The sequence below is a fragment of the Inquilinus sp. CA228 genome, assembly GCF_052078665.1.
GTDB lineage: Bacteria > Pseudomonadota > Alphaproteobacteria > DSM-16000 > Inquilinaceae > Inquilinus.
In genome coordinates this window covers 1-41,864 of the sequence record NZ_JBQJIK010000075.1, presented here as the reverse complement: position 1 = coordinate 41,864, position 41,864 = coordinate 1, and the positions used below count along the sequence as shown (strand labels likewise).

The following is a 41,864-nucleotide window of genomic DNA, read 5'->3' as shown; positions in this document are numbered from 1 at the left end:
ATGGCCGATGATATCGGCGACGCGGCCGAATCGCTCGGCATCAGCGCCGAAGGGCTGCAGGAGATCCGCTTCGCCTTCAGCGGCGCCGCCGATGCCGAGCAGGTGGACGGCGCAATCGCCCGGCTGGGCAAGACCATCGGCGAGGCCAGCCTGGGCAGCAAGGAGGCGATCAAGACCTTCGACGACCTCGGCGTCAGCTTCCGCGACGGTGTCACCAAGCAGATCCTGCCGACCGACCAGGTGCTTCGCGCCGTGGCCGACCGGATCGCCGCCATCGGTTCGCCGGCGCAGCAGGCGGCGCTGGCCGTCAAGCTGTTCGGCCGCGAGGCCGGCACCAAGCTGCTGCCGGTGCTGCGCCAGGGTGCCAAAGGCTTCGACGATGCCGCGGCCCGGGCCCGGGCGATGGGCGCGATCATCGGCAACCAGACCGTGGCCGACGCCGGCGCGCTGCAGCAGCAGCTGGACGAGCTGGCCGTGGTGGTGCGGGCCCAACTGACCGCTGGCTTCGTCGAGGCCGGGCCGCAGATCCTGGCCTTCACCAGGCTGCTGGCCGACAACCTGCCGATGGCGGTACAGAGCGCGGCCGGCCTACTGAAGTTCCTGGCCGAAAACCTAAAAACCCTTGCCACGGTCGCGGCCGGGCTGACCGGTGCGCGGCTGGGTGCCTTCATCGGATCGCTGGCCGGCAGCTTCCTGGGGCCGCTGGGCGCCGTCGCCGGCGCCTCGATCGGCGCGGCGGCCGGCGCCGGCGCGGCCTATCTGGCCATGGGTGACGATGCCGAGAGCGCGGCCGCCACCACGGCCCAGGCGCTTGGCACGCTTGGCACGGCCGAGCAGCAACACCTGACGGCTTTGGAGAAGGTCCGCAACGTCTATGCGGAGCTGAAGACGGCGAGCGGCGAGCGGGCCGACGCGCTGAAGGCCGAGGCCGACGCCATCATCGACAAGGCGACGCAGGAGGATCTGGCTGCGGCGCAGGCTGAGTTGGCCCGGCGCCAAGCCGCGACGGCTGCCGCCAGGACCGACCAGCAGCCTGTCTTCGACGTGATGGGCAACGCGACCGGGTTCACCGAAGGCCCTGGCCAGAGGGAGGCCGAGCAGGCCGAAGCTGAGCAGCGGGCCATTGTCGATGCGAAGATAGCCGATATCGAGAAGCTTAAAGCCGTCGCCGCCGGCACCGAGGCAATCTTCGACCCGGCGACGGCCGGCGTCGACGAACTGGTCGATCATCTCGGGCAGATCAACGGCGACCAGATCACACAGACCCAGGCCGACATGGTCTCGGCCAATCAGGCGATCCGGGATCTTGTGGCTACGGTGCAGGGCACACCGGCCGAGATCCAGGCGCTGAGCGAGCAGTACGGCGTGTTGCTCGCGGACCTTGCCAGCGTGACCGGCTGGGATATTGCCGGCCAGTCGATGGCGAACTTCATCCAGGGCGCCCAGGACATCGCCACGCAGTTGCGCGAAGGCCAGATCACGACCGACCAGGCGGCCGAGCGGTATCAGCATCTGCTCGACCTGTTCGGCGTCAACGTCAGCGCGTCGCAGATCGTCGGCGAGATTGGTCGGATCAAGGACGCCATGGACCAGATGGCGGTCAGGGCGGCTTCCGCGTGGTCGACTCTGACCTCAAAGCTTGGCGGCGTGGTGGCGCGCTTCGTCACCGGCGGCGGCGGGCAGGTCGTGCCGGACAATGCCGGCGTCCCGCGGCCGCGCGGCACTCCGCCGGCGCCGCTGGTCTCGGCCGGCGGCGGCGGCGTCACGCTGCCGGCCAGCGGCGGGGGCGGCGGCAGCAAGGCGAAGGAGCCGAAGGACCCGAAGCTGCCGGAATTCCTGAAGGATCTGGAGCGCGAGACCGCGGCGCTGAAGCTGAACAGCGCGGCGCAGAAGGAGAACGAGCTTCTCATCAGGGCCACGGCTATCGCCAAGGAAGACCACATGAACAAGCTGCGCGAGAGCGCGGCGCTGACCGATGCCGAGACCGCGGCGATCAAGCGCAATGCTGCGGCACAGGCGGCGGTGCCGGACATCGTGTCGATGGCCGGCGAGAACCTGCCGCAGTTCGGACTGGACGCCAGGTTGAAGGAGCTGGAGGTGCTGAAGGCGGCGCTGACCGACCCGGCCATCGTCGAGGCGCTGGCGGCGCAGGGTCTGACCGCGGCGGATGCGACCAAGGCGATCGACCTGGAGATGCAAAAGGCGACTGACAGCGCCTGGGGCACGGCCGGCGCGATCTCCGCCGTCGGCGATGCCATCCTGACCGGCGCCCAGGCGGCCGGCACGCTGGCGGACAAGCTGATGAATGTCGGGCTGGAGTTGGCGAAGCTGGCGCTGCAGGGCCTGTTCGGCCAGGGCCCGCTCGGCGGCATCTTCAACCAGCTGCTGAATGTCGGTGCCGGCGGGCTCATGGGGCTGGCGTCGGTTGGGTCGGCTGCAGGCGGCGGGGTCGCGGCGCAAGGGGTCATGAACGGCACCGGGTTCCGCCGGTCGTCCGCCTCCGGCAACCGGCTGGGCGGCGGCATGGGCACGATCATGGACGAGCTGGGGCAGGAGGCGATCAAGCGCGGCCAGGACATCTTCATCCCCGGCAGTCCGGCGACCGTCATGCCAGCGACGGCGACACGTAGCGCCATGGCCGATGGGCTGGCTCGCGGCGACATGAACCTTCATTTGAGCGTGACCGGCATCGGCGACAAGGAACTGTTGGCCCGCGTCACGGCCGCGTCGCAGCAGGCCGCGCGCCAGGGCATCGCCGCATACGATCGCAAGCTGATGGATCGGGTCGACGACCAGAGGATGCGGGTCCGATGACGTTCCTGATCCTGCCGAAGCCGGTCGGCCTGAAGATGACCACGGAGATGTGGCGCATCGATGCTCGCACTCGCTCCGGCGGAGAGACGATCACGGGGCGCGAGCAGATCGTGCACAGCGGGCTAGGCCGCTGGGTCGCCGACGTGACCTTCGCCGCGCATGACCCGGCGTCGATCCGCCTGCTCCGCGCTCTGGTGGCAAAGCTGCAGGGGCGCCTGAACGCGGTCAGCATCGGGCCTTGCGATTGTTTCTCGGCGCCTGACAGCGTGCCGCTGGTCCACGGCATCCCCTATGACGATCAGTCGTTTCACACGGACGGTGCCGGCTTCGTCCAAGGCGGCACGCCGCCGGTCGTGATTGAGGAAGTGACGAACATCCAAGCTCTGGCCGGCGCCTACTCGGTCAAGATCATGATCGGCTCAACCATCGCGCCGATCCCGGAAGGCGTCTACATCGGCCTAACCGGGCGGCTCTACATGGTCGTCGGGTACACCGAGTTGGAGAACGAGACGGCGCAGCTTGACTTGCTGCCGCGGATCCGGCCGAGCACCAGCGACCCGACGGTCGCCATCCCGGTCGACGAGACCGTGCTGTGGTGCGGCGCCCGCTGCCCGATGCGGCTGGCGACCGACGACAGCGGGTCGCTGCAGTTGCAGCTCGCGCGCTACGGCACCGCGACGCTCAGCATGGTCGAGGCGAACTTCTGATGCCGCTGTTCACCGAGACGATCAGGGCTGAGGCCAACGGGGAGACGGTCGGCGCGGCGCTGTTCGTGACATTTGAATTCAAGAGCGGGCCGCTGCACATCTGGGAGGGCGATGGCCCCTACCGGCGCGAGGACATCACCTGGCGCGGCATGGGCCACCGGGTGGACGGCGACGGCAACCCGCTGCAGTCGATCGACGGGCTGGAGCAGGCGATCAACGGCCAGTCGCAGCAGCTGAGCCTGACCCTGTCCGGCGTCGACGAGACGGTGGTGACCGCGGCCAAGAAGGACGCGGATGTCGATGAGATCGAGGGGCGGGACGTGATCGTCAGGCTGGGCTTCTTCACCGACCGGCTGGTGCCGCTGGACGGCCTTGTCGTGCTGAGCGTCTGGATCATGCAGAAGCCCAGCTTCCAGGCGACAGGTTCCGGCCTGCGCACCATCACGCTGCCCTGCGAGACGCTGTTCGTGCAACGCAGCCGGAGCCCGTTCTCGATGCTGACGGACCGCGACCAGCAGCGGCTGCACCCCGGCGACACGAGCCTCGTCTTCGTCCCGACACTGCAGGACAAGGAATTGCAATGGCCGCGGAACTGAGAGACCGCCCGGAAACGCTACTGGTGCGGCCGTCTGCCGGCGGTTTCTCCGCTTCCGGTGCTCACGGACCAATGTCCGCTGCGCGCCGGTTCTCGAAACCACCACCATCCGACTCACACCAGCGCATTTCCGAACGGTCTCTGCGCGCCGACTGGGCTGTCATGGTGCAGCGCGAGCTGGCCGATATGGAGATCGATGGACCGTGCTGCCTGGTCAACTCTCGCGCAACGGTTGCACCGTTGCCGCTGCGGCCGGTCAGCCGGTATTCGAGCGGCTGCGGTGGCTTTGCCCCGCCGGGCATGACGTTGCCCGGCATTGGCTGGCCAAAGTATTGATGGGCACCTCGCTCCTCGCCGACCTCGCGCGCCACTGCCGGGCCGGCGCGTCGACCGCCTTCGCCTGCGGCGCCATGGACTGCACGTCCTGGGTGGCCGACTGGGTGCTGGCGCGCACCGGGTGCGACGCCATGGCGGCGTGGCGCGGACGCTATCGCACCCGGCTGGGGTACCGGCGCCTGCTGCGGCGCGAGCCTGGCGGGCTGCGCGGCGCCGCGGCGCGATCGCTGGCCACGGTCGGGGCGTCCGCGATCGACCCGGCCCTGGCCGAGCCCGGCGATGTCGGCATCGTGCTGACCGGCGACGGCCCGGCCATGGCGATCCGCGGGCAACTGGGCTGGCTGGCCAAGACCGGCGACGGGCTGTGGCGCTGCCCGGCTGCCGTCGCGGCCTGGAGGATCTGATGCCGGCCGCAATCCCTCTCGCCGCCGTCGGCGTCGGCGCCGCCGCTTCGGCCGGCGCGATCGCCGCGGGGACCGCGACCTTCATCGGCCTCAGCGCGACGACCTGGGCCGTGATCGGCCTGGGCGCCTCGATCGCCGGCACGCTGGCGACGACGCTGCTGGCCGAGCAGCCGCCGAAGCCGAAGATGGCGGAGGGCAACCTCACCACCAAGCAGCCGATCCCGTCGCGGACCCGCGGATATGGCCGCGTCCGGAGCGGCGGCGAGCTGCTGTACGACGACAGCACCAGCGACGGCGACCTGAACCGGCTGCTGCACCATGTCTCGCATCTGGTGGCCGAGTTCGAGGAGCGCTGGCTGGCCGCTGAGCGGGTGCAGTTGGACGAGGACGGAAACGTCACCGACGACCCATGGTGGCAGGAGGACGAGTTCGGCGGCGACGGCGACAGCACGGTCGTCGTGGTCGAGTACCTGGGCACCGCCGACCAGGTGGTGGACACCATCCCCAACCCGCCATGGACCACGGATCATCGCGGCGCCGGGCTGTGCATGACCCGGGTGAAGTACAGCGACCTCGGCGCGGAAGACCAGGCCCGCGTGTTCCCGAGGGGGCCGCAAGCCTACAGCGTCGTGCTGAAGGCAGCGCTGATCTTCGACCCGCGCGACGTGGCGCAGGACTTCGCCGACGAGGCGACCTTCGAATGGTCGGACAACGGCGCGCTGGTGGTGCTGGACTTCCTGACCCGGGTGCAGATCGCGGCCGACGGCACGCGCGTGCCGTGGGGCTTCGGGATCAAGGAGCGATGGATCAACTTCGACAGTTTCGCCGACGCGGCCGACGACAGCGACGACGAAATTGACCTAAAGGACGGCGGTGTCGAGAACCGCTGGCGGATCTGGGGCAAGTACGAGCTGACCGAGGACCGAAAGGCCGTGCTGGGCGACCTGCTGGACGCGTGCTGCGGCCGGCTGCTGCAGGGGCCTGACGGCAAGATCGGCCTGGACGTCGGCAAGCCGGACCCGGTCGCGGCCGTGACCATCACCGACCCCATGATCAAAGAGTACGACCTGTCGGCCGGCAAGTCGGCCATCACTCGCGTCAACGAGGTGCGGGTGACCTATGTCGCGGAGGCGTGGAACTTCAATGAAGTCGAGGCGGGCATTCAGTCCGACCTTGACGCCATCGATCGCAACGGGCTGGAGAGCATCAAGCAGGCGCTGCGCTTCGTGCCGGCCGAGAGCCAGGCGCAGCGCGTGGCGAAGTTTCTGCTGAAGAAGGGCTCGCCGTCCTGGCAGGGCCGCATCCGCGGGACGTTGGCATTGCTCGATGCGTGGGGCGAGCGCTGGGTGCGGCTGACGTTGGCCGAATTGGAGATCGACCAGATCTTCGAGATCGGCGGCATCCGACTGATCCGTGACGACGGCGTGCTGGAGTGCGAGATGGAGATCACCAGCTATGACGGCTGGTTCGACTGGAACCCCGAGACCGACGAGCAGGACCCGGCCGAGCCGCCGCCGGACACGGATGAGGACGGCAGCGGCGTGCCGATGCCGGAGAACGTGGCGGCGACGATCGAGCATCGCGCGGTCAACGGCCAGGGCACCGTGGCGATCGGCGTGATCAGCTGCGACCCGGCGCCGCGCACCGTGTACAAGGCCTGGGCCCGGGTGCGACCGGTGACGATCCCGACCTCGCCGCCCGACGTCTCGCCATGGGAGTTGATCGCGGCGCCGCAGGACACCTGGCAGGTCAAGACCGGACCGCTGGCGGACGGCGCCGGCTATGAAGCGCAGATGAGCTTCACCGGGCCGCGCGGGTCGCGCAGCAAATGGGTGCCGCTGCCGCCGCCGGACGACACCGGGCCGGTGCAGTTCACCGCCACGGCCGACCCGGTGGCGCCGGCATCGCCGACCGGCCTGACGGCGCAGGCGAACACGCCTGGCACCGGCCAGGTGACGGTGAGCGCGACGCAGCCGAACGACCCGCGGGCGGCGAGCCTGCGGTTCTACCGGAACAGCAGCGACAGCTTCGTCGGCGCCACGCTGGCGTCGGGCCCATACTTCGCCGGGCCCGGCAGCACGCGCAGCTTCGTGGAGACGCCCGGCGTCGGCGACTGGTGGTATTTCGCGACCTCGAGCAACGGGTCGAACGTGGCCAGCACGCCGGCCGGCGGGGTGCTGGCGGAGGTGTCGCCGGCGGCGGTGACGATCACCAGCCCGACCAACCCGACGAGCACCAACGACAACCGGCTGCCGGTGTCGGGGACCGGCGCGACGGCGGGCGCCGCCATCAAGCTCTACGCCAACGCGGTGCAGGTCGGCACCGGCACGGCGGACGGCTCCGGCAACTGGACGGTCACGCCCTCGACCGCCTACGGCAACGGCGTCAACGCGCTCACGGCGACGCAGACGGTCGGCGGCAACGAGAGCGCGGCATCCGGGGCCGTCTCGCTGACGGTCGCCGCGCTCGACACCGACGCCAGGGTCTATATCGACGCGATGACGCCGCGGCCGAGCTCGGCGCGGATGGGCTTGATCGACACGCTCGTCGCGGGGCTGAAGACAGACAGCGCCTGGTTGCTGCTGGACGGCCTGTTCCTGTTCGCCGCGCACGATGCGCAGGCGGCACGGATCAATGTCAAGACGCCGGCCAGCATCGCCGTGGTGACCGGATCGCCTGCGTTCGCCGTCGACAGCGGCTATACCGGCGCCGTCTCGTCCGATATCGACCTTCTGTACAATCCGTCGACCGGCGGCGGGAACTGGGCACTGAACTCGGCCACGCTGCTCGTCTATGGTGTGGCCAGCGTTGCGGGCAATGATAACCCGCCGCTCGCGCTTGGCACCGCCGGTACAGGGGCCACATCCAGGATCACGCCGCGAACCGCGGGCGACCAATGCGGCGGCCGGGTCAATGACGCGACCTTCGTCGGCGCGGCGAACACCACAACCCTTGGTTCCTTTTCGGTCCGGCGCTCCCTGGCCTCTGGTGCCGGGGCTAAGCAGATCGACAAAGACGGCGTCCAGATCGGCACAGCGACCACGGCCAGCACGGCCGTCGGCAACGCCACATTCCGGGCGCTGCACGGCACCGGCTCGGCGGTGAGCAACATCCCGCTCGGCGTCGTCGCGTTCGGCGGCTATTTCGACAACACCAAGATCCTGGCCCTGCACACCCGCCTGCACGCCTATTTGCAGGCGATCGGCGCCGTCCCCTGATCCTTCGCCGCCCCGGCGGCTACTCGACAATCTGATGGAGTAACCCGGTCATGGCGATTCCGACCGTCGATGAGGTGTGGGCAGACTTCAATCTGGACGGCACCGTGAAGGAGCCGGCGAAGCAGGACATCCGCCGCCTGCTGCGTTTCATCCAGGCTCTCGCCGAGGCGTCCGGGATGAAGACCTACCCCAACAAGGCGGCGATGGATGCCGACCTGACCCAGGAGGACGGGCAGCCGGCGTTGCTCTATGCCGACCCGGTCGAGGCCAACAACTATCCGACCGTGTGGGTGTGGGATGACGCCGGCAACGAATGGATCGATGGGGTCGACCGAATCACTCCGGTCAAGGTCACGGCCGATGCCGCCATGGCCATTGCCGGCCCGCTGGCTGACGCCACCAATATCCTCATGGGAAACATCCTGGAGCTTGTCGGCGGCCTGAAGTTCTTCGGCTTCACTCTGCGCTCGGACCCGACCCACCCGATCTACGATTGGGCCATTGTCACCACCACCAATCGCGTCTTCCTGGCGGGCCGGAAGGATGGCTTTTACGAGTTGCTGGGCGTGAAGTTCGACTTCACGACGTCGCCCTATCCGCTCGCCATCCTCAATCGATTCGGGAAGATGCTCATGGGCATCGGCCCGGATGGCTATCCGGTCGGCGGGCTCAACCCCCAGCAGACTGAGGAAGTCGAGGCGATCGCGGACGCGAGCGGAGCCAATGACCCGTCGCAGCTTTCCCCCGTGTATCTCGGAACGGATGATAAGGTCTATGAGGCTGGCCCGGCTGGGCCGTCCCTAGTCATTGGCCTAGATGCTCCGTACAAATTCCTGTACCGCGCCGACAAGAGAGCTGGTCGCATTTACTCGATTACTGACCGTCCATATATTTCGAATGTTGTTACCGCCGTCGCGATCCATCGCTCCCTGAAATACACTGTTCCGAGTGCGGAAGAAATTCTGTTCATCATCCCGGTCATAGGTCAAAGCCTTTCGGTCGGCGTGCTGGGCACTCCGTTGACGCTCGGCCTTACCAACCCGCACCCGGAACACATCCTCAAAGTTGAGGGGCTGGACGTGCGCCTGGGCCTCATGAGTGATGGCGTTGCCGACGATCTGCTCAACCCGGCCACGATCGCCGATTTCGACCCCCTCATTTCAATGTCAGGCGTCGCCGGCCCGGTGCTCGGCCTGACAGTATCCGAGGGCATGGGGCCGGGCATCGTCAGCGAGTGCTTCGACAACATGCACGGCTTCCGCCCGCGCTGCCTGTTCTTGAACGTGGGTCGTTCTGGCATTGGCTATTCCGGACTCAAGAAGGGCACGAACGCCTATACCAACCTGATCGCCGCGATCACCAAGATCTGCACCGTCGCCCGTGCGAAACTCTATGTGCCCTATGTTCCGGGCGTGATCCTGGTCCACGGCGAGACCGATGCCGCCAGTGCCACCTACTACGCCGACCTTCTGGAGTGGCAGACCGACATCGACACCGACGTTCGACCCCTCACTGGCCTTGCGGGTGTCGGGCAGGCGCGGACCATCCCGTTCATCATGAACATGCACAGTTCGTTCCTGGCAGGGCAAATCCAGTCTGTGCTCGCGCAGGGCAAGGCGATGGATGATTTCCCGGATAGGTTCACAGTCGCCTGTCCGAATTACCAGTTGAAGCCGCACTATGTCGATGGCGTCCACTTCAACGGCCAGGGCTATCATGACCTCGGCCGCCTCTATCTCGCCAAGGCGTTGATGAAGCAGGTCTTCGGCGGCGGATGGACTCCGTTGTGGCCAGACCGTGCGGAGGTAGATTGGGACGGCACCACCCTGACGGTGCCGTTCAAGATCCCGCAGGGCACGGTCTCGATTGACACCAGCATCGTCACCGACCCCGGCCACATGGGCTACACGGCCTTGGACGGTGCCGGCGCGCTTCCGATCAGCTCTGCGGCTTTGGTTGGCGGCGGCACAGCGGCGCAATTCACCTTCGGGCGTGCAGTCTCGACGGCCCCGAAAGTTCGCGCCGGTCTGGTCGGCTACGCCGCCACTCCACGGGTGGACAACTACGCCACGATGCCGCGCACGGTGCTGCGTGACGGCGGCGGCAACTGGCTCCCACACCACGAAGTCCAATTCGCCTAACCTGAGAGGATCCAATGTCGATTCGCATCGAGCTTCCGTCGACCGTCACCCGCCCCGGCATGCCGGCCTATTGGGGTGACAACCCGCTCGCCGATCTCCCCAACTGCATCGCCGCATACGACTTCACGAGCCAGGGCGACCAGTCCGACAACGGCCACGACATCACCGGCTCATTCCCGGCGCCGACCACCGAGGGTTGGGCTCTCCCCGGTGGAGCTAGCGGCCTGTCGTTTAGCCTAATCCCGCCCAACCCGGAAGTCTCAGGTATCATCGCCTTCAAGATCGCTACATCCGCTGCCGCCGATGGGTTCCTGTTCAGTTGCCGGCATCCTACGGAAAATCGCGGCTTCGCTCTCAGGTGGAACAACGCCGCCAGTGCTATGCAGCTACAGGTTAAAGATCCTGGCGGTACTGTCCTAACGACACTCGTCGCGCCGGCCATGGTCATTGCGAAAAATACTTGGTATATTGTCGGCTTCCGGACACATAGTCCTCTCTCGTCTGTCGCGGCCTTCATCTGGATCAACTACGCCGGGTCCAATAACAACAGCGTCACGCCCACGTTCTTTACTGGACCGAAACTAGCTATCACAACGCCGGTACTTCTCAACGATAACACGGATGGAGCCGTTACGGGGCCTCCCTGCACCGTAGGTGCCTGCGCATTCTATGATAGCACTATGACGACGGCGGAAATCCGCTCCGCTATGCAGGTCGCCGCCGACCACATGCTGGACGTGCACGGCGTTACCATTACTGTCAGCCCGACGTGATATAGTCGGCCGCACAATTAAATGAGGAAGCCATGCCTGGACCTGATGACTGGAGACGATATGAGGGCGCGGCCCGTGTGCTGTGCCGGCAGCGTGGCCTGAATCCGGATGAGAGCATTGGACACAGCGCCGGCCCGGCTCCGGACGGCTCTGTGTGCGACGTGATGCTCCTCTCGCCGCGGTGGGCACTCATGGCGATCGAGCTGGCGGACCTGGACGAGCGGAACCAAGCGCTGAGTTTTTTCAGCCCTCCCGCATCAGACTCACCGATACCCGCGCAGAAGGTGGACGAGTAGCGCAAAGGCCAGGGCCACGGCCGCGAGCGCAAGCCATGAGCCAGGGTCGGTGAAGTCGAGGTTGTCGAATGGAAGATGCTCCGGCCGTGCCCAAACGCCGTACTGGTCTAAACTCCGCTCCATGCGGGCTTGCTCCAAAAGGTTGAGAATATTGGGGCGATCATAGCCCCGCCGCCCCGATCTGTCACGCCCGCCTCGCGCGGGCTTCTCTATGCCCGGGAGGAAGCCAGCATGCCGGACACCGGAAAGCGTGCCGATTGGACCTATCGCGCCATCAACATGGTGATGAGCGCCGGCATCGCGCTCGGTGTCGGCTGGGTGGTCAACACGCTCGCGACGTTCAACAAGCTGCCCGGCCAGGTCAGCCAGCTCGTGACCGACGTCGACGCCGTGAAGAAGGCGCAGGAGGTGATGAAGCAGGCGCAGGCCGGGTTCGCGACCGCCGGCCAGGCGCAGACGCTGCGCACCGATGTCGACACCCTGACCGGTCGCGTCAACACGATCGAGACGACGGTGAACGGCCTGCTGAAGCCAGCCGGGCCGAAGCGATGATCCGCGTCCTGGCCGCCGCCCTGCTGCTGGCCGCGTGCAGCAGCCCAACCATCGTCGAGAAGCCCGTGATGGCGCCGGTCGACCGGCCGCGCGTGCCAGATGCGTCGAGGGTCGAATGCGAGCCGCCGGCCTGGGAGCCGATCAGCCTGCCGACCGATGCTGCTCAGCAGATCGAGGCGCGGCAGCGCGACCAGGCCAAGGCGGAGGCGGTCATCGCCGAATGCGACGGGCGCCGGGCCGCGGCTGTGCGCGCCTTCCGGCGCGGCGCTACCAAGTAGGAGAGCCCCATGATCACCGCCGACCAGATGCTCAAGCTCGGGCCGCACGCCACGTACGACCGTTGCCACCGGCTGGCCGCGGCATTGTCGGTGCTGCTGCCGGCGTGGGAGATCGACACGCCGCTGCGGATCGCGCATTTCATGGCGCAGGCGGTGCACGAAACCGACGGCCTTGTGGCGCTGACCGAGTATGCCAGCGGCGAGGCATATGAAGGCCGCTCCGATTTGGGCAACACCCAGTCCGGAGACGGCCGCCTGTTCCGCGGTCGCGGCATCTTTCAGACGACTGGCCGGGCGAATTACACCAGGCTCGGCAAGGCTCTGGCGCTGCCGCTGGCGACCGAGCCGCAGCGTCTGGCGCAGCCCGGGCTCGCCGTGCTCTCGGCCTGCATCTACTGGGCAGACCACGGGCTGTCGGCGCTGGCTGATGCCGATGAGGGCGTGAAGATCGGCCGGGCCATCAACCGCGGCAACCCGAATTCCAGCAAGCCGGCGAATGGCGAAGGCGAGCGGCTGGCGCTGATCGCGCTGGCGAAAACGGTATGGCCGGCGCCGCCTTCCCAACCCGACCACTCCACCAAAGCCCTGCAATCCGCCCTGAACCGCCTCGGTGCCAAGCCCAAGCTTCGGGTCGACGGCGACCTCGGCCCGCTGACGGCGGAGGCGATCCGGCGCTTTCAGTCCGCGAATGGCTTGGTGACCAGCAGCATCGCTGATGGCGACACCTGGGAGTTGGTGCGGGATGCGCTGGCGGAGTTGGAGGCCCAATGAAGATTAGAACCGCTTGACTGCTCCGAGCATGCGAGCGAATGCCACGGCGGCGCCGATACCTTGGATGGCGATCACGTTTGGCGCGCGGGACATCTGCTCGGCGATTCGGTCGGAATGAAATTGCTTGACCTCGATGTAAAGGTCCATCTCCGGCAGGTAAAAATCCAAGCCTTGCGAGGCCTTGGCGTCGACTCGGTCGTGCTTATACGCGATGCCTGCCGCATCGAGCGCGGCGGCGATGATCGTCTCCATCGGGTCGTCGAGAATGGGAGGCCGTTTCATCGCCTGCCCTCCCGTGCATCCGTCGCGGCAGCCGTCGCCGGCGTGCTCCCGCGCGGCACCAAGCGGATAACGACATGGTCCGGCGCCCCGGCGACGATCTCGCGCAGCACCGCGAGATGCGCGCCGACGCATGGCCAATCGAGCGACATGGCCTCCTCGTCGTCGACGGCATAGCCGATCTCGACCTCGGCGCCGCTCGGCGCGCGGAGGATCTCAGCCAGAGCCTCGGCCGCGGCGCGGTCGATCCGGGCGATGAGCGCGCGCAGGTCGGCCAGGACGCCAGATGGCGCCGTCCGCACGCCACGCGCCATCTTGTCGATCGAGCTGGCCGACAGGTCGAGATAGGCGGCGGCCTCCCGCTGGGAGAGACCGCCGCGCTGGACCAGAAGGGCGAAGGGAGTGACCATCAGATGACCAGCGGGTTACCGGTCGTCGTCAGGTGTCCGCGGATCTCGCCGCCAACCTCATCGCCATAGATCCGGCCCATTTCCTCGGCCGACGCCATCACTCGCTCGGCCAAGCCCTCAGCCAGCTCCGGGCGGTGCAGATGATCGCGGATGTGGTCGGCGATTTCGGTGATCTTGGCGGCGCGCCGCGCGTCGTACTCCGGGCTCACGCCGTCGTTATCGGTCAGCGCGAAGTACAGGTCCTGAAGGGTCTTGGTCATTTCTCTGCCCCTTGGCCTCTTGCGTCGGGCCGTCCCCGTCGCGTCATGGGTATAATGTGCGATTTTATCGCACAGATGTCAAGCGCAAATTCACAGCACGCCGATGAATCTCCATCAACCCGCCCGGCCGTCGCCGGGCTTTTTCATGCCCAAGGAGGGCATCCGTATGGCTGAACACCAAGGCCTGCCGGTCGCCGGCTACCGGCCGCAGAGCGACGACAAGGTCGCTCTGGTCAATCGCAACAAGGAGATGGAGGAGCGCGTACTCCGCCTTCTCGACGACCTCGCGGCCAATGCGGCGCCGGGCGTCGTCGATCAGCGCTGGTTCGCAATCGGCCGTACCCAGATCGAACAGGGCTTCATGGCCGTCAACCGGGCCGTGTTCCAGCCGGCTCGCGTCGCCCTTCCTGCCGAGGAGAAGTGACCATGGAGACCGTGACCCGCAACTGGAGCGACATCAGCCGCAAGGTGCTGGGCGGCTTGGTCGGCGCGATCGTCGCCGGCACCGCGACCGTATCCGGCCTGGACAGCGTCCTGCTCTGGCTCTGGAACGGGGTCTTCGGCCTGGCCGGCACCGGCGCCGAGATGCCGGCAGCCGTCGCGGCCGTGATCGGCACCGCGCTGGGCGCCTTCATCGGCGGCTATCTGCCGCGCGAAGCCGTCAAGCCAGGCGGCCCCTGATGCGCATCCTGGCTGCCGTCGCGCTGGTCCTGCTGTGTGGGATAGGCGCGGCGGTGCTGCTGTGCGGCTGGCGCACCCGGCGCATGCGGCACATCCGCGAGCAGCACCAGACCGAGGCGTGCAGGACGATCGAGGACGTGGCCCGGCTGAGGGGGATGTGAGGGCGCGGGGGCCGGCAGGCTAGGCCTGGACGCTCCGCGCGCTTGAAATCGATCTTCATGAAATACTCCATCAAAAATAATCATGCCTGAAACGCCCCTATCCTACGGCTTCCGCCATGGGCCGTCGATGGAGGCGCGAAGGGTGCCGTGTCATACGACCCCCTTAGTGCCGCGCAGCTTGCGGGCCAGCTTTGCGGCCACCAGATCGGCGACGTATTCCGCATCCGCCTCCGCCAGGCGCGGCGCCGCTGGTGAGGTGAAGCTGGACTCTATGCGTGCGATGATCTCGGCATTCATGGAGCGCTTGTTCTGCACAGCCGCCTCCTCTACCTGCCGCTTCATAGCGGCCGGAATGCGTAGTCTGAAATGTGGATCGTCGCGAGCCATGACACACGTATGCCTCACATTTGCCTTGACTGAAATGACGCATGGTGCGCTACTGACTCACCGTGCGTCATCCATGGAGGCATAATGAGGAGTGTAGATCCACAGATGAGGATCAGGCTGCCGCCGGGTCTTAAGCTTTGGCTCGAAGATCAGGCAAAGCGGAACGTCCGGTCTATCAGCGGTGAGATCGTCTTCCGGTTGGAGGAGGGTCGCCGCAACGACGAAGCGGCCCGCGAGGCGCGGGAGCGCGGCGACATCGAGGCGACACCCGACCGGCTGAATGGAGATGATCAATAGAAAAGGCGGTACCGGGTCTCTCGCCAAAGACCACCCGGCACCGCCTCGGTTCAACCTCTCGAACTTGGCGAGCCAGATTCGAGCGATGACGGGAAATAATATGGACAATTTTACCGAAGATTTCAATGGAGAACGCAGCGGAGCGGCTGTTACCACCATCGATTTTCACGGCGACACTCTCTTTGCGATGCATCGCAACGGCGACACCTACGTGGCGATCAAGCCGATCTGCGAGGCACTCGGTCTGGCGTGGCACGGGCAGCGAGAGCGCATCAGGCGGGACCCGATCCTCTCCGAGGGTATGGTGATAACCCCCATACCTTCGGCAGGCGGGACGCAGGACACGGCCTGCCTCCGCCTCGACCTGGTGAATGGATGGCTGTTCACGATCGAGGAGGGCCGGGTCAAGGACGAGGCGGTGCGCCAGCGCGTGCTGCTGTACAAGCGCGAGTGCTATCAGGCGCTGTTTCGGCACTTCCACGACAAGGCGGCTGCGGCCGTGGCCGAGGTTCCCCACGACCATGGGCCTGGCGCTGAGATCCTGGTGCTTCCCGACGCGGCCCGCCTCTGGATCGACCTGGTGCGCGAGGCCCGCATCCTGCGCGGCCGCCGCGCCGCGATCGCCCTGTGGGGACGGTCGCCGCTGCCGACGCTCCCGGCCGAGCACGACATCGAGGAGGCCGGCCCCATGCAGCTGCGCGCCTTCCTGGCCGAGGCGACCGAGCCGGCGCCCGGCGCCTCGATCGGCGCGACGCCGCTGTACAAGGCCTATGTGATGTGGTGCCGGCAGAACCGGGCCCGACCAGCGAGCATCGCCTGGTTCGGTCGCAATTTGCCCGTCGACAAGCGTCGGTCCGGCTCGATGCACTATTGGGGCATCCGCCTGCGCCCGGAGGCCGAGGCCGCCTGATGCCCGTACTCGATCGCCGCGCCCTGTTGCTGGGCGCGGCCGCCGCAGCTGCCGTCGCGATCGCGGCGCCGGTTGCGGCAGATCGAAGCTGGCGCGCCTCGGACTACATCGACGGTCTGACCGCGCTGGGCTTCGAGATGCTGGCCGGGCCGCCCGGCCGATGGTGGGAGGGCGAGCCGCACAGCATCACACCGGCGCAGCGGCTGCAGGAATCTGCACTGCGGGCCGGGTTGGCCGCGGCGCCCTGGCACGGCCAAGGCGTGCGCGATGAACTGGTGCGCCGCGGCCTGCTGGCCTAATGCTGGACATCTCCGAGCGAACTGGGCCGCCGTCACGGCGGCCTTTCTGTTGCCGTCTCACCCCCTTGACCAGCCGGGGCCGACCTCCAGCCTGGCGCCCTTGGCGCCGCAGCGGCCGCACACCAGCCGGTCGCCGAGCTCGCGCAGCAGGATGTGCCCGAAGCGGCGCCGGTCCAGGTCGACCCAGCCGCGATGCCGGCAGGGATGGGCGGTGCAGGTGGCGCGCAGCCGCTGTGACCGCGCCAGGTCCTGCAGCCGCTTCGCCCGCGGCCGGTTGGCCAGGAAGCGCTCGACCTCGTCCACCTCCAGGCCGAGCAGCAGATTGGTCTCGCCCGGCGTCATGCCGGCCTGGCGCGCCCGGGCCGTGATCGCGTCGCGCCAGTCGCGCTGCCGGTCCACCAGCATCTGCCGCTCGTGCCGGTCGGGATCGCGGGACAGGATGAGATCCTCCGAGAAGGGGCCGCGCCGGTGCTTCACGGCCGGACCGACAGCGCCTCGATGTGGCGCTCGGCGACGGCGAGGCCCTGCGCCAGCAGCGCCGCGATCTCGGCCTCGCGCAGGCCCAGCTGCAGGCCGCGCCAGCGCAGTTCGTTGCGCAGCACGGCATCCTCGATCTCCACATCGATGATCTTCTGCTCGAGATCGCGCGGCACGGCGCCCTCCCTTCGCGATGTTCCGATTATGTTCTATCGCGGAGCGGCGCGCGAGTCGAGTCCGTGCCGAGAACGCCGGCGGAACACCGGTCGGGACTATGTCGGGACTGCCCCCGGATCGGCATGCCGATCGGTGCCGGTTCGTTCCTTTTTGGCCGTCAGATGCCGCTTGCCAAATCCAGGCTGTGCCTATAGGAAATCTGCGGCGTTCGGGCCGACGGGGCGTAGCGCAGTCTGGTAGCGCGCCTGCTTTGGGAGCAGGATGTCGGGAGTTCGAATCTCTCCGCCCCGACCAGCCCGGGAGAACACAGAGGGTCGGCCGAGCCATGCAGGCGCGCATCTATCGTCATTCGAAGTCCGCGATGCAGAGCGGCCGCAGCAAGGTCCATGACTGGGTCCTGGAATACGAGCCCGCGACGCCGCGCCGGCCGGAGCCGCTGATGGGCTGGGTCGCCTCGGGCGACACGCTGAACCAGGTGCAGCTGACCTTCCCGAGCAAGGAGGAGGCGATCGCCTTCGCCGAGCGCAAGAGCATCGCCTATTCCGTGCTGCCGGAGCACGAGCGCCGGGTGGTGCCGCGCAACTATGCCGACAATTTCCGCCCGCGGCCGCGCTGAGCGGATACGGCCCCGTAGCTCAGCCGGATAGAGCACCCGCCTTCTAAGCGGACGGTCGCTGGTTCGAGTCCAGCCGGGGTCGCCATCCTTCTCCCCCGCTACAGCACGAAGTCGCCGGCGACGAGGCTGAGGGTGCCGGTCAGGGTGATGTTGAAGTCGGCGGTGCCGTTGCCGTTGACGTCGCCGGAGACGATGGTCCGGCCGGCGTCGTGCCAATAGTGGAGCTGCCCGGCGACGCCGGTGAAAGCGCCGGTGCCGATGAAGCTGAAGGCCTGGTCGCCGGCCACGGTGGTCCGGGCGTCGATCCCCGCCAGGTCGATGCGGTCGCCCTGGGCGTGGCTGAAATCGGTGATCCGGTCGGCATTGGCGCCGACCACGCTGTCGCTTAACGCGGTGAAGGTGAAGCGGTCGGCCCCGGTGCCGCCGCTGAGCGCGTCCTTGCCGGCCCGGCCGAAGAGGGCGTCGTTGCCGTTCCAGCCCTGCAAGACGTTGGCGCCGGCGTTGCCGTAGAGGCTGTCGCTGCCCTGGCTGCCGGAAAGGTTCTCGATGCCGCTCAGCGTGTCGCCCTGGGCCTCGCCGCCGCCGCCGAGGCCGCTGGCAAGGCTGACCACAACCCCGACGGTGCCGCTGTAATAGCTGGCGGTGTCGGTGCCGGCGGCGCCCGCCAGCACATCGGCCCCGGCGCCGCCGCGGAGGACGTCGTCGCCGACGCCGCCGTTGAGGCTGTCATTGCCGGCCTCGCCCGACAGCGTGTCGCCGAAGGCGGTGTCGACCGCGGTGGCGAGCGCGTCGTCGCCGGCGCCGCCGCGGAGCTCCACGGCGAAGCCCATGTTGACGGTGCGGATCACGTCATTGCCGGCTGAGCCCTGGATCACCTCCCAGTTGAGCCAGGCATCCGTGAGGATGTGGGGATCGAACATGCCCGCCTGGTAGTCGCAGACCGTGGCCCAGTCGAACACGATGGTGTCGCGGCCGACGTCGCCGTCCAACAGGTCCGGCCCGACCCCATTGTCGACATGGAGGACATCGTCGCCGCCACCGCCGTCGAGCTTGTCGTCGCCGCCGAGACCGGAGAGGACGTCGTTCCCGCCCCAGCCTCGGAGCAGATTGGCTCCGGCGGAACCGGTGAGGGTATCGCCATAGAAGTCGGTGCCCTCGACGTTCTCGACGCCGGAGATCACGTCTCCTTGCGCTTCGCCGCCGCTGCAAAGGCCGGTGCTGAGATCGACCGTCACCCCGGCGGGGCTGTAGTAGTAGAGGATACTGTCGGTGCCGGCGCCGCCGTCGAGCCGATCCGCCCCAGCGCCGCCCCGGAGATCGTCGTTGCCGTCGGCGCCCAAGAGTGTGTCGTTGCCGCCCACTCCGTAGAGCCGGTCGCCGTCGCCGTGACCGACGAGGATGTTGGCCGCCGCGGATCCGACCAGGATGTCGCCGAGGTTGGTGCCGTCGACGTTCTCGATGCCGGAGATGACATCGCCTTTGGCATCGCCGAGATAGCCTCCGCCTCCGGTGAGGTCGACATAGACCGGGACGTACGCCGGCAGGAAGAGAGTTTCGTAGATGAGCGTGTCGATGCCGGCCCCGCCATCGATGTGATCCGCCCCCGCCCCTCCGAACAGGATGTCGCCGCCGGTGCCGCCGATGAGCGTGTCGGACCCCTCCAGGCCATAGAGCTGGTCGTCGCCCTCATAGCCGTTCAGGACGTTGGAGCTGCCGTTGCCGGCCAGAGCGTCCCCGGCCTTGCCGCCGTTGACGTTCTCGATGTCGACAAAGGTGTCGCCCTGGGCATCGCCGTAGAAGCCCTGGCCGGTGGAAAGATCGACGAACACTGCGGCGACGGCGCCGTAATAGCTGACCAGGTCGAACCCGCTGGACCCTATCAGCGCATCGGCCCCGGCGCCGCCACGGAGCACGTCGTCGCCGTCGCCGCCATGGAGTTGGTCATCGCCGCCGAGGCCGCTGAGGACGTCGTTTCCCCCAAATCCCCAGAAACCGTTGGCCGCGGCCGAGCCGGTGAGGGCATCGCCATACAGGTTGACGCCCTGGATGTTCTCGATGCCGGAGATCACGTCGCCCTGTGCCTCGCCGCCGGCAGCGCTGCCGGTGCCGAGATCGATGGTCACACCGGCGGAGGCCAGATAGTAGTCGATCATGTCGGTGCCGGCGCCGCCGTCGAGACGATCCGCCCCGACGCCGCCCCGCAGGTAATCGTCGCCGGCGCCACCATAGAGCCCGTCATTGCCGGCCTCGCCGTAAAGCAAGTCACCGCCGTCGCCGCCTTGGAGCGAATCGCTGCCGTCGCCGCCGCTGATCGCGTCGTGGCCGCCACCGCCGTAGATATGGTCGGCCCCGCCGAGGCCGTAGAGAGTGTCGGCGTCGGCCGTCGCCAGGGGGAAGTCGGTGAAGCCGGACGGGACGAGCACCCCGTCGCCGGCGACGTGGATCACGTCGTTTCCTGCGGTTCCGCTGACGATGGCCATGATCGCTCTCCCGGTCCAAAGAGGCGGCAGCGCCCGATGCTGCCGCTCAGTCTGCCCGAGGATCGACCATGGTGGCGTCAGCCGAATGGAGGATGCGCGGCCGCCGAGGCGCTCTTAAAGTGTCCGGTCTCCGCCGCTGCGGTCCTGCCCCGGTCACAGTACGAAGTCGCCGGCGACGAGGATGATGGTGCCGGTCAGGGTGATGTGGACGTCGGAGACCTTGTCGCCGTTGACGTCGCCGGCGATGGTGGTGACGCCGGGGCTGGTGAAAGCAAAGCGCAGCTGCCCCGCGACGCCGGTAAAAAGAGCGGTGCCGATGAAGCCGAAAACCTGGTCGCCGGCGACATTGGTCCGGGCGTCGATCCCCGCCAGGTCGATTCGGTCGCCCTGGGCGTGGCTGAAATCGGTGATCCTGTCGGCATTCGCCCCGACCACGCTGTCGGTGATGGTGGTGAAGGTGAAGCGGTCGGCCCCGGCGCCGCCGGTGAGCGTGTCCTTGCCAGCCCGGCCGACGAGGGCGTCGTTGCCGTTCCACCCCTGCAGCATGTTGGCGCCGGCGTTGCCGTAGAGGCTGTCCCAGCCCTGGCTGCCGGAAAGGTTCTCGATGCCGGACAGGGTGTCGCCCTGGGCCTCGCCGCCGCCGCCTGCGCCGCTGGCAAGGCTGACCACGACCCCGACGGTGCCGCTGTAATAGCTGGCGGTGTCGATGCCGCCGGCGCCCACCAGCACATCGGCCCCGGCGCCGCCGCGAAGCACGTCGTTGCCGGCGCCGCCATTGAGCTGGTCGTTGCCGTCCTCGCCCGAGAGCGTGTCGCCGAAGGTGGCTTCGACCGCGGTGGCCAGCACGTCGTCGCCCGCGCTGCCGCGCAGCTCCATGGCAAAGCCCAAGCTGATGGTGCGGATCGTGTCGTTGCCGTCGGAGCCCTGGAGCACCTCAAGGCTCCCCCAAGAATCGGCGCTGATTGCGCCGTCGACCATGCCCGCCTGGAAGTCGGCCACCATGGCATAGGCGAACATGAAGGTGTCGCGGCCGGCGCCGCCATCCATCACATCCGCGCCGGCACCGACATAGAGGACATCGTCGCCGTCGCCGCCGAGCAGCGTATCGTCGCCCTCGGCACCGATCAGCGTGTCGGAACCGCCGAGGCCTCTGAGGGTGTCGTTTCCGCCAGCTCCCATGAGGCGGTTGGCGGCGGAGGATCCGATGAGTGTGTCGTCATATCCGGCGGCCCACACAATCTCGATGCCGGAGATCACGTCGCCCTGAGCGTCGCCGCCGCTGCCGAGGCCGGTGCTGAGATTGACCGTCACCCCGGCGTTGCCGAAGTAGTCGATGGTGTCGATGCCGGCGCCGCCGTCGAGACGATCCGCCCCGGCGCCGCCCTGGAGGGCGTCGTCGCCGGCGCCACCGAGCAGCGTGTCGTCGCCCTCAACGCCAAACAGGCTGTCATCGTCTTCATAGCCGTTCAGGACGTTGGCGGCGGTGTTGCCGACGATCCTGTCACCAGCCGTGCCGCCATTGACATTCTCGATGTCGGTATAGGTGTCGCCCTGGGCGTCGCCAAAAGCGCCTGTGCCGGTCCCCAGGCTGACCGACACTGCCGCTGCGGCACCGTAGAAGCTGACGAGGTCGATGCCGGTGTCACCCATCAGCAGATCGGCCCCGGCGCCGCCGCGGAGCACGTCGTCGCCGATGTAGCCGGCAAGCTCGTCGTCGCCGCCCAGGCCGGAAAGGACGTCGTTCCCTTCAAGGCCGTAGAGGAGATTGGCGACCGCGGAGCCGGTGAGGGTGTCGTCGCGCCCGCTGCCACCAATGTCCTCGATGCCGGAGAGCGTGTCGCCCTGGGCGTCGCCGCCGCTGCAGCGGCCGGTGCTGAGATCGATCGCAACCCCGGCGGTGCTGAAGTGGTAATTGATGAGGTCGATGCCGGCGCCGCCGTCGAGCCGATCCGCCCCGGCACCGCCCCGCATGTAGTCGTCACCGTCGCCGCCGAGGAGCATGTCGTTGCCGTCCAGCCCGAGAAGAGTGTCGTCGCCGCCCAGGCCGGTGAGCGTGTTGGCCACCGCGGATCCGTACAGGCCGTCGCCGCCGGGGCTGTTGGTGCCCTGGACGTTCTCGACGCCGGAGAGCGTGTCGCCTTCGGCGTCGCCGAGAGAGCCGCGACCGGTGGCGAGATCGACGTCGACCCCGGCGGTGCCGCCGCTGTAGCTGATGGTGTCGGTGCCGGCGCCGCCGAGGAGCGTGTCGGCCCCGATGCCACCCACCAGGATGTCGCTGCCGTCGCCGCCGTCGATCAGGTCGTTGCCGCCGCCGCCATAGAGCACGTCGGCTCCGCCGAGGCCGTTCAGCGTATCGTTGAAGGCCGTTGCCAGGGCGATGTCCGTGAAGCCGGGCGGGGCCACCACCCCGTCGCCGGCGACATGGATCATATCGTTTCCCGCGGTTCCGTTGACGAGGCCCATGGTCGGTCTCCCGGTCTGAGGGGCGGCGGCGCGCCCGAGGCTGCCTCCAGTCTTGCCCGGGACCAGCGAAGACCGCGTCAGCCGAATGGAGTATGCGCACCGGCGGGGATGCCATTATTTTTGCCGCTTTTCCCGGCAAAAGCCGCCGATCGCCCCTTCGTCACAGCACGAAGTTGCCGGAGACGAGAGTGATGGTGCCGGTCAGGGTGATGTGGAAGTCGGAGACCTTGTCGCCGTTGATGTCGCCGGCGACCGTGGTGACGCCGCCGGCTTCGACGTAGCGCAGCTGCCCGGCCACGCCGGTGAACAGGCCGGTGCCGATGAAGCTGAAGGCCTGGTCGCCGGCGACATTGGTCCGGGCGTCGATCCCTGCCAGGTCGATGCGGTCGCCCTGGGCATGGCTGAAATCGGTGATCCGATCGGCATTGGCGCCGACCACGCTGTCGCTCAAGGCGGTGAAGGTGAAGCGGTCGGCCCCGGCGCCGCCGGTGAGGGTGTTCTTGCCGGCCCTGCCGAAGAGGGCGTCGTTGCCGTTCCAGCCCTGCAGCATGTTGGCCCCGGCGTTGCCGTAGAGGCTGTCGCTGCCCTGGCCGCCGGAGAGATTCTCGATGCCGGAGAGCGTGTCGCCCTGGGCCTCGCCGCCGCCGCCTGCGCCGCTGGCAAGGCTGACCACGACCCCGACGGTGCCGTTGTAATAGCTGGCGGTGTCGATGCCGGCGCCGCCGTCGAGCGCGTCCGCCCCGGCGCCGCCGCGGAGCACGTCGTCGCCGTCGCCACCATTGAAGATGTCGGCGCCGCCGAGGCCGCTGAGGATATCGTTTCCACCGAGGCCGTACAGCTGGTTGTCAGCGGCGGAGCCGGTGAGGGTATCGCCGTACAGGTTGGTGCCCTCGGCATGCTCGATGCCGGAGAGGACGTCGCCCTGGGCGTGGCCGCCGCTGACGCTGCCGGTGCCGAGATCGACCGTCACCGCCGCGGTGCCGGCGAAATAGCTGATGGCGTCGAAGCCGGCGCCGCCGTCGAGACGGTCCGCCCCGGTGCCGCCGACGAGCACGTCGTCGCCGATGCTGCCGAGGAGGCTGTCGTCGCCGGCGCCGCCGAAGAGCCTGTCGTTGCCTTCATAGCCGTTCAGGACGTTGCCGACGGCGTTGCCGCTGATGGTGTCCCCGGTCGCGCTGCCATTGACGTTCTCGATGCCGGCATAGGTGTCGTCCTGGGCGTCGCCGAAGATGCCGGTGCCGGCGCCGAGATCGACGAACACCCCGGCGGCCGCGCCGTGATAGCTGACGAGGTCGATGCCGGCGCCGCCGATGAGATCGTCCGCCCCGGCGCCGCCGCGGAGCACGTCGTCGCCGTCGCCGCCATTGAGCGTGTCGGCGCCGTCGAGGCCGTTGAGGATGTCGTTTCCGCCGTCGCCGAGCAGCCGGTTGGCCGCGGCGGAGCCGGTGAGGGTGTCGCCGAACCCGGCCGTGCCCAGGACGTCCTCGATGTCGGCGAGCACGTCGCCCTCGGCGTCGCCGCCATGGCCGCTGCCGTCGGTGAGGTCGACCTGGACCGCTGCCGTGCCGCCATAGCGGACCAGGTCGGTGCCGGTGCCGCCGCGGATCGTGTCCCGGCCGGCGCCCCCGGTCAGGGCATCGTCGCCGTCGCCGCCGTCGATCAGGTCGTCGCCGCCGCCGCCGTGGATGATGTCGGTGCCGCCGAGGCCGCTCAGCGTGTCGCCGCCGCCCGTCGCCTGGGGGAAGTCGGTGTAGCCGACCGGGACGACCACCCCGTCGCCGGCGGCATGGATGACGTCGTTGCCTGCGGTTCCGTCGACGACGGCCATGGTCGGTCTCCCTGTTTCCAGTGGACGCCGGCGGCGCGCCGCATCGCATCCCCCGGTGCGTCCGGAACCGGCGCCGGCGGCGTCAGTCGAATGGAGGATGCGCGCTCGCCGGGGCGCCTTTAAGGCGTCGGCTTCCGCCGCTGCGGTTCCCTCCTGGTCAGAGCACGAAGTCGGCGGAGACGAGGGCGATGGCGCCGGTGAGCTGGATGTGGAAGTCCGAGGTACCGTCGCCGTTGACGTCGCCGGCGATGGTGGTGACGCCGGGGCTGGTGAAAGCAAAGCGCAGCTGCCCCGCGACGCCGGTAAAAAGAGCGGTGCCGATGAAGCTGAAGGCCTGATCGCCGGCGACCGCGGTGCTGGCGTCGATCGCCGCCAGGTCGATGCGGTCGCCCTGGGCGTGGCTGAAATCGGTGATCCGGTCGGCATTGGCCCCGACCACGCTGTCGCTTAACGCGGTGAAGGTGAAGCGGTCGGCCCCGGCGCCGCCGCTGAGCGCGTCCTTGCCGGCCCGGCCGAAAAGGGCGTCGTTGCCGTTCCAGCCCTGCAGGACGTTGGCGCCGGCGTTGCCGTAGAGGCTGTCGCTGCCCTGGCTGCCGGAAAGGTTCTCGATGCCGCTCAGCGTGTCGCCCTGGGCCTCGCCGCCGCCGCCGAGGCCGCTGGCAAGGCTGACCACGACCCCTGCGGTGCCGCTGAAGTAGCTGGCGGTGTCGGTACCGGCGCCGCCGTCGAGCGCGTCGGCCCCGGCGCCGCCGCGGAGGACGTCGTCGCCGTCGCCGCCCTCGAGGAGGTCGGCGCCGCCGAGGCCGCTGAGGATATCGTTTCCACCGAACCCCCCGAAGTGGTTGTCAGCGGCGGAGCCGGTGAGGGTATCGCCGTACAGGTTGGTGCCCGCGACAAGCTCGATGCCGGAGATGACATCGCCCTGGGCCTCGCCGCCGCTGCCGAGGCCGGTGCCGAGATCGACCGTCACCGCCGCGGTGCCCTCGAAATAGCTGAGGACGTCGATTCCGTTGCCGCCGTCGAGCCGGTCCGCCCCGGCGTCGCCGAGGAGCGTGTCGTCGCCGTCGCCGCCATTGAGCGTGTCGGCGCCGCCGAGGCCGAAGAGACGATCGGTGCCTTCATAGCCGTTCAGGACGTTGGCGACGGCGTTGCCGCGGATGATGTCGTCGGCCGTGCCGCCGCTGGCGTTCTCGATGCCGGCATAGGTGTCGCCATCGGCGTCGCCGCCGCTGCCGGTGCCGGTGCCGAGATCGACGATCACCTGGGCGGCCGCGCCGTAATAGCTGACGAGGTCGATGCCGGCGCCGCCGATGAGAGTGTCCGCCCCGGCGCCGCCGCGAAGCACGTCGCTGCCGTCGCCGCCATTGAGCGTGTCGTCGCCGCCGAGGCCGTTGAGGATATCGTTTCCGCCGTCGCCGAACAGCCGGTTGGCCGCGGCGGCGCCGGTGAGGGTGTCGCCGAACCCGGCCGTGCCCTGGACGTCGTCGATGCCGGAGAGCACGTCGCCCTCGGCGTCGCCGCCATGGCCGCTGCCATCGGTGAGGTCGACCTGGACCGCTGCCGTGCCGCCATAGCGGACCAGGTCGGTGCCGGCGCCGCCGTCGATCGTGTCCTGGCCGGCGCCGCCGTCCAGCGTATCGTCGCCGGCACCGCCGTCGATCAGGTCGTCGCCGCCGCCGCCGTGGATGATGTCGGTGCCGCCGAGGCCGTTCAGCGTGTCGCCGCCGCCCGTCGCCTGGGGAAAGTCGGTGTAGCCGACCGGGACGACCACCCCGTCGCCGGCGACATGGATGACGTCGTTGCCTGCGGATCCGTTGACGACGGCCATGGCCGGTCTCCCTGTTTCGAGTGGACGCCGAATGGAGGATGCGCGCTCGCCGGGGCGCCTTTAAGGCGTCGGCTTCCACCGCTGCGGTTCCCTCCTGGTCAGAGCACGAAGTCGCCGACGACGAGGGTGATGGTGCCGGTCAGGGTGATGTTGAAGTCGGCGGTGCCATTGCCGTTGACGTCGCCGGAGACGATGGTCCGGCCGGCGTCGTGCCAGTAGTGGAGCTGGCCCGCGACGCCGGTGAACAGGCCGGTGCCGATGAAGCTGAAGGCCTGGTCGCCGGCGACCGTGAACCTGGCATCGATCCCCGCCAAATCGATGCGGTCGCCCTGGGCGTGGCTGAAATCGGTGATCCGGTCGGCATTGGCGCCGACCACGCTGTCGCTTAACGCGGTGAAGGTGAAGCGGTCGCCCCCGGCGCCGCCGGTGAGCGTGTCCTTGCCGGCCCGGCCGAAGAGGGCGTCGTTGCCGTTCCAGCCCTGCAGGACGTTGGCGCCGGCGTCGCCGTAGAGGCTGTCGCTGCCCTGGCTGCCGGAAAGGTTCTCGATGCCGCTCAGCGTGTCGCCCTGGGCCTCGCCGCCGCCGCCGAGGCCGCTGGCAAGGCTGACCACGACCCCGACGGTGCCGCTGTAATAGCTGGCGGTGTCGGTGCCGGCGGCGCCCGCCAGCGCATCGGCCCCGGCGCCGCCGCGGAGCACATCGTCGCCGACGCCGCCGTCGAGGCTGTCATTGCCGTCCTCGCCCGACAGCGTGTCGGCGCTGATGCCGTCGACCGTCGTCCCGGCGGCGAGTACGTCGTCGCCGGCACCGCCGCGCAGCTCGACCGCGAAGCCCCAGCTGTTGGTGCGGATCCGGTCATGGCCGCCGGAGCCCTGGATCACCTCCCAGCTGCTGAAGGAATCCGTGGCGATGGCGGCGTCGAGCACGCCGGACTGCCAGTCGGCGACCATGGCATTCTCGAACACGATCGTGTCGCGGCCGGCGCCGCCATCCATGATGTCCGCGCCAGCGCCGACATGGAGGAAATCGTCGCCGTCGCCGCCGCCGAGGGTGTCGTCGCCGGCACTGCCGATCAGCGTGTCGGAGCCGCCGAGGCCGGTGAGGACATCGTTTCCGCCCCAGCCCTGGAGGCGGTTGGCCCCGGCGGAGCCGGTGAGGACATCGCCGTAGCTGGTGGTGCCCCAGGCGTTCTCGATGCCGAACAGCGTATCGCCCTGCGCATCGCCGCCGCTGCCGAGGCCGGTGCCGAGGTCGACCGTCACCCCCGTCGGTCCCTCGTAGTCGACGGTGTCGATGCCGGCGCCGCCCTCGATGCGATCCGCCCCGGCGCCGCCCCTGAGGGTGTCGTCGCCGTCACCGCCGAGGAGGGTATCGTTGCCGCTCGAACCAGAAAGGTCGTCGTTGCCTTCGTAGCCGTTCAACACGTTCGCGTCCCCGGCACCTCTGATCTGGTCCGCGCCCTTGCCGCCGTTGACGTTCTCGATATCGAAATAGGTGTCCCCCTGGGCATCGCCGCCGAGGCCCTGTCCGCTGCTCAGAAGGACCGTCACCGCGGCGGTGGCGCCGTAGAAGCTGACGAGGTCGATGCCGTCGCCGCCGTCGAGCGCATCGGCCCCGGCGCCGCCGCGGAGGATGTCGTTGTCGGCGTGACCGAAGAGTTGGTCGTCGCCGGCGAGGCCGCTGAGGGTATCGGCTCCACCAAAGCCGGAGAGTCGGTTGGCCACGGCAGAGCCGGTGAGGGTGTCGCCATGGTCGGCGGTGCCGCCGACGTTCTCGAAACCCGAGATCACGTCGCCCTGGGCCTCGCCGCCGGCGGCGAGGCCGGTGCTGAGATCGACGGTCACCCCGGCAGGACCGACATAGTCGAGGGTGTCGATGCCGGCGCCGCCGGCGAGATGATCGGCCCCGGCGCCCCCTTGCAGAAAATCGTCGCCGTCGCCGCCGCTGAGCGTGTCGTTGCCGTCCTGGCCGCTGAGCGCGTCGTTGCCGCCGAGGCCGTTCAGCGTGTTGACCGCTGCGGAACCGGTCAGGGTGTCGCCGGAACCGGTGCCGTTGATGTTCTCGATGCCGTTGATCACATCGCCGAAGGCGTCGCCGGAATAGCCACGGCCCGTGGTGAGGTTGACGTTTACGTCAGCGCCGCCATAGCTGATGACGTCGATGCCGGCGCCGCCGAGCAGCGTGTCCGCCCCGGCGCCTCCGACCAGGCTGTCATTGCCGTCGCCGCCGTCGATCAGGTCGTCGCCGCCGCCGCCATAGATCGCGTCGGTGCCGGCGAAGCCGTTCAGCGTGTCATTGAACGCCGTCGCCAGGGCGATGTCGGTGAAGCCGGGCGGAGCGATCAACCCGTCGCCGGCGACATGGATCAGATCGTTTCCGGCGGTTCCGTTGACGACGGCCATGATGGGGCTCCGTGATTGAATGGGGCGGTGGTCAGAGCACGAAGTCGCCGGCGACGAGGGTGATGGTGCCGGTCAGGGTGATGTGGAAATCGGAGACCTTGTCGCCGTTGACGTCGCCGGCGATGGTGGTGACGCCGGGGCTGGTGAAAGCGAAGCGAAGCTGCCCCGTGACGCCGGTGAACAGGCCGGTGCCGATGAAGCTGAAGGCCTGGTCGCCGGCCACGCTGGTCCTGGCGTCGATCGCCGCCAGGTCGATGCGGTCGCCCTGGGCGTGGCTGAAGTCGGTGATCCGGTCGGCATTGGCGCCGACCACGCTGTCGCTCAACGCGGTGAAGGTGAAGCGGTCCGTGCCGGCGCCGCCGGTGAGCGTGTCCTTGCCGGCCCGGCCGAAAAGGGCGTCGTTGCCGTTCCAGCCCTGCAGGACATTGGCGCCGGCGTCGCCGTAGAGGCTGTCGCTGCCCTGGCTGCCGGAAAGGTTCTCGATGCCGCTCAGCGTGTCGCCCTGGGCCTCGCCGCCGCCGCCGAGGCCGCTGGCAAGGCTGACCACGACCCCGACGGTGCCGCTGTAATAGCTGGCGGTGTCGGTGCCGGCGGCGCCCGCCAGCGCATCGGCCCCGGCGCCGCCGCGGAGCACATCGTCGCCGACGCCGCCGTCGAGGCTGTCATTGCCGTCCTCGCCCGACAGCGTGTCGCCGAAGGCGGCGTCGACCGCGGTGGCGAGCGTGTCGTTGCCCGCCCCGCCGCGCAGCTCGAGCGCGAAGAAGGCGGTGGTGCGGATCAGATCATCGCCGGCAGAGCCCTGGATCACCTCGAAATTCGGCCAGAAATCGCCTGCGATGTCGGCGTCGAACACGGTCGCCTGGAAGTCGCAGACCATGGCGTGGTCGAACACGATGGTGTCGCGGCCGGCGCCGCCGTCGATCACGTCCACGCCGGCGCTGACATGGAGGAAGTCGTCGCCGTCGCCGCCGCTGACGATATCGCTGCCAGCATCGCCGAACAGCATGTCGGCGCCACCGAGGCCGTTGAGGACGTCGTTTCCCCCCTGGCCTTGAAGACGGTTGGCCACGGAAGACCCGATGAGGGTATCGCCAAATTCGACGGTCCCGACGATGTTCTCGACGCCGGAGATCACGTCGCCCTCGGCGTCGCCGCCGGTGCCGAGGCCGGTGCTGAGATTGACGGTCACCGCGGCCGTGCCGCTGTAGAGGATGATGTCGATGCCGGCGCCGCCCCTGAGAGTGTCCGCCCCGATGCGACCTGACAAGAGATCATCGCCGACGCCGCCGTCGAGCGTGTCGTTCCCGTCCAAGCCGATGAGCTGGTCATTGCCCTCGAAGCCGTTCAGGACATTGGCGTCGGCGCTGCCGAAGACGACGTCCCCGGCCGTGCCGCCATTGACGTTCTCGATGGCGGCATAGGTGTCGCCCTCGGCATCGCCGTTGTTGCCGATTCCGGTCGATAGAAAGACCGTCACCGCGGCGGCGGCGCCGTAGAAGCTGACGAGGTCGATGCCGGAGCTGCCGTCGAGTGCATCGGCCCCGGCGCCGCCGCGGAGGATGTCGTCGCCGGAGCCGCCGACGAGCTGGTCGTCGCCGGCGAGGCCGCTGAGGATATCGTCGCCCCCCCGGCCGGTGAGCCCATTGGCCGCGGCAGAGCCGGTGAGGGTGTCGCCATGGCCGAAGGTGCCCTCGATGTTCTCGACGCCCGAGATGACGTCGCCGCCGGCGCCGAGGCCGGTGGTCAGATCGACGGTCACCCCGGTCACTCCCTCGTAGCTGAGGGCGTCGATGCCCGCCCCGCCGTCGAGATGATCGGCCCCGGTACTCGAGTACAGAACATCGTCGCCGGCACCGCCGCTGACCGTGTCGTTACCGTCATTTCCAAAGAGTTCGTCGATGCCGTCTCCGCCGTTGAGCGTGTCGTCACCGGCATCTCCATCGAGATAGTCGTTGCCGTCTCCGCCGTTGAGCATGTCGTTGCCGTCCCGGCCAAAGAGCACGTCGTTGCCGCCGAGGCCGGTCAGCGTGTTGGCCACAGCCGATCCGGTCAGGCTGTCACCGAAACCGGTGCCGTTGAGGTTCTCGATGCCGTTGAACACATCGCCCTCGGCGTCGCCCTCAAAGCCATGGCCGGTGGTGAGATTGACGAGCACGCGAGCAGCGCCGCCGTAGCTGACGACGTCGATGCCGGCGCCGCCGAGCAGCGTGTCCGCCCCGGCGCCACCGACCAGGCTGTCATTGCCGTCGCCGCCGTCGATCAGGTCGTTGCCGTCGCCGCCATAGATCGCGTCGGTGCCGCCGAGGCCGTTCAGCGTGTCGTTGAGGGCCGTCGCCTGGGGGATGTCGGTGAAGCCGGGCGGGGCGACCAACCCGTCGCCGGCGACATGGATCAGATCGTTTCCGGCGGTTCCGTTGACCAACGCCATGATGGGTCTCCGTGGTTGAGGGATGGCGGCCGGTGGTCTGCCGCCGGCCGCGCCGTGGTCAGAGCGCGACGTCGGCGGTCACCAGGGCGATGGTGCCGGTCAGGGTGATGTGGAAGTCCGATGTGCCGTTCCCGTTGACGTCGCCGGTGATGACGGTGTCCCCCTGTTCTGCATCCGCCGCGCCCGGTGGCCCGCTGGGTCCGGCGGGGCAAGCCTGCCCCCGACCGGCACCGGCGACATCTCCCGAACGGGAGGGCCAGTTGGCCGGAAAAGACGCATATTATCGTATTATTGATCGGAATTGTGGCGAATGGATGAGGCGGAGGGGCGGTCTCGTCCGGGGCCGGCCGGTCAGTCCCGCCTGACCCATTTCACCGGCACCACCCATTCGACCACCACATCCATCATCGGCGGGGCGTTGTAACTGTCGAGGGTGAAATAGCCGGGGCTGGAGCCGCGGCGCAGCACCTTGACGAAGGTGCGGCCGTCGGCGAGGCGGACCACGACCTCTCGCCCGATCAGGCTGGTCGGGTCGCCGGTGGCATCGGCGCGACGGTAGTAGATGGTCTCGCGCTCCATGTAGCGCGGGGACATGGAATCGCCCTCGACGATCACCGCCACCGTCGACTCGTCGGCGCCGGGCGGGGCCTCGACCTCGTCGATCCGCTCCGACGACGCGTCGCCGTCGAACAGATGCACCTCGGCCCCGGCGCCGACCTTGCCGACCAGCCGCACGGCGCGGGGCGTGCCCAGCACCTCCAGCTCGCTGGTGCCGAAGGCCTCGGCGGCCAGCCGGATATAGTCGGCGGTCAGCCGCCGCTCGCCGCGCTCGAGCTTGATCAGCTGGCCGCGCGAGATGCCCATGGCCGCCGCCGCCTGCTCATGCGTCCAGCCCCGGGCCTGGCGCAGCTGTTTCAGTCCGTTCCCCATTCTGGGCATTCTGGAAGATCGGATCGGGTTTGTCATTCCCCATTTTGGGAAATTTCGACTTGACTAATTCCCCATAATGGGGAATTCTCATCTTATGGCTTTGGTCCCATTTCATGCCATTCGAAGGCCGAGCGAGATGAGTCCGCGGCTCAGCGGCGCCGGCTGAACCTTCCGCACGGACCGTGGCGGCCCGGATGACCGCCCTTCCTTTCGGAGTTCGATCATGTCCTTCGCATCCGCGCTCGCCGGCCCGATGGCCGGCCTCGCCCTTGCTTTGACCGCGGTCCAGACGGCCCAGGCGGAGAGCCCCTGCGCCCCTTACGAGATCGTCGCCGCGGCGCTGAACGAGCGCTACCGCGAGGCCCCGGTGGCGCGGATGCTGTCCGACCGCGGCTTCGTCATCGAGATCCTGGCCTCGGCCGACGGCACCACCGTCACCGTGCTCGGCATCCAGGCCAGCGGCACCGCCTGCGTGCTGGCGACCGGGTCGGCCTTCGCCCTGGTCGACCCGGCGGCAGCGCCGGCGCCGGGGACGGGCGCCTGATGGGCGGCGAAACCCCGCTCAGCGACCGGAGCCGGACGCTGTTCGCCATCATCGCCGCCGCGGCGGAGGCGGGGGCGGCGACGCCCTCGACGGCCGAGCTGACGGCGACGCTGCAGGCTGCCGGCCACGGGATCGGCAACAATCCCGGCCTGATCAGCTACGAGCTGCGCCGGCTGCAGCGCGCCGGCCTGGTCATCGCCATCGGCCGCAGCGCCCGGCGCATCTTCGAGATCGCCGGCACCGGCCAGCGCACGGTGCCGCGCCGCGCCGGGCGCAGCGCGGCGCAGATCTTGGCCCTGGTCCAGGCGAAGGATCGCCTCCGGATGGCGCAGGCGGGCTGGCCGCAGCCGACGCCGGAGAGCGCCGCCAGCTACGACGCGGCGGTCCAGCGCCGCGAATTCGCCAGGCACGAGCATCCCGAGCCGTCCGGTCCGCTGGTCCGGATCGGCCCGCCGGCCCGGTGGTCGCCGACCGGCTGTGCCACGGCGATGATGGTCCTCTGGTAAACGGAGGCGACCCGCTCAGATGCGGGCGGCGGCCGGGCCGCTGAAATGGGCTTCGCGGAAGGCGGCGAAGTCGCGGCGGAACTGCTCCAGCCCATAGGGCTCGGGCGGCTCTGCCGGGGTCCGGCGCGTGATCGCGGCCAGGATGCAGTCATGGATCCGGCCCAGGCTGCCGCCGTCGCGCGCGATCCGCATGGCGCGGGCGATCCATCCCACCTCCAGCATCGAGGGCCGATAGCCCTCCTGCCAGTTGAGCAAATAGATGCGCAGCCAGGCGTGGATCGCCTCGGCCTGTCTCGGGGACTCAGTCATGCGACCTCCGGTCCCCCCGCTAGAGCAAGAGGACGACTCCGGAAGTCGTTCCCGATCAAAGAGATGAAGGTGGCATGCAGGTCATCGCGGACTTCCCGAAACCGGCAGAGGGGCATGATGGTGCGACGCAGGATCGGCCGCGGCGGGACGGCCGGGCAGGAGATGCGGGAGACGCCGGAGCGGGCCGGGCATGCGGCGGGAATCGTCGACCGGCCGACCGGCACCGCGATCGGCGCCCCGGTCGGCCGCCTGGTGCAGTCGCCGATCGACCGGCTGGCGGCGCGGGGCACGATCAGCCCGCGCATGCATTCGGCCGGGCAGCGGCTGCGCGGCCAGTTCGAGATCGGCGTGCTGGGCGCCAGGGACCGCGACGGCGAGCTGCCGCCCGGCATCCGCAGCACCGGCGCGGTGCTGGCCCCGGGGGAGGTGCAGCTGGGAGCGCTGCGCGCCTACAAATCGGCGCTGCGCTGCCTCGGCGCCCATGTTGGCGCGGTGGTGGAGGCGGTGTGCTGCCACGACCAGGACATCACGGTCGTGGCCGACCGGCAGGGGCGCCATCGCCACCGGGTGATGGGCGTGCTGGAGGACGGGCTGAAGACCCTGGCCGACCATTACCGCCTGACCGGCCGCGACGATCCGGCGCCGGGAGGAGGGGAGCCGCGGCGAGGCCCCCGGCCCCGGGCTGTGGGGGCGTTGTGACGGTGAGGCGGGGGCGATCGCCCCGTTCGAGGTCCCCTGATCGGTGGTCAGGGGGCTTCCGGAATGTGTACGATGGCCGAGCCTGTCGGAACGCATGGGTGGCCGGGATGGCCGGTGAGGCCGCAGATGGGGTGCCGACGCGATCGAGGAGCCGCGGCGCGCGGCGCCGACACCGGGAGCTTGCCGTTCCCGGATATGCGAGCGGGGCCGATGCTCCGCTGCGAGCGACCGCGGCGGCGCTGGACCGTGCCCGGCACGCCCGGTCCATCGTGCTGGTCGAGGGGATCAGCGACCAGATCGCCGTCGAGACCCTGGCACGCCTCCAGGCCAGAGACCTGACGCAGGAGGGCGTGGTCGTGGTGCCGATCGGCGGCGCCCGGTCGGTGTCGAAGTTCCTGGCCCGTTTCGGGCCGGCCGGCGCCGGGCTGCGCATCGGCGGCCTGTGCGACGCCGCCGAAGAGCGGCATTTCCGCCGTGAACTGGCGCGGGCCGGCTACGCGCCGCCCGATTCGCGCAGCGACCTCGAACGCGAGGGGTTTTTCGTCTGCGACCGCGACCTGGAGGACGAGCTCATCCGCGCGGTCGGACCCGACGCCATCGAAGCGGTCCTGGCGGAAGAGGGCGATCTCGCTGCATTTCGCACGCTGCAGATGCAAGCCGCATGGCGCGACGCCGGCTTCGGGGATCAGCTTCGCCGGTTCCTGGGGGCGGGCGCGCGGCGGAAGCTGCGCTATGCCAGCCTCTTCGTTCTCGCGCTGGACCTCGACCGCCAGCCCCGGCCGCTGCAGGGTGTCTTGAGCCGTGCCTATACCAGCGGGCTATGAAATCGACTCTCCGGCCTGTTTGGATGGGCACGCCCCTTTGGGGCTCCCATGACGAGTCGATCTTGGGCTGGCGATATTTATCGGCACCGGGCTCGACGGAGAGGTCGGAAATCGACATAATTTGCGCTTAATTGAGTTGCTTGGTCCTGGCATGGGACCGGCTGTCAGGGCCGGCGCGGCGGCAGGGAGCCATCGGCCGGGCCTGCTGCCGCTGTATTCGAGCTGGATTTCAATTCGGGATAGGGAGAGCGACCATGGCCATCGCCGCACCGCGTTTCGGCACCGAGGGCAACGATACGATGACCGGGGCGATCCTGGTGCCGCAGCCGCCGCCGAACGACCCGGTCATCGACCCGAATTACTGGCAGGACGAGCTGCACGGCCTGGGCGGGAACGACACGCTTTCGGGGCTGGGCAAGGACGACTGGCTGTATGGCGATGCGGGGACCGATGCGCTGGCCGGCGGCGACGGCAATGACCTGCTGGTCGGGGGCGCCGGGGCGGACAGCCTGGACGGTGGTGCCGACTTCGATACCGCCAGCTATGCCGATAGTGCAGCCGGGGTGACGCTGGACTTGAACGCCGCCATCACCGGCACCGGCGGCGACGCCCTGGGCGACACCCTGGTGTCGGTCGAGGCGATCATCGGCACCGGCTTCAACGACGTGCTGGAAGCCCGCCACACCAGGGTCGCCCTGAACGGCGGTGCCGGCAACGACACCCTGGCCGGGATCGGCGCGATCAATGGCGGCGACGGCGACGATCTGATGATCGATCGCTCGATCCATACCGACTACACCGAGGTCCTCGACGCCGCAGGACGGGAAGGCCCACGGGCCTGGTGGCTCAATATGGACGGCGGCGCCGGCAACGACACGGTCAGCTTCGCCGCCAGTCCGGATTGGGTCGAAGTCCGTCCGCTGAACCCTTATATCGGCGACCCGCTGATGTACTTCAATCACCGGATCATCAGTGCGGAGGAGCTGACTTCGGTCGAGAACATCATCGGCTCGGCCTTCAATGACGTGCTCGCTGGCGATACGGGCCCCAACCGGCTGAGCGGCGGCGCGGGCAATGATATCCTGACAGGCCTTGGCGGCGGCGATACGCTGGATGGCGGCAGCGGGTCCGACGTCGCTTCATATAAGAATTGGAGCCAGGGTGTCGTGGTCGATCTGGCCACCGGCGACGCCATGGGCGATACCCTGATCTCGATCGAGGGCGTTCGCGGCAGCAGCGATAACGACATTTTGACGGGATCTGCCGCGAATGACAGCCTCTACGGGTCCTTCGGGGATGACGTTCTGCGGGGTGGCGCGGGGGCCGATCGCCTCGACGGTGGTGATGGCGCGGACTTCTACAGTTCTGGTAGCGACACGGCGAGCTACTATTACAGCACGGCCGGTGTCACGGTCAGCCTGGCGACCGGCAAAGGCACGGGCGGCGACGCGCAGGGTGACGTCCTGACCGGCATCGAAAACCTGACCGGTGGTCAGGGCAATGACAGCCTCACCGGCAGCGATACGTTCGCGAATCGGTTGCAGGGCTGGGGCGGCGACGATGTGCTGCGTGGTGGATGGGGCGATGTCCTGGACGGCGGCGCCGGCAGGGACCTCGTCAGCTATTGGGACAGGTGGATCGGGGTGACTGTCAACCTGCTGACCGGCACCGGCACGGGCGGCCCCGCCCAGGGTGACACCTACATCTCGATCGAGGACGTCAATGGCAGCCAGGCCGCCGACACGCTGTTCGGCAACGGCGCGGTCAACCTGCTGAACGGCTATAATGGCGATGACACGATCGACGGCGGGGCCGGCCACGACCTGCTCGACGGCGGTGCCGGCAACGATCTGCTCCATGGCGGCAGCGCCATGGACCAGCTGACCGGCGGCACCGGCGCCGACAGCTTCATCTTCGTCACCACCGGCGAGAGCCCGTCGACGGCGGCGGGCCGCGACCTGATCACCGATTTCAGCCACGCCCAGGGCGACAAGATCGACCTGTCGCTGATCGACGCCAGCACCGGGGCCGCCGGGGACCAGGCCTTCGCCTATCTCGGCACCGGGGCGTTCACCGGCGTCGCCGGGCAGCTGCACATCTGGATCGACGCCGGCAAGACCATCGTCTCGGGCGATGTCAATGGCGACAAGCTGGCCGATTTCGCCATCGCCCTCACCGGCATCCTGTCGCCGGTGGCCGCCGACTTCGTGCTTTGATCCGGGCGCGCCGGCGACCGGGATCAGCCCATCGCGCGGCACGTTCGCTTTTTGTTCTTGACGCGACGTGCCGTCGCGTGGCACAGTTCAGGCATAGTCGAAGAGTTGCGCCCGCCCGGCACCGCCGCGGCGGGCGCTGTCGTTTCGGAGCGGGGCTGGGTCGGTCGGAATGAGCGCACGGCCGAGCAGGCGGAGTTCGTCGTGTCTCGTCAACGGCGACGGCAACCGGGCGGCGATCCGGGCCGGCATCAGCTCGTCACACGCTGTGTTCGCTTTTTGTTCTTGACGCGACGTGCCGTCGCGTGACATAGTTCAGGCACAGTCGAAGAGTTGCGCCCGCCCGGCACCGCCGCGGCGGGCGCTTTCGTTCCGGAGCGGAGGGCGATCGGAATGAAGCGCACGGACAAGCAGTTGAGGTTCGCCTCGGAGTACTCGCTGGATGCGAATGGCGCCTTGGCGGCGATCCGGGCCAAGTACGACATCAAGAATCTCGAGAATGCCAGAAAGCATGCGTCCCGCCTGCTCACAGACCCGGAGATGGTTCTGGCCGTTCTCGAAGGAGCGGTGGAGCGGCGAACGAATGGCGAAAGGCTTTCCCGCCATGTGCTGCGCCGGCTGTCGAAGCTGGCCGACCGGGTCGACGTGCCCGCTGCGAAGCGGAGCTTCCGCGCGAACGTGGAGAGGCTGCGCCGCAGCCTCCGCCTCCCCAAACCGATGAAGGCGGTCGTCGAGAAGGAAACCCAGCCGGCCAGGGCGATCGAGGCCGTCATCCCCGATCCGCCGCCCGAGCATTACGGCGTCTTCGCCAAGCTGCTGCCGCCGGCCCGGTACAAGGGCGCCCATGGCGGCCGCGGTTCGGGCAAGTCGCATTTCTTCGCCGAACTGCTGGTGCGGCGCTGCCTCAAGGGAGCGGTCCGGGCGGTGTGCATCCGCGAGGTGCAGCGGTCGCTCGACCAGTCGGTCAAGCGGCTGATCGAGGACAAGATCCTGGCGCTGGGCGTCGGCAGCCGGTTCAAGGTGCAGCAGGCCCAGATCCTGACGCCGGGCGGGCGGATCATCTTCCAGGGCATGCAGAACCACACCGCCGAGAGCATCAAATCGCTGGAGGGCTACGACATCGCCTGGGTCGAGGAGGCGCAGTCGCTGTCGGCCCGCAGCCTGGATCTGCTGCGCCCGACCATCCGCAAGCCGGGGTCGGAGCTGTGGTTCTCCTGGAACCCGACGCAGCCGAACGACCCGGTCGACGCGCTGTTCCGCGGCCCCATGCTGCCGCCCGACGCCCTGCTGGTGGAGGCCAAATATTCGGAGAATCCATATTTCCCGGAGGTGCTGAAGGCGGAGATGGAATGGGACCGCCGCCGCGACCCGGACAAGTACCAGCATGTCTGGCTGGGCGGCTATCGCCGGGTCAGCGAGGCGCGGGTGTTCAAGAACTGGCGAGTCGAGGCGTTCGAGACGCCGGCCGATCCCCGGTTCCTGTTCGGCGCCGACTGGGGCTTCAGCACCGACCCGACGGTGCTGGTGCGCTGCTTCATCACCGGCCGGACGCTGTTCGTCGACCACGAGGCCTATGCCGTGGGCTGCGAGATCGACAGGACGCCGGCGCTGTTCGACACCATTCCGGGGGCGCGGTCATGGCCGATCACCGCCGACAGCGCCCGGCCGGAGACGATCAACTACCTGCAGCGCCACGGCTTCGGCAACCTGCGGGCGGCGGCGAAGGGGGCGGGATCGGTCGAGGAGGGCGTCGCCTTCCTGCAGAGCCACGACATCCTGGTGCATCCGCGCTGCCGGCACCTGATCGACGAGCTGGCCCTGTACAGCTATCGGACCGACCCGCACACCGGCGAGCTGCAGCGCCGGCTCGAGGACCGCGAGAACCACGTCATCGACGCCCTGCGCTACGCCGTCGAAAGCCAGCGGAGGGGCGGCACCTACGACACCTCGATGCGCTGGGTCGGCACGATCGGCTGGACGCACCGCCTGTTCGGGTGAGGCCTGCTGTCCGCCACCCGCGATCTCTCCGGTTGCACACACAAGCGGGCCGACATGGCCCTTGGAGGCCGGCCTTGTTCCTGGACACGCTGAGCAATCTCGTCGCCGGGCTGTTCACCGGCAAGGACAAGCTCGCCCATGACCGCTTCGGCCTGGTGCTGCAGGACCGCGGGCAGCTCGATGCCGCATATCGCGGCGACTGGATCGCCCGCAAGGTGATCGACGTGCCACCCTTCGACATGACCCGGGAATGGCGGCGCTGGCATGCCGCGCCGGAGCAGATCGCGGCGATCGAGGCGGAGGAGGCGCGGCTCGGCGTCCAGCGCAAGGTGGCGCGGACGCTGCGGCTGGCCCGGCTCTATGGCGGTGCGGCCCTGGTGCTGGGCGCCGGCGACGGCGACCCGGCGCAGCCGCTGCCGCCGCTGGGCCGCGGGGCCTTGCGCTACCTGCATGTCATGCATCGCTGGGAGATCACGCCCGGCGAGATCGACCGCGACGTGCTGTCGCCCGGCTTCGGCGAGCCCGGCTGGTACCAAGTGGCGTCGGCGGGGAAAGGGGGCGTGCGGCTGCATCCGAGCCGGGTGGTACGCCTGCCCGGCGCCGAGCTGCCGGACGGGGCCGGCACCGACGCCTGGGGCGACAGCGTGCTGCAGGCGGTGATGGACGCGATCCGCCACGCCGGGCTGGCCGCCCAGGGGGTGGCGACGCTGATCCACGAGGCCAAGCTCGACGTCATCCGCATCCCGCAGCTGACCCAGAACCTGGCGCAGGACGGTTATGCCAAGCGGCTGGTCGAACGCTTCACCCTCGCCAACACGATGAAGGGGCTGGTCAACGCCCTGGTGATCGACAAGGAGGAGGAGTGGGACCGCAAGCAGCTGAGCTTCGCCCAGCTGCCCGAGATCATGCAGCAATACCTGCAGATCGCCGCCGGCGCCGCCGACATCCCGGCCACGCGGCTGCTGGGCCAGGCCCCGGCCGGGCTGAACGCGACCGGCGAGGGCGACATCCGCAACTATTACGACCGGATCGCGGCGGAGCAGCGGGTGACGCTGGGCCCGGCGCTGCGCCGGCTGGACGAGGCGCTGATCCTGAGCGCGCTCGGCATCCGGCCGCCGGAGATCCGGTTCGAGTGGGCGCCCTTGTGGCAGCTCGGGGCGGGGGAGGTGGCGGCGATCGGCAAGACCAAGGCCGAAACCAGCGCGCTCTACGCCGCGTCCGGGCTGATCCCGCCCGAGGTGCTGGCCCGGGCCGTGCGCAACCAGGTGGTCGAGGACGGCCTCTATCCCGGCATCGAGGCGGCCTATGGCGATGCCGAGACGGAGGAGAGCCACCCCTTGTGATGCCGCGCCGCGCTGCAGAGACTTCATCCGAGACATTGCCGATCGCGGCGGGCAGGATTCGTGGTTCAATTTCCTCTGGATCGGCACGCGTATCCGGCCGTCTGAAGGGAGTGAAGGCATGGTCATGTCTGGCGCCATCACCCGTCCCGGTCGCCAACCTCTCGGGCAGATCGAGGATGTGAAGCTGAGATTGGGCGAAGTATTTCCCGGTATCCGCTTTGTCCTCGTTCGCGACGCTGGCCCCATTCCGCTGCGCGGCTTCGTGGCTACACTTCTCTCGTCGCTCGCTCCCGTCGAATACCCACATTGGGAAGGGGCTTTCGAGGGCCGGGAATTCGCTGCGACCTTCGCGTTCACGGCAAAGCCGATCGTGCCGAAGCTGCGTGTGTCCCTTTATGGACACGGCACCCCAAATGCCACTCCGTATTTCACCGAATTGCAGAAACGAACGGGTTGGCGAGTCAAATTCGGCTGGTAGTGCGCGGCCGTGAATAGGTCGGGTTCGTGGACACGAACCCGACACGATCGCCACTCCCTTCGTCGTCATTCCCGCGAAAGCGGGAATCTCCCTCAGGTCGACCCGTTACGAGATCCCCGCTTCCGCGGGGATGACGGTTGGCTTTTTGCGGTCGGCTTACGGCGGCTCGACCCCCATCGCAACGGAGATCCCATGCTCATCACCGATACCGTGACGCTGGTCGGCGACCGGCGCACCACGCAGGACGGCTATCTGGTCGCGGCCGCCCGCATCGCCCGCACCGGCGTCCAGACCTACAGCGGCGCCGAGATGGGGCGGACCGACCTCGCCACCGTGCGGGTCTGGCGGCCGGAGGAGGAGGTGTTCGCCGCCGACGCCCTGGCGTCGATGGCGCACCGCCCGGTCACGCTCGACCATCCGGCCGAGCCGGTCACCGCCGCCAACTGGAAGGCGCACAGCATCGGCCAGGTCGGCGGCGAGGTGGCGCGGGACGGCGACTACATCCGCGTCCCGCTGGTGCTGATGGACCGCGCGGCCGTCGACGCCGTCATGGCCGGCAAGCGGCAGCTCAGCGTCGGCTACGCGGCCGAGATCGACTGGACCCCCGGCACCACGCCGGCGGGTGAGGCCTATGACGCCGTGCAGCGCCGGATCCGCGCCAATCACCTGGCGGTGGTCGACGCCGCCCGGGCCGGCCCGGCCTGCCGGATCGGCGACGCCTGGACCGCCGTCGCCGTGCCGGTCGCACCGGT

The 41,864-nt window shown here is 68.8% G+C and carries 41 protein-coding genes and 2 tRNA genes; 29 read left to right on the top strand and 14 right to left on the bottom strand.

The window, feature by feature from the left end; all coding sequences use genetic code 11:
- The 11 genes from ACTOWL_RS29645 to ACTOWL_RS29595 form a co-directional block, all read left to right on the top strand.
- Positions 1-2,814 (top strand): hypothetical protein (locus ACTOWL_RS29645; RefSeq protein ID WP_441324886.1); only part of this gene is annotated, 2,814 nt, incomplete at its 5' end.
- Positions 2,811-3,521 (top strand): hypothetical protein, encoded by a 711-nt coding sequence (locus ACTOWL_RS29640; protein ID WP_441324885.1) that lies wholly within the window; start codon positions 2,811-2,813, stop codon positions 3,519-3,521. The genes ACTOWL_RS29645 and ACTOWL_RS29640, both read left to right, overlap by 4 nt.
- The gene (locus tag ACTOWL_RS29635; RefSeq protein WP_441324884.1) at positions 3,521-4,117 is read left to right on the top strand and encodes a hypothetical protein; all 597 of its coding nucleotides are present in this window, start codon (positions 3,521-3,523) and stop codon (positions 4,115-4,117) included. The genes ACTOWL_RS29640 and ACTOWL_RS29635 overlap by 1 nt, the downstream gene beginning before the upstream one ends.
- Before the next feature lie 161 nt (positions 4,118-4,278).
- Positions 4,279-4,452 carry a hypothetical protein gene (locus ACTOWL_RS29630; protein ID WP_441324883.1) on the top strand — a complete coding sequence of 58 codons (174 nt, stop codon included), beginning with the start codon at positions 4,279-4,281 and terminating at the stop codon, positions 4,450-4,452.
- Entirely contained in the window at positions 4,452-4,856 is a 405-nt protein-coding gene (locus tag ACTOWL_RS29625) for a DUF6950 family protein (RefSeq protein WP_441324882.1), read from the top strand. Before ACTOWL_RS29630 ends, ACTOWL_RS29625 begins: the two co-directional genes overlap by 1 nt.
- Entirely contained in the window at positions 4,856-8,074 is a 3,219-nt protein-coding gene (locus ACTOWL_RS29620; RefSeq protein WP_441324881.1) for a hypothetical protein, read from the top strand. Before ACTOWL_RS29625 ends, ACTOWL_RS29620 begins: the two co-directional genes overlap by 1 nt.
- 50 nt (positions 8,075-8,124) lie before the next feature.
- Positions 8,125-10,215, top strand: coding sequence for a hypothetical protein (locus ACTOWL_RS29615; protein ID WP_441324880.1), 2,091 nt, complete (start codon positions 8,125-8,127; stop codon positions 10,213-10,215).
- 14 nt (positions 10,216-10,229) lie between these two features.
- Positions 10,230-10,988, top strand: a complete 759-nt coding sequence (locus ACTOWL_RS29610) for a hypothetical protein (protein ID WP_441324879.1) — start codon at positions 10,230-10,232, stop codon at positions 10,986-10,988.
- Positions 10,989-11,515: 527 nt separating this feature from the next.
- Complete coding sequence (locus ACTOWL_RS29605) at positions 11,516-11,836, top strand: hypothetical protein (RefSeq protein WP_441324878.1); 321 nt, start codon at positions 11,516-11,518, stop codon at positions 11,834-11,836.
- Positions 11,833-12,114: a hypothetical protein gene (locus ACTOWL_RS29600; RefSeq protein WP_441324877.1), complete on the top strand. Its 282-nt coding sequence runs from the start codon at positions 11,833-11,835 to the stop codon at positions 12,112-12,114. Before ACTOWL_RS29605 ends, ACTOWL_RS29600 begins: the two co-directional genes overlap by 4 nt.
- A gap of 9 nt (positions 12,115-12,123) precedes the next feature.
- Complete coding sequence (locus ACTOWL_RS29595; protein ID WP_441324876.1) at positions 12,124-12,885, top strand: peptidoglycan-binding protein; 762 nt, start codon at positions 12,124-12,126, stop codon at positions 12,883-12,885.
- Between the two features lie 3 nt (positions 12,886-12,888).
- On the opposite strand, the gene ACTOWL_RS29590 is transcribed toward ACTOWL_RS29595, so the two are convergent.
- From ACTOWL_RS29590 to ACTOWL_RS29580, 3 genes are read right to left on the bottom strand one after another with little or no spacing between them, the layout of a single operon-like run.
- Positions 12,889-13,167, bottom strand: a complete 279-nt coding sequence (locus ACTOWL_RS29590) for a hypothetical protein (protein WP_441324875.1) — start codon at positions 13,165-13,167, stop codon at positions 12,889-12,891.
- Complete coding sequence (locus ACTOWL_RS29585) at positions 13,164-13,574, bottom strand: hypothetical protein (RefSeq protein ID WP_441324874.1); 411 nt, start codon at positions 13,572-13,574, stop codon at positions 13,164-13,166. The genes ACTOWL_RS29590 and ACTOWL_RS29585 overlap by 4 nt, the downstream gene beginning before the upstream one ends.
- Positions 13,574-13,834 carry a hypothetical protein gene (locus ACTOWL_RS29580; protein WP_441324873.1) on the bottom strand — a complete coding sequence of 87 codons (261 nt, stop codon included), beginning with the start codon at positions 13,832-13,834 and terminating at the stop codon, positions 13,574-13,576. The genes ACTOWL_RS29585 and ACTOWL_RS29580 overlap by 1 nt, the downstream gene beginning before the upstream one ends.
- 145 nt (positions 13,835-13,979) lie before the next feature.
- Between ACTOWL_RS29580 and ACTOWL_RS29575 the strand changes: the two genes are divergently transcribed.
- From ACTOWL_RS29575 to ACTOWL_RS29565, 3 genes are read left to right on the top strand one after another with little or no spacing between them, the layout of a single operon-like run.
- Positions 13,980-14,258, top strand: coding sequence for an Acb2/Tad1 domain-containing protein (locus ACTOWL_RS29575; protein ID WP_441324872.1), 279 nt, complete (start codon positions 13,980-13,982; stop codon positions 14,256-14,258).
- A gap of 2 nt (positions 14,259-14,260) precedes the next feature.
- Positions 14,261-14,515 (top strand): hypothetical protein, encoded by a 255-nt coding sequence (locus tag ACTOWL_RS29570; protein WP_441324871.1) that lies wholly within the window; start codon positions 14,261-14,263, stop codon positions 14,513-14,515.
- The gene (locus ACTOWL_RS29565; RefSeq protein WP_441324870.1) at positions 14,515-14,676 is read left to right on the top strand and encodes a hypothetical protein; all 162 of its coding nucleotides are present in this window, start codon (positions 14,515-14,517) and stop codon (positions 14,674-14,676) included. Before ACTOWL_RS29570 ends, ACTOWL_RS29565 begins: the two co-directional genes overlap by 1 nt.
- Before the next feature lie 150 nt (positions 14,677-14,826).
- On the opposite strand, the gene ACTOWL_RS29560 is transcribed toward ACTOWL_RS29565, so the two are convergent.
- The gene (locus tag ACTOWL_RS29560; protein ID WP_441324869.1) at positions 14,827-15,063 is read right to left on the bottom strand and encodes an Arc family DNA-binding protein; all 237 of its coding nucleotides are present in this window, start codon (positions 15,061-15,063) and stop codon (positions 14,827-14,829) included.
- A 105-nt stretch (positions 15,064-15,168) separates the two neighbouring features.
- Between ACTOWL_RS29560 and ACTOWL_RS29555 the strand changes: the two genes are divergently transcribed.
- Genes ACTOWL_RS29555 through ACTOWL_RS29545 form a run of 3 tightly spaced genes read left to right on the top strand, consistent with a single transcriptional unit; the run spans position 15,169 to position 16,569 of the window.
- A complete protein-coding gene (locus tag ACTOWL_RS29555; RefSeq protein ID WP_441324868.1) occupies positions 15,169-15,360 on the top strand; it encodes a hypothetical protein in 192 nt (63 codons plus the stop codon).
- The gene (locus ACTOWL_RS29550; RefSeq protein WP_441324867.1) at positions 15,344-16,270 is read left to right on the top strand and encodes a phage antirepressor N-terminal domain-containing protein; all 927 of its coding nucleotides are present in this window, start codon (positions 15,344-15,346) and stop codon (positions 16,268-16,270) included. Before ACTOWL_RS29555 ends, ACTOWL_RS29550 begins: the two co-directional genes overlap by 17 nt.
- Positions 16,270-16,569 (top strand): hypothetical protein, encoded by a 300-nt coding sequence (locus ACTOWL_RS29545; RefSeq protein ID WP_441324866.1) that lies wholly within the window; start codon positions 16,270-16,272, stop codon positions 16,567-16,569. Before ACTOWL_RS29550 ends, ACTOWL_RS29545 begins: the two co-directional genes overlap by 1 nt.
- Positions 16,570-16,626: 57 nt before the next feature.
- Here the strand turns inward: ACTOWL_RS29545 and ACTOWL_RS29540 are convergent, their stop codons facing one another.
- Both ACTOWL_RS29540 and ACTOWL_RS29535 read right to left on the bottom strand, forming a co-directional pair.
- Positions 16,627-17,046 (bottom strand): hypothetical protein, encoded by a 420-nt coding sequence (locus ACTOWL_RS29540; protein ID WP_441324865.1) that lies wholly within the window; start codon positions 17,044-17,046, stop codon positions 16,627-16,629.
- Positions 17,043-17,222, bottom strand: a complete 180-nt coding sequence (locus tag ACTOWL_RS29535) for a hypothetical protein (protein ID WP_441324864.1) — start codon at positions 17,220-17,222, stop codon at positions 17,043-17,045. Before ACTOWL_RS29535 ends, ACTOWL_RS29540 begins: the two co-directional genes overlap by 4 nt.
- Positions 17,223-17,440: 218 nt before the next feature.
- On the opposite strand from ACTOWL_RS29535, the gene ACTOWL_RS29530 reads away from it, so the two are divergent.
- The 3 genes from ACTOWL_RS29530 (at position 17,441) to ACTOWL_RS29520 (ending at position 17,924) form a co-directional block, all read left to right on the top strand.
- Positions 17,441-17,517, top strand: a tRNA-Pro gene (locus ACTOWL_RS29530).
- A 31-nt stretch (positions 17,518-17,548) separates the two neighbouring features.
- Complete coding sequence (locus ACTOWL_RS29525) at positions 17,549-17,839, top strand: ETC complex I subunit (RefSeq protein WP_441324863.1); 291 nt, start codon at positions 17,549-17,551, stop codon at positions 17,837-17,839.
- An 8-nt stretch (positions 17,840-17,847) separates the two neighbouring features.
- Positions 17,848-17,924 (top strand) — tRNA-Arg (locus tag ACTOWL_RS29520).
- Positions 17,925-17,937: 13 nt separating this feature from the next.
- Here the strand turns inward: ACTOWL_RS29520 and ACTOWL_RS29515 are convergent.
- From ACTOWL_RS29515 to ACTOWL_RS29485, 7 genes are all read right to left on the bottom strand, one after another.
- Positions 17,938-20,319, bottom strand: a complete 2,382-nt coding sequence (locus ACTOWL_RS29515; RefSeq protein WP_441324862.1) for a calcium-binding protein — start codon at positions 20,317-20,319, stop codon at positions 17,938-17,940.
- A 153-nt stretch (positions 20,320-20,472) separates the two neighbouring features.
- Positions 20,473-22,782, bottom strand: a complete 2,310-nt coding sequence (locus ACTOWL_RS29510) for a calcium-binding protein (protein ID WP_441324861.1) — start codon at positions 22,780-22,782, stop codon at positions 20,473-20,475.
- Positions 22,783-22,942: 160 nt separating this feature from the next.
- Entirely contained in the window at positions 22,943-24,610 is a 1,668-nt protein-coding gene (locus tag ACTOWL_RS29505) for a calcium-binding protein (RefSeq protein ID WP_441324860.1), read from the bottom strand.
- Positions 24,611-24,767: 157 nt separating this feature from the next.
- A complete protein-coding gene (locus tag ACTOWL_RS29500; protein WP_441324859.1) occupies positions 24,768-26,438 on the bottom strand; it encodes a calcium-binding protein in 1,671 nt (556 codons plus the stop codon).
- Positions 26,439-26,536: 98 nt separating this feature from the next.
- Positions 26,537-28,840 carry a beta strand repeat-containing protein gene (locus tag ACTOWL_RS29495; RefSeq protein ID WP_441324858.1) on the bottom strand — a complete coding sequence of 768 codons (2,304 nt, stop codon included), beginning with the start codon at positions 28,838-28,840 and terminating at the stop codon, positions 26,537-26,539.
- Positions 28,841-28,871: 31 nt separating this feature from the next.
- Positions 28,872-31,268: a calcium-binding protein gene (locus ACTOWL_RS29490; RefSeq protein ID WP_441324857.1), complete on the bottom strand. Its 2,397-nt coding sequence runs from the start codon at positions 31,266-31,268 to the stop codon at positions 28,872-28,874.
- A gap of 351 nt (positions 31,269-31,619) precedes the next feature.
- Positions 31,620-32,198: a LexA family transcriptional regulator gene (locus ACTOWL_RS29485; protein WP_441324856.1), complete on the bottom strand. Its 579-nt coding sequence runs from the start codon at positions 32,196-32,198 to the stop codon at positions 31,620-31,622.
- Between the two features lie 223 nt (positions 32,199-32,421).
- Between ACTOWL_RS29485 and ACTOWL_RS29480 the strand changes: the two genes are divergently transcribed.
- Positions 32,422-32,742: a hypothetical protein gene (locus tag ACTOWL_RS29480; RefSeq protein WP_441324855.1), complete on the top strand. Its 321-nt coding sequence runs from the start codon at positions 32,422-32,424 to the stop codon at positions 32,740-32,742.
- Entirely contained in the window at positions 32,742-33,248 is a 507-nt protein-coding gene (locus ACTOWL_RS29475; RefSeq protein WP_441324854.1) for a hypothetical protein, read from the top strand. Before ACTOWL_RS29480 ends, ACTOWL_RS29475 begins: the two co-directional genes overlap by 1 nt.
- Before the next feature lie 15 nt (positions 33,249-33,263).
- Here the strand turns inward: ACTOWL_RS29475 and ACTOWL_RS29470 are convergent, their stop codons facing one another.
- On the bottom strand, positions 33,264-33,557 hold the full coding sequence (locus tag ACTOWL_RS29470; protein ID WP_441324853.1) for a hypothetical protein: 294 nt from the start codon (positions 33,555-33,557) through the stop codon (positions 33,264-33,266).
- A gap of 117 nt (positions 33,558-33,674) precedes the next feature.
- Between ACTOWL_RS29470 and ACTOWL_RS29465 the strand changes: the two genes are divergently transcribed.
- From ACTOWL_RS29465 to ACTOWL_RS29435, 7 genes are all read left to right on the top strand, one after another.
- On the top strand, positions 33,675-34,256 hold the full coding sequence (locus ACTOWL_RS29465) for a DUF6456 domain-containing protein (protein WP_441324852.1): 582 nt from the start codon (positions 33,675-33,677) through the stop codon (positions 34,254-34,256).
- 107 nt (positions 34,257-34,363) lie between these two features.
- Complete coding sequence (locus tag ACTOWL_RS29460; RefSeq protein ID WP_441324851.1) at positions 34,364-35,080, top strand: TOPRIM nucleotidyl transferase/hydrolase domain-containing protein; 717 nt, start codon at positions 34,364-34,366, stop codon at positions 35,078-35,080.
- 254 nt (positions 35,081-35,334) lie between these two features.
- Complete coding sequence (locus ACTOWL_RS29455; protein WP_441324850.1) at positions 35,335-37,296, top strand: calcium-binding protein; 1,962 nt, start codon at positions 35,335-35,337, stop codon at positions 37,294-37,296.
- 390 nt (positions 37,297-37,686) lie between these two features.
- Positions 37,687-39,291 (top strand): PBSX family phage terminase large subunit, encoded by a 1,605-nt coding sequence (locus tag ACTOWL_RS29450; protein ID WP_441324849.1) that lies wholly within the window; start codon positions 37,687-37,689, stop codon positions 39,289-39,291.
- 74 nt (positions 39,292-39,365) lie between these two features.
- Entirely contained in the window at positions 39,366-40,634 is a 1,269-nt protein-coding gene (locus tag ACTOWL_RS29445) for a DUF1073 domain-containing protein (RefSeq protein ID WP_441324848.1), read from the top strand.
- Between the two features lie 118 nt (positions 40,635-40,752).
- Positions 40,753-41,112, top strand: a complete 360-nt coding sequence (locus ACTOWL_RS29440) for a hypothetical protein (RefSeq protein WP_441324847.1) — start codon at positions 40,753-40,755, stop codon at positions 41,110-41,112.
- 192 nt (positions 41,113-41,304) lie between these two features.
- The coding region (locus ACTOWL_RS29435; protein WP_441324846.1) for a DUF2213 domain-containing protein at positions 41,305-41,864 on the top strand (560 nt) is incomplete at its 3' end.

Coding starts and splice junctions, on each gene's coding strand:
- ACTOWL_RS29575 (WP_441324872.1), top strand. CDS start 13,980: ATGCCCAAGGAGGGCATCCGTATGGCTGAACACCAAGGCCTGCCGGTC.
- ACTOWL_RS29595 (WP_441324876.1), top strand. CDS start 12,124: ATGATCACCGCCGACCAGATGCTCAAGCTCGGGCCGCACGCCACGTAC.
- ACTOWL_RS29555 (WP_441324868.1), top strand. CDS start 15,169: ATGAGGATCAGGCTGCCGCCGGGTCTTAAGCTTTGGCTCGAAGATCAG.
- ACTOWL_RS29500 (WP_441324859.1), bottom strand. CDS start 26,438: ATGGCCGTCGTCAACGGATCCGCAGGCAACGACGTCATCCATGTCGCC.
- ACTOWL_RS29615 (WP_441324880.1), top strand. CDS start 8,125: ATGGCGATTCCGACCGTCGATGAGGTGTGGGCAGACTTCAATCTGGAC.
- ACTOWL_RS29570 (WP_441324871.1), top strand. CDS start 14,261: ATGGAGACCGTGACCCGCAACTGGAGCGACATCAGCCGCAAGGTGCTG.
- ACTOWL_RS29585 (WP_441324874.1), bottom strand. CDS start 13,574: ATGGTCACTCCCTTCGCCCTTCTGGTCCAGCGCGGCGGTCTCTCCCAG.
- ACTOWL_RS29620 (WP_441324881.1), top strand. CDS start 4,856: ATGCCGGCCGCAATCCCTCTCGCCGCCGTCGGCGTCGGCGCCGCCGCT.
- ACTOWL_RS29545 (WP_441324866.1), top strand. CDS start 16,270: ATGCCCGTACTCGATCGCCGCGCCCTGTTGCTGGGCGCGGCCGCCGCA.
- ACTOWL_RS29560 (WP_441324869.1), bottom strand. CDS start 15,063: ATGGCTCGCGACGATCCACATTTCAGACTACGCATTCCGGCCGCTATG.
- ACTOWL_RS29510 (WP_441324861.1), bottom strand. CDS start 22,782: ATGGGCCTCGTCAACGGAACCGCGGGAAACGATATGATCCATGTCGCC.
- ACTOWL_RS29450 (WP_441324849.1), top strand. CDS start 37,687: ATGAAGCGCACGGACAAGCAGTTGAGGTTCGCCTCGGAGTACTCGCTG.
- ACTOWL_RS29505 (WP_441324860.1), bottom strand. CDS start 24,610: ATGGCCGTCGTCGACGGAACCGCAGGCAACGACGTCATCCATGCCGCC.
- ACTOWL_RS29610 (WP_441324879.1), top strand. CDS start 10,230: ATGTCGATTCGCATCGAGCTTCCGTCGACCGTCACCCGCCCCGGCATG.
- ACTOWL_RS29590 (WP_441324875.1), bottom strand. CDS start 13,167: ATGAAACGGCCTCCCATTCTCGACGACCCGATGGAGACGATCATCGCC.
- ACTOWL_RS29495 (WP_441324858.1), bottom strand. CDS start 28,840: ATGGCCGTCGTCAACGGAACCGCCGGAAACGATCTGATCCATGTCGCC.
- ACTOWL_RS29460 (WP_441324851.1), top strand. CDS start 34,364: ATGGCCGGTGAGGCCGCAGATGGGGTGCCGACGCGATCGAGGAGCCGC.
- ACTOWL_RS29455 (WP_441324850.1), top strand. CDS start 35,335: ATGGCCATCGCCGCACCGCGTTTCGGCACCGAGGGCAACGATACGATG.
- ACTOWL_RS29605 (WP_441324878.1), top strand. CDS start 11,516: ATGCCGGACACCGGAAAGCGTGCCGATTGGACCTATCGCGCCATCAAC.
- ACTOWL_RS29600 (WP_441324877.1), top strand. CDS start 11,833: ATGATCCGCGTCCTGGCCGCCGCCCTGCTGCTGGCCGCGTGCAGCAGC.
- ACTOWL_RS29485 (WP_441324856.1), bottom strand. CDS start 32,198: ATGGGGAACGGACTGAAACAGCTGCGCCAGGCCCGGGGCTGGACGCAT.
- ACTOWL_RS29565 (WP_441324870.1), top strand. CDS start 14,515: ATGCGCATCCTGGCTGCCGTCGCGCTGGTCCTGCTGTGTGGGATAGGC.
- ACTOWL_RS29625 (WP_441324882.1), top strand. CDS start 4,452: ATGGGCACCTCGCTCCTCGCCGACCTCGCGCGCCACTGCCGGGCCGGC.
- ACTOWL_RS29525 (WP_441324863.1), top strand. CDS start 17,549: ATGCAGGCGCGCATCTATCGTCATTCGAAGTCCGCGATGCAGAGCGGC.
- ACTOWL_RS29465 (WP_441324852.1), top strand. CDS start 33,675: ATGGTGCGACGCAGGATCGGCCGCGGCGGGACGGCCGGGCAGGAGATG.
- ACTOWL_RS29515 (WP_441324862.1), bottom strand. CDS start 20,319: ATGGCCATCGTCAGCGGAACCGCAGGAAACGACGTGATCCACGTCGCC.
- ACTOWL_RS29490 (WP_441324857.1), bottom strand. CDS start 31,268: ATGGCGTTGGTCAACGGAACCGCCGGAAACGATCTGATCCATGTCGCC.
- ACTOWL_RS29580 (WP_441324873.1), bottom strand. CDS start 13,834: ATGACCAAGACCCTTCAGGACCTGTACTTCGCGCTGACCGATAACGAC.
- ACTOWL_RS29640 (WP_441324885.1), top strand. CDS start 2,811: ATGACGTTCCTGATCCTGCCGAAGCCGGTCGGCCTGAAGATGACCACG.
- ACTOWL_RS29440 (WP_441324847.1), top strand. CDS start 40,753: ATGGTCATGTCTGGCGCCATCACCCGTCCCGGTCGCCAACCTCTCGGG.
- ACTOWL_RS29635 (WP_441324884.1), top strand. CDS start 3,521: ATGCCGCTGTTCACCGAGACGATCAGGGCTGAGGCCAACGGGGAGACG.
- ACTOWL_RS29630 (WP_441324883.1), top strand. CDS start 4,279: ATGGTGCAGCGCGAGCTGGCCGATATGGAGATCGATGGACCGTGCTGC.
- ACTOWL_RS29550 (WP_441324867.1), top strand. CDS start 15,344: ATGGAGATGATCAATAGAAAAGGCGGTACCGGGTCTCTCGCCAAAGAC.
- ACTOWL_RS29470 (WP_441324853.1), bottom strand. CDS start 33,557: ATGACTGAGTCCCCGAGACAGGCCGAGGCGATCCACGCCTGGCTGCGC.
- ACTOWL_RS29480 (WP_441324855.1), top strand. CDS start 32,422: ATGTCCTTCGCATCCGCGCTCGCCGGCCCGATGGCCGGCCTCGCCCTT.
- ACTOWL_RS29475 (WP_441324854.1), top strand. CDS start 32,742: ATGGGCGGCGAAACCCCGCTCAGCGACCGGAGCCGGACGCTGTTCGCC.